The sequence below is a fragment of the Sphingomonas sp. BE138 genome (genome assembly GCF_031456125.1).
GTDB lineage: Bacteria > Pseudomonadota > Alphaproteobacteria > Sphingomonadales > Sphingomonadaceae > Sphingomonas.
The window spans coordinates 55,559-110,587 of the sequence record NZ_JAVDUC010000010.1; the positions used below are offsets into that span (position 1 = coordinate 55,559).

At 68.7% G+C, this 55,029-nt stretch carries 55 protein-coding genes (1 of these 55 running past the window's edge); 34 read left to right on the plus strand and 21 right to left on the minus strand.

Going from position 1 to position 55,029, the window contains the following annotated elements; translation table 11 throughout:
* Nucleotides 1–17: 17 nt before the first annotated feature.
* The 5 genes from J2Y58_RS13395 (at nt 18) to J2Y58_RS13415 (ending at nt 5,356) form a co-directional block, all read left to right on the plus strand.
* Nucleotides 18–1,403: a DUF2171 domain-containing protein gene (locus tag J2Y58_RS13395; protein WP_310103881.1), complete on the plus strand. Its 1,386-nt coding sequence runs from the start codon at nt 18–20 to the stop codon at nt 1,401–1,403.
* A 124-nt stretch (nt 1,404–1,527) separates the two neighbouring features.
* Nucleotides 1,528–2,298: a 3'-5' exonuclease gene (locus tag J2Y58_RS13400; protein WP_310103883.1), complete on the plus strand. Its 771-nt coding sequence runs from the start codon at nt 1,528–1,530 to the stop codon at nt 2,296–2,298.
* A gap of 72 nt (nt 2,299–2,370) precedes the next feature.
* Nucleotides 2,371–3,879, plus strand: coding sequence for an ATP-binding protein (locus tag J2Y58_RS13405; protein ID WP_310103885.1), 1,509 nt, complete (start codon nt 2,371–2,373; stop codon nt 3,877–3,879).
* Nucleotides 3,876–4,325, plus strand: a complete 450-nt coding sequence (locus tag J2Y58_RS13410; RefSeq protein WP_310103887.1) for a response regulator — start codon at nt 3,876–3,878, stop codon at nt 4,323–4,325. Before J2Y58_RS13405 ends, J2Y58_RS13410 begins: the two co-directional genes overlap by 4 nt.
* A 2-nt stretch (nt 4,326–4,327) precedes the next feature.
* Nucleotides 4,328–5,356, plus strand: coding sequence for a histidine kinase dimerization/phosphoacceptor domain -containing protein (locus tag J2Y58_RS13415; RefSeq protein WP_310103889.1), 1,029 nt, complete (start codon nt 4,328–4,330; stop codon nt 5,354–5,356).
* Nucleotides 5,357–5,391: 35 nt separating this feature from the next.
* On the opposite strand, the gene metH is transcribed toward J2Y58_RS13415, so the two are convergent.
* The 4 genes from metH to J2Y58_RS13435 all read right to left on the minus strand — a co-directional run bounded on the left by metH (nt 5,392) and on the right by J2Y58_RS13435 (nt 11,113).
* Nucleotides 5,392–8,064 (minus strand): methionine synthase, encoded by a 2,673-nt coding sequence (gene metH / locus J2Y58_RS13420; RefSeq protein WP_310103891.1) that lies wholly within the window; start codon nt 8,062–8,064, stop codon nt 5,392–5,394.
* 129 nt (nt 8,065–8,193) lie between these two features.
* Nucleotides 8,194–9,240: a homocysteine S-methyltransferase family protein gene (locus J2Y58_RS13425; protein WP_310103893.1), complete on the minus strand. Its 1,047-nt coding sequence runs from the start codon at nt 9,238–9,240 to the stop codon at nt 8,194–8,196.
* The gene (metF, locus tag J2Y58_RS13430) at nt 9,237–10,178 is read right to left on the minus strand and encodes a methylenetetrahydrofolate reductase [NAD(P)H] (protein ID WP_310103895.1); all 942 of its coding nucleotides are present in this window, start codon (nt 10,176–10,178) and stop codon (nt 9,237–9,239) included. The genes J2Y58_RS13425 and metF overlap by 4 nt, the downstream gene beginning before the upstream one ends.
* The gene (locus tag J2Y58_RS13435) at nt 10,175–11,113 is read right to left on the minus strand and encodes a metalloregulator ArsR/SmtB family transcription factor (protein ID WP_310103897.1); all 939 of its coding nucleotides are present in this window, start codon (nt 11,111–11,113) and stop codon (nt 10,175–10,177) included. The genes metF and J2Y58_RS13435 overlap by 4 nt, the downstream gene beginning before the upstream one ends.
* 125 nt (nt 11,114–11,238) lie before the next feature.
* Here J2Y58_RS13435 and J2Y58_RS13440 point away from each other — a divergent pair, with 125 nt between their 5' ends.
* From J2Y58_RS13440 to J2Y58_RS13450, 3 genes are read left to right on the plus strand one after another with little or no spacing between them, the layout of a single operon-like run.
* A complete protein-coding gene (locus J2Y58_RS13440) occupies nt 11,239–11,535 on the plus strand; it encodes a hypothetical protein (RefSeq protein ID WP_310103899.1) in 297 nt (98 codons plus the stop codon).
* 55 nt (nt 11,536–11,590) lie between these two features.
* A complete protein-coding gene (locus J2Y58_RS13445; protein WP_310103901.1) occupies nt 11,591–12,541 on the plus strand; it encodes an aldo/keto reductase in 951 nt (316 codons plus the stop codon).
* A 7-nt stretch (nt 12,542–12,548) separates the two neighbouring features.
* Nucleotides 12,549–13,172, plus strand: a complete 624-nt coding sequence (locus tag J2Y58_RS13450) for a hypothetical protein (protein WP_310103903.1) — start codon at nt 12,549–12,551, stop codon at nt 13,170–13,172.
* Here J2Y58_RS13450 and J2Y58_RS13455 read toward each other — a convergent pair whose 3' ends face one another.
* Nucleotides 13,173–13,811: a DUF4893 domain-containing protein gene (locus J2Y58_RS13455; RefSeq protein ID WP_310103905.1), complete on the minus strand. Its 639-nt coding sequence runs from the start codon at nt 13,809–13,811 to the stop codon at nt 13,173–13,175.
* Nucleotides 13,808–14,593 (minus strand): 3-hydroxybutyrate dehydrogenase, encoded by a 786-nt coding sequence (locus J2Y58_RS13460; protein WP_310103907.1) that lies wholly within the window; start codon nt 14,591–14,593, stop codon nt 13,808–13,810. The genes J2Y58_RS13455 and J2Y58_RS13460 overlap by 4 nt, the downstream gene beginning before the upstream one ends.
* A 125-nt stretch (nt 14,594–14,718) precedes the next feature.
* Here J2Y58_RS13460 and J2Y58_RS13465 point away from each other — a divergent pair, with 125 nt between their 5' ends.
* Nucleotides 14,719–15,630, plus strand: coding sequence for a neutral zinc metallopeptidase (locus J2Y58_RS13465; RefSeq protein WP_310103908.1), 912 nt, complete (start codon nt 14,719–14,721; stop codon nt 15,628–15,630).
* A gap of 51 nt (nt 15,631–15,681) precedes the next feature.
* Here the strand turns inward: J2Y58_RS13465 and J2Y58_RS13470 are convergent, their stop codons facing one another.
* Nucleotides 15,682–16,668 carry a nitronate monooxygenase gene (locus J2Y58_RS13470; RefSeq protein WP_310104038.1) on the minus strand — a complete coding sequence of 329 codons (987 nt, stop codon included), beginning with the start codon at nt 16,666–16,668 and terminating at the stop codon, nt 15,682–15,684.
* Between the two features lie 464 nt (nt 16,669–17,132).
* On the opposite strand from J2Y58_RS13470, the gene J2Y58_RS13475 reads away from it, so the two are divergent.
* From J2Y58_RS13475 to otsA, 7 genes are all read left to right on the plus strand, one after another.
* Nucleotides 17,133–18,038, plus strand: a complete 906-nt coding sequence (locus J2Y58_RS13475; protein WP_310103910.1) for a UDP-2,3-diacylglucosamine diphosphatase — start codon at nt 17,133–17,135, stop codon at nt 18,036–18,038.
* A 5-nt stretch (nt 18,039–18,043) separates the two neighbouring features.
* Nucleotides 18,044–19,060, plus strand: a complete 1,017-nt coding sequence (locus J2Y58_RS13480; RefSeq protein WP_310103913.1) for a glycosyltransferase family 1 protein — start codon at nt 18,044–18,046, stop codon at nt 19,058–19,060.
* Nucleotides 19,061–19,159: 99 nt separating this feature from the next.
* Nucleotides 19,160–19,837: a DUF1013 domain-containing protein gene (locus tag J2Y58_RS13485; RefSeq protein ID WP_310103915.1), complete on the plus strand. Its 678-nt coding sequence runs from the start codon at nt 19,160–19,162 to the stop codon at nt 19,835–19,837.
* Nucleotides 19,838–20,017: 180 nt separating this feature from the next.
* Nucleotides 20,018–20,689 carry a hypothetical protein gene (locus J2Y58_RS13490; protein ID WP_310103917.1) on the plus strand — a complete coding sequence of 224 codons (672 nt, stop codon included), beginning with the start codon at nt 20,018–20,020 and terminating at the stop codon, nt 20,687–20,689.
* 47 nt (nt 20,690–20,736) lie between these two features.
* Nucleotides 20,737–21,480 carry a trehalose-phosphatase gene (gene otsB, locus J2Y58_RS13495; protein WP_310103919.1) on the plus strand — a complete coding sequence of 248 codons (744 nt, stop codon included), beginning with the start codon at nt 20,737–20,739 and terminating at the stop codon, nt 21,478–21,480.
* On the plus strand, nt 21,477–23,258 hold the full coding sequence (locus tag J2Y58_RS13500) for a glycoside hydrolase family 15 protein (protein WP_310103920.1): 1,782 nt from the start codon (nt 21,477–21,479) through the stop codon (nt 23,256–23,258). Before otsB ends, J2Y58_RS13500 begins: the two co-directional genes overlap by 4 nt.
* On the plus strand, nt 23,255–24,649 hold the full coding sequence (gene otsA, locus J2Y58_RS13505) for an alpha,alpha-trehalose-phosphate synthase (UDP-forming) (RefSeq protein WP_310103922.1): 1,395 nt from the start codon (nt 23,255–23,257) through the stop codon (nt 24,647–24,649). The genes J2Y58_RS13500 and otsA overlap by 4 nt, the downstream gene beginning before the upstream one ends.
* A 118-nt stretch (nt 24,650–24,767) precedes the next feature.
* Here the strand turns inward: otsA and J2Y58_RS13510 are convergent, their stop codons facing one another.
* The 3 genes from J2Y58_RS13510 to J2Y58_RS13520 form a co-directional block, all read right to left on the minus strand.
* On the minus strand, nt 24,768–25,853 hold the full coding sequence (locus tag J2Y58_RS13510; protein ID WP_310103924.1) for a mechanosensitive ion channel domain-containing protein: 1,086 nt from the start codon (nt 25,851–25,853) through the stop codon (nt 24,768–24,770).
* Nucleotides 25,854–25,917: 64 nt separating this feature from the next.
* Nucleotides 25,918–27,546 (minus strand): long-chain-fatty-acid--CoA ligase, encoded by a 1,629-nt coding sequence (locus J2Y58_RS13515; RefSeq protein ID WP_310103926.1) that lies wholly within the window; start codon nt 27,544–27,546, stop codon nt 25,918–25,920.
* Between the two features lie 107 nt (nt 27,547–27,653).
* Entirely contained in the window at nt 27,654–29,453 is a 1,800-nt protein-coding gene (locus J2Y58_RS13520; protein ID WP_310103928.1) for a peptide MFS transporter, read from the minus strand.
* 125 nt (nt 29,454–29,578) lie between these two features.
* Between J2Y58_RS13520 and J2Y58_RS13525 the strand changes: the two genes are divergently transcribed.
* The 3 genes from J2Y58_RS13525 to J2Y58_RS13535 all read left to right on the plus strand — a co-directional run bounded on the left by J2Y58_RS13525 (nt 29,579) and on the right by J2Y58_RS13535 (nt 31,113).
* Nucleotides 29,579–30,151 (plus strand): nitroreductase, encoded by a 573-nt coding sequence (locus J2Y58_RS13525; RefSeq protein ID WP_310103930.1) that lies wholly within the window; start codon nt 29,579–29,581, stop codon nt 30,149–30,151.
* A gap of 104 nt (nt 30,152–30,255) precedes the next feature.
* The gene (locus J2Y58_RS13530; protein ID WP_310103932.1) at nt 30,256–30,612 is read left to right on the plus strand and encodes a GntR family transcriptional regulator; all 357 of its coding nucleotides are present in this window, start codon (nt 30,256–30,258) and stop codon (nt 30,610–30,612) included.
* A gap of 15 nt (nt 30,613–30,627) precedes the next feature.
* Complete coding sequence (locus J2Y58_RS13535) at nt 30,628–31,113, plus strand: hypothetical protein (protein ID WP_310103935.1); 486 nt, start codon at nt 30,628–30,630, stop codon at nt 31,111–31,113.
* A gap of 135 nt (nt 31,114–31,248) precedes the next feature.
* Here the strand turns inward: J2Y58_RS13535 and J2Y58_RS13540 are convergent, their stop codons facing one another.
* Nucleotides 31,249–32,931, minus strand: a complete 1,683-nt coding sequence (locus J2Y58_RS13540; protein ID WP_310103937.1) for an acyl-CoA dehydrogenase — start codon at nt 32,929–32,931, stop codon at nt 31,249–31,251.
* Nucleotides 32,932–32,965: 34 nt separating this feature from the next.
* Here J2Y58_RS13540 and J2Y58_RS13545 point away from each other — a divergent pair, with 34 nt between their 5' ends.
* The gene (locus J2Y58_RS13545) at nt 32,966–33,895 is read left to right on the plus strand and encodes an L-threonylcarbamoyladenylate synthase (protein ID WP_310103938.1); all 930 of its coding nucleotides are present in this window, start codon (nt 32,966–32,968) and stop codon (nt 33,893–33,895) included.
* A gap of 152 nt (nt 33,896–34,047) precedes the next feature.
* On the opposite strand, the gene msrA is transcribed toward J2Y58_RS13545, so the two are convergent.
* On the minus strand, nt 34,048–34,587 hold the full coding sequence (msrA, locus tag J2Y58_RS13550; RefSeq protein WP_310103940.1) for a peptide-methionine (S)-S-oxide reductase MsrA: 540 nt from the start codon (nt 34,585–34,587) through the stop codon (nt 34,048–34,050).
* 69 nt (nt 34,588–34,656) lie between these two features.
* Here msrA and galE point away from each other — a divergent pair, with 69 nt between their 5' ends.
* A complete protein-coding gene (gene galE / locus J2Y58_RS13555) occupies nt 34,657–35,655 on the plus strand; it encodes a UDP-glucose 4-epimerase GalE (RefSeq protein ID WP_310103942.1) in 999 nt (332 codons plus the stop codon).
* Between the two features lie 129 nt (nt 35,656–35,784).
* Here the strand turns inward: galE and J2Y58_RS13560 are convergent, their stop codons facing one another.
* On the minus strand, nt 35,785–36,483 hold the full coding sequence (locus tag J2Y58_RS13560) for a phosphatase PAP2 family protein (RefSeq protein WP_310103943.1): 699 nt from the start codon (nt 36,481–36,483) through the stop codon (nt 35,785–35,787).
* On the minus strand, nt 36,480–37,331 hold the full coding sequence (locus tag J2Y58_RS13565) for an ABC transporter permease (protein ID WP_310103945.1): 852 nt from the start codon (nt 37,329–37,331) through the stop codon (nt 36,480–36,482). The genes J2Y58_RS13560 and J2Y58_RS13565 overlap by 4 nt, the downstream gene beginning before the upstream one ends.
* Nucleotides 37,332–37,395: 64 nt before the next feature.
* Here J2Y58_RS13565 and J2Y58_RS13570 point away from each other — a divergent pair, with 64 nt between their 5' ends.
* Nucleotides 37,396–38,154, plus strand: coding sequence for a GcrA family cell cycle regulator (locus J2Y58_RS13570; RefSeq protein ID WP_310103947.1), 759 nt, complete (start codon nt 37,396–37,398; stop codon nt 38,152–38,154).
* A gap of 285 nt (nt 38,155–38,439) precedes the next feature.
* Here J2Y58_RS13570 and J2Y58_RS13575 read toward each other — a convergent pair whose 3' ends face one another.
* Nucleotides 38,440–39,300: an outer membrane beta-barrel protein gene (locus J2Y58_RS13575; RefSeq protein WP_310103949.1), complete on the minus strand. Its 861-nt coding sequence runs from the start codon at nt 39,298–39,300 to the stop codon at nt 38,440–38,442.
* Between the two features lie 117 nt (nt 39,301–39,417).
* Here J2Y58_RS13575 and parE point away from each other — a divergent pair, with 117 nt between their 5' ends.
* The 7 genes from parE to queE all read left to right on the plus strand — a co-directional run bounded on the left by parE (nt 39,418) and on the right by queE (nt 46,936).
* Entirely contained in the window at nt 39,418–41,394 is a 1,977-nt protein-coding gene (gene parE, locus J2Y58_RS13580) for a DNA topoisomerase IV subunit B (RefSeq protein WP_310103950.1), read from the plus strand.
* Nucleotides 41,391–42,020, plus strand: a complete 630-nt coding sequence (locus J2Y58_RS13585) for a DUF1275 family protein (RefSeq protein WP_310103951.1) — start codon at nt 41,391–41,393, stop codon at nt 42,018–42,020. Before parE ends, J2Y58_RS13585 begins: the two co-directional genes overlap by 4 nt.
* A gap of 93 nt (nt 42,021–42,113) precedes the next feature.
* Nucleotides 42,114–43,316, plus strand: a complete 1,203-nt coding sequence (locus J2Y58_RS13590; protein WP_310103953.1) for an aspartate aminotransferase family protein — start codon at nt 42,114–42,116, stop codon at nt 43,314–43,316.
* 77 nt (nt 43,317–43,393) lie between these two features.
* Nucleotides 43,394–44,311: an ornithine carbamoyltransferase gene (argF, locus tag J2Y58_RS13595; RefSeq protein ID WP_310103955.1), complete on the plus strand. Its 918-nt coding sequence runs from the start codon at nt 43,394–43,396 to the stop codon at nt 44,309–44,311.
* Between the two features lie 193 nt (nt 44,312–44,504).
* On the plus strand, nt 44,505–45,407 hold the full coding sequence (locus J2Y58_RS13600; protein WP_310103958.1) for an Hsp33 family molecular chaperone HslO: 903 nt from the start codon (nt 44,505–44,507) through the stop codon (nt 45,405–45,407).
* 198 nt (nt 45,408–45,605) lie between these two features.
* Nucleotides 45,606–46,304, plus strand: coding sequence for a 7-cyano-7-deazaguanine synthase QueC (gene queC / locus J2Y58_RS13605; protein WP_310103959.1), 699 nt, complete (start codon nt 45,606–45,608; stop codon nt 46,302–46,304).
* Nucleotides 46,304–46,936: a 7-carboxy-7-deazaguanine synthase gene (queE, locus tag J2Y58_RS13610; RefSeq protein ID WP_310103961.1), complete on the plus strand. Its 633-nt coding sequence runs from the start codon at nt 46,304–46,306 to the stop codon at nt 46,934–46,936. The genes queC and queE overlap by 1 nt, the downstream gene beginning before the upstream one ends.
* Nucleotides 46,937–47,135: 199 nt before the next feature.
* Here queE and J2Y58_RS13615 read toward each other — a convergent pair whose 3' ends face one another.
* The 3 genes from J2Y58_RS13615 to lipB form a co-directional block, all read right to left on the minus strand.
* Complete coding sequence (locus J2Y58_RS13615) at nt 47,136–47,825, minus strand: hypothetical protein (protein WP_310103963.1); 690 nt, start codon at nt 47,823–47,825, stop codon at nt 47,136–47,138.
* A gap of 255 nt (nt 47,826–48,080) precedes the next feature.
* The gene (locus tag J2Y58_RS13620; protein WP_310103964.1) at nt 48,081–48,341 is read right to left on the minus strand and encodes a hypothetical protein; all 261 of its coding nucleotides are present in this window, start codon (nt 48,339–48,341) and stop codon (nt 48,081–48,083) included.
* A 91-nt stretch (nt 48,342–48,432) separates the two neighbouring features.
* Nucleotides 48,433–49,122, minus strand: coding sequence for a lipoyl(octanoyl) transferase LipB (lipB, locus tag J2Y58_RS13625; RefSeq protein ID WP_405053106.1), 690 nt, complete (start codon nt 49,120–49,122; stop codon nt 48,433–48,435).
* 149 nt (nt 49,123–49,271) lie between these two features.
* Between lipB and J2Y58_RS13630 the strand changes: the two genes are divergently transcribed.
* Together J2Y58_RS13630 and J2Y58_RS13635 are read left to right on the plus strand one after the other, a co-directional pair.
* Nucleotides 49,272–50,093 carry a hypothetical protein gene (locus tag J2Y58_RS13630; protein ID WP_310103966.1) on the plus strand — a complete coding sequence of 274 codons (822 nt, stop codon included), beginning with the start codon at nt 49,272–49,274 and terminating at the stop codon, nt 50,091–50,093.
* Nucleotides 50,090–50,833 carry a hypothetical protein gene (locus tag J2Y58_RS13635; protein ID WP_310103968.1) on the plus strand — a complete coding sequence of 248 codons (744 nt, stop codon included), beginning with the start codon at nt 50,090–50,092 and terminating at the stop codon, nt 50,831–50,833. The genes J2Y58_RS13630 and J2Y58_RS13635 overlap by 4 nt, the downstream gene beginning before the upstream one ends.
* Here J2Y58_RS13635 and J2Y58_RS13640 read toward each other — a convergent pair.
* Complete coding sequence (locus J2Y58_RS13640; RefSeq protein ID WP_310103970.1) at nt 50,803–51,396, minus strand: GNAT family N-acetyltransferase; 594 nt, start codon at nt 51,394–51,396, stop codon at nt 50,803–50,805. The genes J2Y58_RS13635 and J2Y58_RS13640 overlap by 31 nt on opposite strands.
* Nucleotides 51,387–52,229 carry an oxygen-dependent coproporphyrinogen oxidase gene (gene hemF, locus J2Y58_RS13645; RefSeq protein ID WP_310104042.1) on the minus strand — a complete coding sequence of 281 codons (843 nt, stop codon included), beginning with the start codon at nt 52,227–52,229 and terminating at the stop codon, nt 51,387–51,389. Before hemF ends, J2Y58_RS13640 begins: the two co-directional genes overlap by 10 nt.
* Before the next feature lie 64 nt (nt 52,230–52,293).
* On the opposite strand from hemF, the gene J2Y58_RS13650 reads away from it, so the two are divergent.
* The gene (locus J2Y58_RS13650) at nt 52,294–53,070 is read left to right on the plus strand and encodes an AcvB/VirJ family lysyl-phosphatidylglycerol hydrolase (protein WP_310103972.1); all 777 of its coding nucleotides are present in this window, start codon (nt 52,294–52,296) and stop codon (nt 53,068–53,070) included.
* Here the strand turns inward: J2Y58_RS13650 and J2Y58_RS13655 are convergent.
* A complete protein-coding gene (locus tag J2Y58_RS13655) occupies nt 52,997–53,449 on the minus strand; it encodes a tRNA (cytidine(34)-2'-O)-methyltransferase (protein ID WP_310103974.1) in 453 nt (150 codons plus the stop codon). The two genes, J2Y58_RS13650 and J2Y58_RS13655, sit on opposite strands and share 74 nt — an antisense overlap.
* A 168-nt stretch (nt 53,450–53,617) precedes the next feature.
* Between J2Y58_RS13655 and petA the strand changes: the two genes are divergently transcribed.
* Together petA and J2Y58_RS13665 are read left to right on the plus strand one after the other, a co-directional pair.
* Nucleotides 53,618–54,202: a ubiquinol-cytochrome c reductase iron-sulfur subunit gene (gene petA, locus J2Y58_RS13660; protein WP_310103976.1), complete on the plus strand. Its 585-nt coding sequence runs from the start codon at nt 53,618–53,620 to the stop codon at nt 54,200–54,202.
* A gap of 14 nt (nt 54,203–54,216) precedes the next feature.
* Nucleotides 54,217–55,029, plus strand: partial view of a cytochrome b N-terminal domain-containing protein gene (locus J2Y58_RS13665; protein WP_310103978.1) — the 5' portion only. 474 nt of this gene lie beyond the right edge of the window; 813 of the gene's 1,287 nt are visible here — the first part of the coding sequence; the start codon lies at nt 54,217–54,219; its stop codon lies beyond the right edge, outside the window.

Genomic DNA, 55,029 nt, shown 5'->3' on the forward strand with positions numbered 1-55,029 from the left:
GACGCAGGAGAATCATCATGGGCTATGAACGCTATCCGCGCGGTACCGACCCGAAGGGCGATTACTACGGACGCAGCGAGACGCAGGACTATGGCCGCGACTATGGCTCGGGCCGCAGCGGCAGCTATTCCAGCGCGCGCGACTACCAGGCAGCTGGCGCGTTCGACCGCGATGGCGAGCGCGGCGACCGCGAATCGCATCGCCAGCGGGAGTCGTACGGCCAGCGCGGCTCCTACGGCCAGCGCGACGATTATGGCCAACGCGACGATTATGGCCAGCGTGGCGCCTACGGGCGCGGGTCCTACGGTCGCAACGATTACGGTCATGACAGTTACGGCCAGCGCGAAGGCTACGGCCGCCAGCAGGGCGGCTTCGGCAGCTATGGCCGCGACGATGACGACCGCGGCTATCGCGGGCAGCAGCGCGGCGATTATCGCGATCGCTACAGCGAACGCCAAGGCAATTACGGCCAGCAGTACGGCCAGTCGCGCTATGGCCAGTCGAGCGGCCAAGGCGGCGAATATCACGGCAGCTACGCCTCGGATGGTCGCCGCTTCAACGACGTCGGCCAGCACGCGCACGACGATGACGACAATTACCGCAACCGCGGTCAGGCGCGTCACCGCGACCGCGGTGCCGATTACGGCCGCCAGCCGCAGGGCTACGACTACGAGGATCGCGGCTTCTTCGCACGCGCAGGCGACGAAGTGCGCAGCTGGTTCGGCGATGAGGAGGCCGAGCGCCGCCGCGAGGCCGACAGCCGCTATGACGAGCGCTATTACCAGCAGCAAGGCCGCTCGGATCGCGACAGCGACTACCATAACTGGCGTTCGGGGCAGATCGCCGCGCTGGATCGCGATTACGACGAATATCGGCAGGAGAATCGCTCGCGCTTCGAGAACGAATTCTCCACCTTCCGCAGCGAACGCCAGACGCAGCGCGCGTCGCTGGACAAGGTGAAGGAGCATGACGAAGTGCTCGGTTCGGATGGCGCGCACGTCGGCACGGTCGACAAGGTGCGCGGCGACCGCATCCTGCTGACCAAGAACGATGCCGATGCCGGCGGCCAGCACCATTCGATCCCGTCGCGCTGGATCAAGTCGGTCGAGGACAAGAAGGTGACGCTGTCCAAGACCGCCGACGAAGCCAAGCAGCATTGGCGCAACGAAGAGCAGAATCAGGCGATGTTCGGCTACGGCGATCGCGACCGCAAGACGTCGTCGTCGACGACCGGGGCGACTGGGTCGAACAGCACGTCGTCTTACGGCGCGACAGGCAGCACCGCGACTGCGGGGTCGGCTTCTGGCACTACGCCCGGTTCGACCGCCGGCGGTACGACGGGTTCGAGCACCGCCTCCGACAAGGACACGAACCTGAACAGCAGCTTCTCGGGCACTTATTGATCCGCCGAAGCGTGTGCCCCGCTGACGAAGGGGCGCCGGGAACGGGAGCCTCGGACCGGACGGCCCGGGGCTCTTTTCCGTGCGGCATGGCAATTCGCACACGAAAGCCCCACATCGCGACGGCATGATGTATCCCCGTCGCACGCAATCGCAGATCATCCGCGTCATCGACCTCGAAACAACCGGCTCGGCGCCGCCCGCGCATGCGGTGTGCGAGGTCGGCTGGCAGGATGTTGCGCTCGGTGCGGACGGGCGCTGGGAATTGTACGGCAAAGGGGGCAACATCCTCGTCAATCCTGGGCGGCCGATGCCTGCGGTGACACAGGCGATCCACCATATTCGCGATGAGGACGTCGCCGACGCGCCGTGGTGGCACGATGTCGCGCGCCAGGTGCTCGATCCGTACCCGCGCCGCATCGCGCTGGCGGCGCACCGTTCGGCGTTCGAGGAGCAGTTCTGCACGCCTGCGCTGACGCATGGCGCGGACTGGATCTGCACATGGAAATGCGCGCTGCGGCTGTGGCCGGATTCGCCCAGTTATTCCAACCAGGTTTTGCGTTACTGGCGCAAACCGGCCGGGCTGGACCATGAGCGCGGCCTGCCGGCGCACCGCGCCTTCCCCGACGCCTATGTCACCGCGCATCACTTGCGCGACCAGTTGAACGAGGCATCGGTAGCACAGTTGATCCAATGGTCTAGCGAGCCCGGGCTGCTGCCGCGCGTTCGCTACGGCCCCGATCGCGGCAAGGAATGGCGCGAGATCGAGGAGGAAAGTCTGGTCAAGTTCCTCACCGATCGCGATCCGGACGTGCGGTTTACCGCCGAGACCGAGATGGCGCGTCGTCGCGGGGGCGGGCTGGTCGGGCGGATGAGTCCGCAGGAATTGCTGCTGTAAGACGACCGATCTGCATCAGCCGGGGTCTGTCCCGACTGGCGCAATGCCGCGACAGGCGATAACGGCTGCGTAATGGCCGACCCGCCCGCCGCCTCGCCGACCAACCGCGCGCTCGCGCGTCGCATGACCGCGCTGATGGCGCTCGGCTTCTTTGCGTTGCTGCTGGTCGGCTATGCCGCGGTGCGGGTCATGCAGCGCAACGAAGTGCACACGCGGCTGGTCGAACACACATACCGTGTCGAGAATGCGGTGCTGAATGTCCGCCGCCTGATCGAGGAGGCGGAAGCCGCGCGCCGGGGCTATATGCTGGTGCCGTCGCGGACGGTGAGGCTCGACAGCTATCGTCGCGCCGAGCGGGAGACCCCCGTGGCACTGCGGACGCTCCAGCAGCTGACGCGCGACAATCCGGTCCAGCGCCGGTTCAACGACGGGCTGCACGTGCAGCTCGCCAGCCTGTCGGCGCGGCGCGCAAACACGATCGCGCTGCTCGAACGCGGCGATCGTGCCGCGGCGATCGCCGCGTTCGGCGACGATGCGGAACTCCGCGACATTCGCACGATCCGCAACCTGCTCGACCGGATGGCGGCGGTCGAACGCCGGCTGATGACGCGCCGCGACGCCGAGCTGCGCGCCAGCGAGCGTGCGTTCTACGCGACCATCCTGCTGGGTGGGGTGGTGCTGGCGGTGGTGGCGGTCATCTCGACGCTGACGATCATGTCCTACACGCGCGACCTGTCGCGGTCCGACGAGGCGCTGCGCGAGTTGAACGCCGGGCTGGAGGATATGGTCGCCGCGCGAACGCAGGACCTGACAAGGGCTAATGAGGAGATCCAGCGCTTCGCCTATATCGTCAGCCATGACCTGCGTTCGCCCTTGGTCAACGTGATGGGCTTCACCGCCGAACTCGAGACCGCCGCCGCGGCGCTTCGCGGGCTGGTAGAGCGCGTCGATGCCGAGGCGCCGATGGTGGCGAGCGAAGAGGCGCGACTGGCCGCGACCGAGGACCTGCCCGAGGCGATCGGCTTCATTCGTACCTCGACGCAGAAGATGGACCGCCTCATCAACGCGATCCTGCAACTGTCCCGCCAAGGGCGGCGTGCGCTGTCGCCCGAAAAGATCGACGTCGCCGCGCTCGTCGGGCAGATCGGCGAGACGCTGTCGCATCGGCTGGCGGAAACCGACACGACACTCACGGTCGAGGATCGGTTACCGGTGGTGGTCAGCGATCGGCTGGCGCTAGACCAGATCCTGTCGAACCTGATCGAGAATGCGGTCAAATATCTGCGCCCCGGCGTACCCGGGCGCATCACGGTCAGCGGGCGGCGCGAGCGCGACCGCGTGCTGTTGGTCGTGCGCGACAATGGCCGCGGCATCGATCCGCGCGATCACCAGCGCGTCTTCGACCTCTTTCGCCGCTCGGGCGCGCAGGACCGGCCGGGCGAGGGGATCGGCCTCGCCACCGTCCGTGCGCTCGTCTTCCGGCTCGGCGGCACGATCGACGTCGCCTCCACTCTCGGCGAGGGCGCGGCCTTCACGCTCGCGCTCCCGCTCGTCCTCGCCAAACAGGAAACCGCCGCATGAACGCCCCGCAATCCGTGAACATTGTGATGATCGAGGATGACGAGGGCCATGCGCGCCTGATCGAGAAGAACATCCGCCGCGCCGGGATCATGAACCCGATCCGCCACTTCACCGACGGCACCAGCGCGCTCGACTATATCTTCACCGACGAGACCGGCCCGCAGCTGAACGGCCCGGCGCTGGTGTTGCTTGACCTCAACCTGCCCGACATGAGCGGGACCGATATCCTGGCGAAGATCAAGACCAGCGACGGCCCGGTCAAGCGCACGCCGGTCGTCGTCCTGACCACCACCGACGACAGCCGGGAAATCCAGCGCTGCTACGACCTGGGCGCCAACGTCTACATCACCAAGCCGGTGAACTATGAAAGCTTCGCGCAGGCGATCCGCCAGCTGGGGCTGTTCCTGTCGGTGATCCAAGTCCCCGATCTGGGCGACGCGCACTGACGATGGACGCGCCCCGCATCCTCTATATCGACGATGACGCGGGCATCCGGCGGCTGGTGACGCGCGCGCTGGAGCGGCGCGGCTATCGCGTGACCGTCGCCGACGGCGGTGAGGCGGGGGTCGCCGCGGCGGCGGCCGAACCGTTCGACGTGGTCGCGGTCGACCATTACATGCCAGGCATCGACGGGCTGGAGACGATGGCGCGGCTGGCGGCGCTGCCGGACGCCCCGCCGATGGTCTATGTCAGCGGATCGGAGGAGACGCAGATCGCGCTGGCGGCGCTGCGCGGCGGCGCGGCGGACTATATCGTCAAGACCGCGGCCGACGACTTCTTCGACCTGCTCGACGCGACGTTCCGGCAGGTGATCGAACGCGCGCAGCTTGCACGGGCCAAGGCGCGGGCCGAGGACGAGCTGCGCGCCAGCAACGCACGGCTGGAGGCCTTGCTGGCCGAGGTGAACCACCGCGTCGCCAACTCGCTGCAACTCGTCTCGGCGATGGTCCGGATGCAGTCGAGCGCACTGACCGACCCGGCCGCTCGCGCCGCGCTGGAGGACACGCAGGCGCGGATCAGCGCGATCGCGCAGGTCCACCGGCGGCTGTACACCGGCGACGACGTCGAGAGCGTCGATATGCTCGACTATCTGACGCAGCTGATCGACGAACTGACGCAGACGTGGTCGACGGAGGATTGCCCGCGCGCACTGGTGCTGACCGCAGAGCCGCTGCGGCTGCCGACCGATCGTGCGGTGTCGCTGGGGGTGATCGTCACCGAGCTAGTCAGCAACGCCTGCAAATATGCGTATCCGAGCGGCGCAGGCGAGGTGCGCGTGCAATTGGCGAAGGACGGCGACGAACGCTTCCGGCTGACCGTCGAGGATGACGGGATCGGGCTGAGCGATGCCCCGCCCAGGGGCACCGGCGTCGGCACTCGCCTGATCCGTGCGATGGCGCAGAGCCTCGACTCGATCGTCGAATACGACCGCACCCACACCGGCACCCGCGCGATCGTCGCCGCCGCTTTGGGGTAAGCGCGTCGCCCCTGTGGAGGCAGGGGCGACGATGTTCAATCCAGGTTCGGCCGCAACAACCGCGTCGCGCGTTCCTTGTCGACGCCCAGCCGCTGCGCGTAATCCACCAGTTGGTCCTCGCCGATCCGCGCCACGCCGAAATATTCGGCCTGCGCGTGCCCGAAATAGAAGCCACTGACCGCCGCCGTCGGTAGCATCGCGAAGCTCTCCGTCAGCTCCAGGCCGACGTTCTCCTCCGCCGCCAGCATCTCGAAGAGCCGCACCTTCAGCGAATGTTCCGGACACGCCGGATAGCCCGGCGCTGGACGAATGCCGCGGTATTGCTCGCGGATCAGCGCCTCGTTGGTCAACTGCTCGTCGGGGGCATAGCCCCACAATTCGCGTCGGACGTGCGCGTGCAGCGCCTCCGCGAACGCCTCCGCCAGACGGTCCGCCAGCGCCTTCAGCAGGATGTCGTTGTAGTCGTCATTGTCGGCCTTGTACCGCGCCAGATGCGCGTCGATGCCGTGGATGCCGACCGCGAAGCCGCCGATCCAGTCGCCCGCCGGGTCGATGAAGTCCGCCAGGCACATGTTCGCGCGCCCTTCGCGCTTGGCGATCTGCTGCCGCAGGAACGGCAGCCGCGTCGAATGCTCGTTGCGCCGGTCGAGGTCGGGAATGTTGAAGCCCTCGGGTACGCTGCCGCCATCGGGCGAGCGATGATCGGCGATGTGGCGATCGTGCACCCACACGTCGTCGTCGTGGCGGTGGCACGGCCACAACCCGGCCACGCCGCGCGCCGTCAGCCACTTTTCCGACACGATACGGTCGAGCATCGCTTGCGCATCGGCATACAGCGACGACGCGCTCTCGCCGACGACCTCATCGGTCAGGATGGCGGGGTAATTGCCCGCCAACTCCCAGGCGCGGAAGAACGGCGTCCAGTCGATATAGTCGCGCAGGTCGGCCAGGTCCCAGTCGTCGAACACGTGCACGCCCGGCTGCTTCACCGGCGGCGCCTTCAGCGACATATCGGCCGCGAAGCCGCGCTTGCGCGCTTCTTCCAGCGGCAGCAGGTTGTTCTGCCCCTTGCCCTCCCGCGCATCGCGGACCGCCTGGTAATCGGCGGCGACCCCGGCGACATAATCGTCGCGGATCGTGTCGGAGACGAGCGTCGTTGCGACACCGACCGCGCGGCTGGCGTCGAGGACGTGGACGACCGGCCCGGTATAGGCCGGCGCGATGCGCAGCGCGGTATGGACCTTGGAGGTCGTCGCCCCCCCGATCAGCAGCGGCATGTGCATTTGCGCGCGCTGCATCTCTTCTGCGACGGTCACCATCTCGTCGAGCGAGGGCGTGATGAGCCCCGACAGCCCGATCATGTCGGCGTCATTCTCGTTCGCCGCTTCCAGGATTTTCGACCACGGCACCATCACGCCCAGGTCGATCACCTCGAAGCCGTTGCACTGGAGCACGACGCCGACGATGTTCTTGCCGATATCGTGGACGTCGCCCTTGACGGTCGCCATCACGACCTTGCCCTTGCCCTTGGCGCCCGGCTCCTTGGCGGCCTCGATGAACGGCATCAGGTGCGCGACGGCCTTCTTCATGACGCGCGCCGACTTCACCACCTGCGGCAGGAACATCTTGCCGCTTCCGAACAGGTCGCCGACGACGTTCATCCCGTCCATCAGCGGCCCCTCGATCACCTCGATCGGGCGCGCATACATCTGGCGGCATTCCTCGGTGTCCTCGACGACATGCGCGTCGATGCCCTTGACCAGCGCATGCTCGAGCCGCTTGGTCACCTCCCAGCCGCGCCATTCCTGCGCCGCCTTCTCGGCGACCGCATCGGTGCCGCGGAAGCGCTCGGCGAGCGCGACCAGCCGGTCGCCGGCCTCGGGATCACGGTTGAGGATGACGTCCTCACACGCCTGCCGCAGTTCCGGGTCGATCTGGTCGTAGACGTCGAGCTGCCCGGCGTTGACGATCGCCATGTCCATGCCGGCCGGGATCGCGTAATAGAGGAATACCGAGTGCATCGCGCGGCGCACCGGCTCGTTGCCGCGAAAGCTGAACGACAGGTTCGACAAGCCGCCCGAAATATGGACGTGCGGGCAACGCGCCTTGATCTCGCGGCATGCCTCGATGAAATCGACGCCGTAGTTGTTATGCTCCTCGATCCCGGTCGCGACTGCAAAGACGTTGGGATCGAAGATGATGTCCTCTGGCGGAAAGCCGATTCCGGTCAGCAGCGTGTAGGCGCGCTCGCAGATCTCGACCTTGCGCGCCTGCGTATCGGCCTGCCCGACCTCGTCGAAGGCCATGACGACCACCGCCGCGCCGTAATTCATGCACTTGCGCGCATGGGCAAGGAACTGCTCCTCGCCTTCCTTCATACTGATCGAATTGACGATCGGCTTGCCGCTGACGCACTTCAGCCCCGCCTCGATCACGTCCCACTTCGAGGAGTCGATCATGATCGGCACGCGCGCGATGTCGGGCTCGGCGGCGATCAGTTTCAGGAAGGTCGTCATGGCCTGGTGCGCGTCGAGCAGCCCCTCGTCCATGTTGACGTCGACGACCTGCGCGCCATTCTCCACCTGCTGCCGAGCGACCTCGATCGCGCGGTTATAGTCGCCGGCGAGGATCATCTTCTTGAACGCCGCGGAGCCGGTGACGTTCGTGCGCTCGCCGATGTTGACGAACTGGGTGGAGGTGGTGGTCATCATTTTCTTCTTTTTAGCTCTCTCCCCTCCGGGGAGAGGGTTTGGGAGAGGCTGTGTCTCACTGCGGGTAGCGTCCGGGGCGGCGCCTCACCCAACCCTCTCCCCGCAGGGAAGGGGGCTACGTGCGCGCTACTCCGCCATCGTGAACGGCTCGAGGCCCGCCAGCCGGGTTCGCACCTCCGGCACCGCGACCGTGCGCGGGGCCATGCCACGGACGTGGTCGGCGATCGCCTTGATATGCGCGGGCGTCGAGCCGCAGCAGCCGCCCAGCACGTTGACCTGGCCCGCGAACGCCCATTCGCCGACCAGCCCGGCGGTCGTCTCGGGCGCCTCGTCATACGCACCCAGCTCGTTGGGGAGTCCCGCATTGGGATAGACCATGATGAGCGTGTCGCAGAGTTCGCTCAGCGTCTTGACGTGGGGCCGCAGCTGTTCCGCCCCGAACGAGCAGTTCAGCCCGATCGTCAGCGGTTTAGCGTGGCGCACCGCATGCCAGAACGCCTCGACGGTGTGCCCCGACAGGTTACGCCCCGACAGGTCCGTCAAGGTCATCGACAGCATGATCGGCAGGTCGCGCCCCAGCGCTTCGCCAGCCTCAATCGCCGCCATGATCCCGGCCTTGGCGTTCAGCGTGTCGAACACGGTCTCGATCAGCACGAAGTCCGCGCCGCCCTCGACCAAGGCGTCGATCTGCTCGCGGTATACGTCCTTCAGATAATCGAAGTCGATCTCGCGATAGCCGGGATCGTTGACGTCCGGCGACAGCGACAGCGTCTTGTTGGTCGGCCCGATCGCGCCCGCCACGAAGCGCGGGCGGCCATCCTTCGCCTGGAATTCGTCGGCGATCCGCCGCGCCAGCTTTGCGCTCTCGACGTTGATCTCGCGCACCAGCCCCTCGGCGCCGTAATCGGCCTGGCTGATGCGGTTGGCCGAAAAGGTATTGGTCTCGGCAATGTCTGCCCCGGCCTCGAAATAGGCGCGGTGGATCGCCTCGGGCACCTCGGGCTTGGTCAGCGCCAGGATGTCGTTATTGCCCTTCTGATCGTGGCCCAGCGTCAGCGGACCGGCGTAATCCGCCTCCGACAGCTTCCAGTTCTGGATCTCGGTCCCGAACGCGCCGTCGGTGATCAGGATGCGCTTGGCCGCCTCGGCGTTGAAGGTGTCGCGAATGTTCATGCCGCCGCCCTTTCCTGCGCCGGGCGCGTGCGTACGCCCAGCAGGTGACAGATGGCGAAGCTCAGCTCCGCCTTGTTCATCGTGTAGAAGTGCAGCTGCTTGACCCCGCCGGCATAAAGCTTGCGGCACAGTTCGGCCGCGACCGTCGCGGCGACCAGCTGCCGTGCGGCGGGGTGGTCGTCCAGCCCCTCGAACAGCCGCGTCAGCCAGCCGGGCACGTCGGTGTTGCACATCGCCGCCATGCGCAGCACGCCCGCGAAGCTGCCGATCGGCATGATGCCGGGCACGATCTCCGCGGAGATCCCCGCCGCGGCGGCGGCATCGCGGTAGCGGAAGAACGTCTCGGGCTCGAAGAAGAATTGCGTGATCGCGCGGTTGGCGCCCGCGTCCAGCTTGCGCTTCAGGTTGTCGAGATCGGCGGCGAGATCGGCCGAATTCGGGTGCATCTCGGGATAGGCGGCGACCGAAATCTCGAACGGATGCAGCCGTCGCAGCCCTTCGACCAGCGCGGCGGCATTCTCATAGCCGCCGGGGTGAGGAGCGTAATCGGCCGCGCCCGCCGGCGGATCGCCTCGCAGCGCGACGATGTGCCGTACGCCCGCCGCCCAATATTCCTGCGCGACCGCGTCGATCTCCGCACGCGTCGCCTCCACGCAGGTCAGGTGCGCGGCGGCCGGCACCTGCGTCTCGCGGGCGATACGCGCCACCGTCGCATGGGTGCGGTCGCGCGTCGACCCGCCCGCGCCGTACGTCACCGACAGGAAGCGCGGGTTGAGCGGGCAGAGCGTCTCGATCGACTGCCACAGATTCTCTTCGGCCTTGTCGGTCTTCGGCGGCGAGAATTCGAAGCTCACCTCCACGTCGCCCCCGACATCGGCATAGAGCGGCGCCTCCAGCGCGCGCCGCGCCTCTTCGAGCTGATTGACCGAGAACGTCATGCCGCCTTTACCTCCCGCACCGGTGCGCCTTGCTTGCGCCCGAGCCACAATTTGACCGTCAGTTCGCCGCCCTCCAGCGTCTCGACCCGTTCGAGCGCCAGCCCCGCAGTCGCGAACCAGCCCGCGATCTGCGCATCCGCGAACCCGAGGCGCGTGTGCGCGTCCCGCGCGCGCAACTCCTCGCGATCGTGGCTGGCAAAATCAGCGATCAACAGGCGCCCGTGCGCATCCAGGACGCGCGCCGCCTCGCCGATCGCGGCACCGGGCTGCTGCGCGAAGTGGAGGACGTTGTGCAGGATCGCGACATCGACGCCCCCGTCCGCGACCGGCAGCGCATAGAGATCCGCCTGGCGAAGCTCGGCCTGTTCCCCGACGCGTGCGCGCGCGAGCCGCAGCATCTCGCTGCTCTTGTCGATCCCCAGCACATGACTGGCCGCCGGCGCGAATAGCTCGATCATCCGCCCGGTGCCGGTGCCGATGTCGATCAACCGCCCGAGCGACCGCTCGCCCAATAGCGCTCGCATCGCCGCCTCGACCTGCTCCTCGGCGACGTGGAGCGAGCGGATCGCGTCCCATTCGCCCGCGTGCGCCTCGAACCACGCCGCCGCCGCCGCCGCCCGGTCGGCGCGCACCGCCGCCAGCCGCGCGACATCGGCCTCGACATCGGCGGCGACCCCATAGGCTTCCAGCGCCGCCAGCACCGGCGCGACGCGCGCCCGCTCGCCCAACGCCACGAACACCCAACTGCCTTCCTTGCGGCGTTCCGCCAGCCCGGCGTCGCACAGGATCTTGACGTGGCGCGATACGCGCGGTTGGCTTTGCCCCAGCACCTGCGCCAGTTCGCCGACCGACAATTCCATCGCGCCGAGCAGCGCGACGATCCGCAGCCGCGAACCGTCGGCAAGCGCGCGAAAGATGTCGAGGGCGAGTTTCATGGCGACCACATATAAAGATATCTTTATATGGGTCAACGCAGGACGGCGATGAACCTTTTGCCCGCGTGTTTCGTTCGCCTTGCCGCTGCGGCTATTGTGCCCGCGTAACAAACAGGGAGACTCCCATGAAGCGTCTGTTCACTTCCACGCTGATCGCTGCGACCGCTTTGGGTCTGGCCGCGTGCAGCGAGCGTGCGCAGAACGAAACCGCCGAGGCCGGCAACGCGATCGCCGCCGATACGCAGGCGACCACGGCCAACGCCGTCAACGATGTCGATGCCGCTACGGATCGTGCGCTCGACAAGGCCGAGAACAGCCTCGACCGCACTGGCGACGCGCTGAAAAACACCGGCGATCGTGCCGCGGATGCGACCGGCAACGCGATGGTGCGCGCCGGCGAGGAACTGCGCGACCGCAATTGATCCGATCGGGCCGCCACCATTCCCGGCGGCGGCCATCCTCCCGCGAAGGACCGACATGACCGACCTGCGGCGCCTGGGCGCTTCCGACTTGCGGATCACGCCGCTGGTACTCGGCGGCAACGTGTTCGGTTGGACCGCCGACCGCGCTGCTTCGTTCGCAGTGCTCGACGCTTTCGTCGCCGGCGGCGGCACGTTGATCGACACCGCCGACGTCTATTCGGCATGGGTCGACGGGCACCAGGGCGGCGAATCGGAGACGCTGATCGGCGAGTGGCTGAAGCAGAGCGGTCACCGTGAGCGCGTGCTGCTCGCGACGAAGGTCGGTATGCTGCCAGGCGAAGGCGGCGAGAAGCTGGCGCCGGCACGGATCGTTGCGGCATGTGAGGCGTCGCTGCGCCGGCTCGGCACCGATCGCATCGACCTTTATTTTGCGCACCAGGATGACGACGCGCAACCGCAGGAGGCGGTCGCCGAGGCGTTCGCGCGGCTGGTGCGCGACGGCAAGGTGCGCGTGCTGGGCGCGTCCAACTTCCACGCCGCCCGGCTGAAGTCCGCGATTGAGATTGCGCGCGCGGCCGGACTTCCGCATTATCAGGTCCTGCAACCCGAATATAATCTCGTCAGCCGCGAGAAGTTCGAAGGGGAGCTGCAGGATTATTGCGTCACCGAGAATATCGGCGTGACCCCCTATTATGGATTGGCTTCGGGGTTCCTGACCGGCAAATATCGCTCCGGCGACGACCTGTCCAAAAGCGTGCGCGGCGCACGGATGGGCGAGTTGCTGGAGGGAAGGGGGCGCGCGGTGCTGGAGGCAATGGACGCGGTGGCCGACGAGATCGGCGCGACCTTGCCGCAGATCGCGCTGGCATGGCTGATCGCACAGCCGGGCGTCACTGCGCCGATCGCGAGCGCCACCTCTACCGGCCAGCTCGACGAGTTTATGGGTGCGCTCACGGTGCGGCTGAGCCGCGAACAAGTTGAGCGGCTGACGCTCGCCGGTGCGTGACGCGGTCGTGCGTCGCTGGCTCTTGCGCGCCGCGCTATTGCTGGTCGCGGTTGGTGCGGGGCCGGTGCAGGCGGCGGTCACGATCACCTTTTGGAGCCGCGATTTCGGCAACACCTTCCCACACGCCTTCTTCATGCTGCGCGGCACTCCCGACGCCGGCGGCACGCCGGTCGACGCGGCCTATGGCTTCACCGCCAAGTCGCTGACCCCTGCGATCCTGTTCGGCAACGTCGCCGGTAGGGTCGAGCGTCCCAAACCCTTCTACATCAACGGTAGCCACGTCCGCTTCTCGCGTACGCTGACCGACGCGCAATATGGCGCGATTCTTTCATTGGTGCGCGAGTGGCACGAGGAGACCGGCGACGCGACGTACAACCTCAACAAGCGCAATTGCGTGACCTTCGTGCGCGAGGCGGCGCGCCGCGCCGGGTTGACGATCGTCGATTTTCCCAAGCTGATGAAGAAGCCGACCGGCTATCTGCGCGCGGTGGCCGGCGCGCAGCCGCAGGCGGTGACCATAATCGACAAGACGGGTAAGGAATACCTACCGACGCTGCCGCCGCTGTCGGGCGCGGTACCGATCGAGGCGCCGGTCGCCGCTCCGGCCGACCGTCCGGGCAAGCGCAGATAGCTACTCCGCCGGGACCAGTTCCAGCACGTCCAGCGTCGATTCAAACGCCGGATAGGGCATCACCAGCCGCCAGCGCCGCTCGCCGATGCGCTCGACCCACCCGGCGACGTCACGCGTCCGGTCGATCCCGTACGCATAGGCGCGCGCCTCGTCCCCGAGCATGAGCGTTCCAAGGAAGACCGCGCGGTTTGCGTCGGCGCGGTAGATGACGCCGACCTGTCGCTGCGACCCGGTCAGCTTGACGAGTTGCGCCTCCCCGTCTGCCGCCGCCGTGACACGGCATTCGAACCACGGATAGCCAGCGAAGCCCGCACCGGCCGGCCCCTGGCGCCCCAGCTTGAAGGCGCGGCAGCGATAGGCGCCGACCGGCGGGATAGGACCGGGGAGGGCGGCATCGATCGACAGCAGCGCGCCGTGGGTGATCAGCGCCGGTCCCGCCGCGTCGCGTGCCTGCGCCAGCGCGGTCACCCAGGCGTCGCGCCATCGCCGCAGCCGATCGCGATCCGCGGGCGTCGCCGAACGCCGCCAGTCGCTCGGCTCCGCCGCGAGCGGCGGGGGCGGTGAGGCGACCGGCGCTACTCCCGGCCGCGCACCACAACCGGCCAGACACAGCAGCAACGCGCCGGCGGTGCGCCTCACGCCGCCGTCCAGCCACCGTCGACCGACAGGTTCGCGCCCGTGATCGCCTTCGCCTCGTCACGGCACAGGAACAGCGCCAGCGCAGCGACCTGTTCGGGCGTGACGAACTCCTTGGTCGGCTGCGCGGCCAGCAGCACGTCGTCGATCACCTGTTCGCGCGTCAATCCGCGCGCCGTCATCGTATCGGGGATCTGCTTCTCGACCAGCGGCGTCCAGACATAGCCCGGCGAGATGCAATTGACGGTGATGCCATCCGGCGCGGTTTCCAGCGCGACGGTCTTGGTCAGCCCGACCAGCCCGTGCTTGGCGGCGACATAGGCCGATTTGTTGGGGCTGGCGACCAGGCTGTGCGCCGAGGCGGTGGAGACGATCCGCCCCCAGCCGCGCGCGCGCATGTGCGGCACCGCGGCGCGCATCATGTGGAAGGCGCTGGTCAGGTTGATCGCGAGGATCGCGTCCCATTTCTCGGGCGGGAAGTCAGCGATCCCGCAGACATATTGGATGCCGGCATTGTTGACGACGATGTCGGGGCCGCCCCACGTCGCATGCGCGCGCGCCACCATCGCCGCGATCGCCGCCGGATCGGCCATGTCGGCGGCGTCGTGCAGTGCCTCGCCGTCACCCAGCGCGGCGACCGATGCGCGCGCATCCTCGATCGCGTCGGCGTCGCCCAGCCCGTTGAGCATGACGTGCGCGCCCGCCCCGGCCAGCGCTTTCGCCACCGCCAGGCCGATGCCCGAGGTCGATCCGGTGACGATCGCGCTCTTGCCCTTCAGGAACATTGCCACCCTCTCTATGCCTCGGTTGCCCTTCCATCGGCGAGCGCGCGCGGCGTTGCAACCCGCATGCGGGCGCGCGCATTCATGCCGTATCGGCAACGACCCGCTCTTTTGGGGGAGCTTTCGGCATGCGGCTCGACGATTACGACAACGATATCAACGTGGGTGAGGCGCGTGGCGGCGGCGGCCTGGGCGGTGGGGGCGGCGGCGGATTTCTGCTCGGGCTTTTGCCGTTGATCGGCAGCCGCTTCGGTTGCGGCGGAATCGTGGTCGTGCTGCTCCTGCTGGCGGTGTTCGGTGGGCTGGGCAATCTCGGCAGCATGCTGGGTGGCGGCACCGGGGCCGGTAGCGCTCCCCAGGTCGGCGCGCCGCCCGCACGCGAAACGGTGCAGCAGGTGTGCGACGTCTCGACCGCGCGCCGCGACACCTGCCGCGCGTTCAGCAACGCGCAGAACACCTGGGAAAAGATCTTCGCGCGCGAGAACCAGCGGTTCAGCCCGCCCAAGCTGCAATTCTTCACCGGCAGCGGCGAATCGGGCTGCGGCGCTGCCATGTCGGCGATGGGACCGTTCTACTGTCCGACCGACAACGGCATCTATCTCGACACCAGCTTCTTCGACGAGCTGGCGAACAAGTACAAGGCGGGCGGCGACTTTGCGCAATATTACGTGATCGCGCACGAATTCGGTCATCATATCCAGAACCTGCTCGGCACGTCGTCCGAGGTGCAGCAGGCACAGCGCCGCGCCGGCGAGGCGGAGGGTAACGCGCTGTCGGTGCGGCTGGAGCTTCAGGCGGACTGCTACGCGGGCGTGTGGGCGGCGATGAACCGCGACCGGCTCGATCCGGGCGACGTCGAGGAAGGGATGCGCGCGGCGCAGGCGATCGGCGACGACACGCTGCAACGCCAAGCGCAGGGCCGCGTCGTGCCCGACAGCTTCACCCACGGTACCTCGGCGCAGCGGCAGGCGTGGCTGCGGCGCGGGATTGAGAGCAACGGCAATCCAGGAGTCTGCGACACCTTCTCGGGCGCGATCTGATGAAGGCGCGGTCGCGAGGGCATGGCCGTCGCGACCCGCGTCATGGCCGCCCTAGCGGCTTCGCTTCTCGAACGCTTGCGCGGCTTCTTCCATCAGCGTGGCGATGATGTCGGCGATCGGCTCTTCCTTCGTGACCATGCCGACCGACTGGCCCGCCATCACGCTACCATGCTCGACGTCGCCGTCGATCACCGCGCGGCGCAGCGCGCCCGCCCAATAATGCTCGATCTGCAACTGCGCTTCGGCCATCGCCACGCTGCCCTCGTCCAGCGATTGCGCGACCTCGCGTTGACGGGCAGTGAACAGCTCGCCACCGGCATTCTTCAGCGCGCGGACCGGGATCACCGGCAACCGCGGGTCGATCTGCACGCTCGCCACCGCATCGCGTGCCGAGGCGCGAATGAACGCCTTCTTGAAATTGGCGTGCGCGATGCTTTCGGTCGCGCAGACGAAGCGGGTGCCGAGCTGGACGCCTGCCGCCCCCATGTCGAGATAGCCCGCGATCGCCTCGCCGCGCCCGATCCCGCCGGCAACGAACACCGGTACGACCTCAGCCAACTCGGGCAGCATTTCCTGCGCCAGCACGCTGGTCGACACCGGGCCGATATGGCCGCCGGCCTCCATGCCCTCGATTACGAGCGCATCGACGCCCGAGCGGACCAGCTTCTTGGCCAACGCCAGCGTCGGCGCGAAGCAGATCGCCTTGGCGCCGCTCGCCTTGATGGCCTCCAGCGAGCCTTTCGGCGGCAGCCCGCCCGCCAGCACGACGTGGCCGACCCGATGTCGCGCGCACACGTCGATCAGCGCGGTGAGATCGGGGTGCATGGTGATCAGGTTCACGCCGAACGGCCGCTCGGTCATCGCCTTGGTCGCGGCAATCTCGGCATCGAGCAGCGCCGGCGTCATCGCCCCGCATGCGATTACCCCGAACCCGCCGGCGTTCGACATCGCGGAGACGAGATTCCGCTCCGACACCCACGACATCGCCCCGGCCATGATCGCCACGTCGCTGCCCAGGAAGCGTGCGCCGCGCTCCATGCGCGCGGACAGGCGTTGCGCGCCGATGGTCGGGACGGCGGAGGCAGGCGAAACAGGGGCGAGCGTGTCGGTCATCGCGCCTGACTAGGCACGGCGACCGCGCGTGGCAACACGGGGGTGGAGCGTCCGATCACGCAATCGGTTTCGGTGATCGAAACAATGATGCGGGAAGGTCAGCATTGCCGCCTTTTCGGGACCATCGCCTGATGTCATAGCGGTGTCACAACAAACATAGGTGAGGACGCTGCAATGGTCGCCCGGTACAATTTTTCGCCCCGTCGTCGTGCCGCGGTGCTGGCCGCGCTGATCGTCGGCAGCTGGAGCGTGATCGCGCTCGCGGCGGACGCGGCCGCGCATCTGGTGCGCTGACGCGAAAGCGTCACCGTTCGGCCATCGCGCCGTCACCACGGCGAGACGCGGGCGTCACATGACGGCGGCATAAGCGCGGCGAGGGAGAGCCGCTTATGCCGCCGATCGCCGACACGCCCTTGTTGACCTCGAAAGCGCCCGGCGCCGAGCAACTCGCCGACGTCACCGACCTGTTCGATTTCGCGAGTTCGCGTCCGCACCGACCGGAGGAACCGGTCGGCGACCGCCGCCGCTATCGCACCATCTGGATCAGCGACGTGCACCTCGGCACGCGCGGCTGCAACGCCGACATGCTGATCGACTTCCTCGACCATGTCGACAGCGACACCATGTACCTGGTCGGCGACATCGTCGACGGGTGGCAGCTCAAGAAGCGCTTCTACTGGCCCGCTGCACACAACGACGTGATCTGGCGGCTGATGAAGCGCGCGCGGCGCGGTACCCGGATGATCTACATTCCGGGGAACCATGACGAGATGTTTCGTCAGTTCGCCGGGCTGGATTTCGGCGGGATCAAGATTCGCCGCAAAGCGGTGCACGAGACCGCCGACGGCCGGCGCCTGCTGGTGCTGCACGGCGACGAGTTCGACGCGATCACGCTGTCGCACCGCTGGCTCGCGCATGTCGGCGATGCCGCCTATACCGCGTTGATGACGCTCAACCGTGCCGTCAGCGCGGTACGCCGCAAGTTCGGCATGCCGTACTGGTCGCTCAGCAAGCACGCGAAGGCAAAGGTAAAGAACGCGGTCGCGTTCATCTCGCGCTTCGAGGAGATCGTCGCCGAGGCCGCGGGCAGCCGCGGGGTCGACGGAGTGGTCTGCGGCCACATCCACACTGCCGAGATGCGCGACATCGCCGGCATCGCCTATTATAACGACGGCGACTGGGTGGAGGGCTGTACCGCGCTGGTCGAGCATTTCGACGGCACGATGGAGATTCTCCACTGGGGCGACGAACTCGCGCGCCGCGCGACCCCGCCCGTGACCGCGCTGGCCGCCTGACGACGATGCGGATCGCGATCGTCACCGACGCGTGGGCCCCGCAGGTCAACGGGGTCGTCCGCACGCTCGAGAACGTCATCGCCGAGCTACGCAAGGACGGTCATCAGGTGCTGGTCGTCTCGCCCGCCGATGCGCCCTCGCTGCCGTGCCCGACCTATCCCGAGATCCGGCTGGCGCTGATGCTGCCCGCGAGCGTCGGGCGGCGGATCGCGACGTTCGGGGCGGAGGCGGTGCATATCGCCACCGAAGGGCCGCTCGGCATCGCCGCACGCCGCTGGTGCCGGTCGCGGCATCTACCGTTCACGACCGCGTATCACACGCAATTTCCCGATTATGTCGCGGCGCGTACCGGCGCCGACCCGGAATGGATCTGGCGCTACGTCCGCTGGTTCCACGCCCCCGCCGCCGCCGTGCTCGCCTCCACCCCCACGATCGAGCGTGCACTGAATGCCCACGGCCTGCCGCGCGTCCGTCGTTGGGGTCGCGGGGTCGCGCCGCTGTTCACCCCCGAGGGCGCGCGCGACGCGACGATGGCGGCGCTCGCCGGCCCCGTGCTGCTCCATGTCGGGCGTGTGGCGGTGGAAAAGAATGTCTCCGCGTTCCTTGCCGCCGACGTTCCGGGCACGAAGGTGGTGGTCGGCGATGGCCCGGCGCGGGCGGCGCTCGAACGGCAATTCCCCGAAGCGGTGTTCCTCGGCGCGCTGTTCGGCGAGGCGCTGGCGGCTGCGTACCGCACCGCCGACGTGCTCGTCTTCCCCAGCCGCACCGACACGTTCGGGCTGGTGATGATCGAGGCGCTGGCGTGCGGAACCCCGGTCGCGGCCTATCCGGTCGCCGGCCCGGTCGACGTGTTGACGCCGGAGACGGGCGCGATGGCGGATGACCTGCGCGCGGCGATCGCGCGCGCGCTGACGCTCAATCGCGCCGCCTGCGCCGAAGCGGGCGCGCGTTTTACCTGGCCGGCCAGCGCGCGGCAGTTCCTCGACGCGCTGCAACCGTTCGAAGTCGCGCAGGCGGCGTGAAGGCGCGCTTGCCCTGACGCGCGCCACGCACTAAGTCACCCTGCAACAGGCGGCCGCTCCGGTAAGGGGCGGCCCTTTGCATTTATGGAGACCGCCCGCATGGCCCAGCCGCTCATGCCCCACGCGACCGCCTCGTGGCTCGTCGACAATACCGCGCTGTCGTTCGAGCAGATCGCCGATTTTTGCGGCCTGCACATTCTGGAGGTGCAGGCGATCGCCGACGATACCGCCGGCACCAAGCTGACCGGCCGCGATCCGGTCCGCGCGCATGAACTGACGCAGGAGCAGATCGACAAGGCGCAGGCCGACCCGAATTACCGCATGGTGATGACCAAGGGGCCGGAGCAGGTGCGCCGCACGAAAGGTCCGCGCTACACGCCGGTCAGCAAGCGGCAGGATAAGCCGGACGGCATCGCCTGGATCATCCGCAACCACCCGGAGATTTCGGACGGCGCGATCAGCAACCTGATCGGCACCACCCGCACGACGATCGCGGCGATCCGCGATCGTAGCCACTGGAACATCGGCAATATCACTCCGAAGGATCCGGTGACGCTCGGCCTGACGACGCAGCGCGAGCTGGACGCCGCGGTCAACAAGGCGGCCAAGGCGGCGGGGATCGAGCAGGCCCCGACCGATACGCGCCTGGACGGCGACCGCGAAGCGCTGATCGCGTCGCTGCGCGCCGAGCGTGAGCAGGCCGCGCGCGACGCCGAAGCCGCCGGCGACGGCGAAGCTCCGGCGCGCCCGGCGTTCGAGGACCCGTTCCGCCGCTGACAGCTCGCTCGGGGGAAACGCCGCTCGCGTCAGCGTGCGCGCGCATGGCCCGCAGATCCCGGCGGAACCTGGTCGACGACTCGCCTCACCGCGTCTGACGCACGGCGCACCCGCCGGACTCTTTCGCACGACCGCTCGCGGTGGGAACGCGGGTGGTCGCGTTCGAAAAGGGGATCCTCGATGCGCTTGCGCCTGTCCGCCGCCGTGGCGGCGTCACTGCTCGCCGCCGCCTGCTCGCACCGGCCGCCCGCTGCACCCCCGCCGCCGCCGCCGGCGCCCGTGGCGGTGATGGTGCCTGCGCCGATGCCGGTGGGGGCGCGGGTGGGGATGCGGATTCCGGCGCGGCTGCCGGACGGGCGCTGGGCGACCCCGAACGTCGGACTGTCGGCGGCGGGCACCACCTGGCACCTGCGCGCCGCGCTGAACGTCGCGGTGCTGGCGTGCCACGGGCCGCAGCAGGCGACAATGGTCAATCAATACAATACCCTGCTCAACACGCGCAAAGCCGAGCTCGCCAATGCGCAAACCGCCTTGCAGCAGGAATATCGCGCCACCCGCGGCAAGGAATGGGAGGATGCGTTCGACGACCAGATGACGCGGCTCTACAATTTCTTCGCCCAGGACTTCGCGCACGGTGGCTTCTGCGCGGCCGCGGGTGACACGTTGGGCGCGATAATAACAACGCAGGGAGCACAACTGCCCGCATTTGCCGCACAACGGTTGCCGATTCTGGAAGCGCCGTTCACCGATTTCTTCACCGCGTACGATCGCTGGCGTTCGGGCGCATTGGTCCGCGCCGCCGACAGCGTAGCGCCCGCGGCTGCGCCGGTCGGGACCGCCGCGACCGGATGATCGTTGCGCAATGGCATCGAAATCGCGCGCGCGGGGTTTGAAGCGGGATGAGCGACCTTCCGCCCCCGCCGCCCGCGTTGCTGACCGACGCCAGCCTGTTCCTCGACTTCGACGGTACGTTGGTCGAGATCGCCGGCACGCCTGACGGCGTGGTCGTGGGCGAGGACGTCGCGCCGCTGCTCACGCGGCTCGGGAACGTCCTGCGCGGGGGCGTGGCGATCGTCAGCGGCCGCCCCGTGCACGAGGTGCGCGCGCTGGTCGCCCCGGCCGCGCTGGCGATCGCGGGGAGCCACGGGCTGGAGATCGCCGCGGTCGACGGCAGCATCGCCGCGCCCGACCGCCCGGCCGCACTCGACAGCGCGCTGGACAGCGCGCGCGCGTTCGCGGACGCGCATCCCGGGACCCTGGTCGAGGACAAGCCGTTCGGCGTCGGGCTGCATTACCGCGGCGCGCCCGAGACCGGCCCCGCGGTCACCGCGCTTGCCGACGAACTGGCCGCGACCCACGAGCTTCACGTCCAGCATGGCAAGATGGTGGTGGAGCTGCGGCTGCCCGGACGCGACAAGGGCGCGGCCGTGGAGTGGCTGATGCGGGAACCGTTACGGCAGCGCACGGTTCCTTTGTTCGTGGGGGATGACGTGACCGATGAGGCCGGCTTTGCCGCCGCCGCCGCGCTGGGCGGCGCGGGCGTGCTGGTCGGAGCCGCTCGCGACACCGCCGCCACGTACCGGGTCGACGGCGTCGCCGACGTGCTGGCCTGGCTCGACGCCGCATGCAGGGAGATGACATGACGACGCTGGATCTGTGGCCGATCGGCAATTGCCAGGTGAGCGCGCTGGTCGATCGCGCCGGCCGCTTCGTCTGGGGCTGCGTACCGCGCGTCGATGGCGACCCGCTGTTCTCCTCGCTGCTGGGCGGGGAGGCGCCCGAGAGCGGCTATTGGGGGATCGCGCTGGAGGACAGCGTATCGATCGAGCAGGAATATATCCGCAACACCCCGATCCTGGTCACCACCCACCGCGATTCACACGGCGGCGCAATCGAGGTCATCGACTTCTGCCCGCGTTTCCAGCGCGAGGGACGGACCTACCGACCGGTCGCCTTCGCGCGCATCGTCCGCCCGATCGCGGGCAGCCCGCGCGTCCGCATCGCGCTTCGCCCGACCTGCGGCTGGGGCGGGGGATGCCGCGAGCAGGTCGGCGGCTCCAACCACCTGCGGCTGCTGCTCGACACGCTCGCGCTGCGGCTGACCACCACGGCGCCGATCGCGATGGTGCAGGGCGAGCACGCCTTCCGCGTCGAACGCCCGCTGCACTTCTTCCTGGGACCGGACGAGAGCTTCCAGGGCGATCTCGCCAGCACCGTCGACCTGATGCTGTATCGCACGACGCAGGAATGGCAGGGCTGGGTGCGCGGACTCGCCGTGCCGCTGGAATGGCAGGAAGTGGTGATCCGCTGCGCGATCACGCTGAAGCTTTGCCAGCATGAGGAAACCGGCGCCATCGTCGCGGCGCTGACCACCTCGGTCCCCGAACATGCGGGGTCGCAGCGCAACTGGGACTATCGCTTCTGCTGGATCCGCGACGCTTATTATACGGTGCAGGCGCTCAACCGACTGGGGGCGCTCGACGTGCTGGAGGGCTATCTCGGCTACCTCCGCAACATCGTGGACGGCGCGCGCGGCGGGCATATCCAGCCGTTGTACGGCGTGCTGGGCGAGGCGCAGCTGCCCGAGCGGATCGAGGAGGCGCTGCCCGGCTATCGCGGCATGGGGCCGGTACGCGTCGGCAACCAGGCGGCCGAGCAGATCCAGCACGACGCCTACGGCCAGATCGTGCTGTGTTCGGTCCACGCCTTCTTCGACCATCGCCTGTTCCGGCAGAGCGGCGTCGAGGATTTCGAGGCGCTGGAGCGCGTCGGCGAGCGCGCCTGGGCCTATTACGACCAGCCGGACGCCGGGCTGTGGGAGCTGCGGACGCGCCAGAGCGTCCACACCTATTCCAGCGCGATGTGCTGGGCGGCGTGCGACCGGCTGGCCAACGCCGCCGAGCGGCTGAAGCTGCCCGAGCGCGAGCGGCTGTGGTCGGAGCGTGCGCAGGTGATCCGCGACCGCATCGAAAGCGCGGCGTGGCGCGAAGAGACGCGCCGGATGTCCGCGACCTTCGGCGGCGACGATCTCGACGCCAGCGTGCTGCAACTGCTCGACCTGCGGTTCCTGGAAGCCGACGACCCGCGCTTTCTCGATACGCTGGTGGCGATCGAAAAAGGGCTCCGGCGGGGATCGACCATGTTGCGGTACGATACCGAGGACGATTTCGGCCTTCCCGAAACCGCCTTCAACGTCTGCACCTTCTGGTTGATCGAGGCCCTGTTCCTCACCGGGCGCAGCGACGAGGCCCGCGTCCTGTTCGAGGAGATGCTGTCGCGCTGCACCGCCGCCGGGCTGCTGTCGGAGGACATCGATCCCCAAAGTGGTGAGTTGTGGGGAAATTATCCGCAAACCTATTCGTTGGTCGGCATGATCAACTGCGCCGCCATGCTGAGTAAACCGTGGAGTAGCATCCGTTGAACCGCCTGATCGTCATCTCCAACCGCGTCAGCGCGCCGAAGGGCTCGACCGCCGGCGCACAGGGGGGGCTGGCGGTCGCGCTCGCCGCCGCACTGCGCGATCGCGGCGGCATGTGGTTCGGCTGGTCGGGGGAACAGACCGACCAGTTCACCGGCCATATCAACTTCCAGCGCAATCAGGGCGTCACCACCGCGACCGTCGACCTGGAGGAGCAGGACGTCCAGGAATATTACGACGGCTACGCCAACCGCACCCTGTGGCCGCTGTTCCACTATCGCATCGACCTGGCCGAATATGAACGCGACTTCGCGGGCGGCTACAAGCGCACCAACCAGCGTTTCGCCGACACCGTCCGCCCGCTGATCGAGCCGGGCGACGTGATCTGGATCCAGGATTACCATATGTTCCCGCTGGGCGCCGAGCTGCGCGAGCGCGGGTGCGACAACCGGATCGGCTTCTTCCTGCACATTCCGTGGCCGCCGCGCCGCCTGCTCGGCACGCTGCCCAATGCGCGCGAACTGGTCGAGTCGCTGTTCGCCTACGACCTGATCGGCTTCCACACCGAGGAATGGCTGGAAAGCTTCTGCGATTTCGCGCGGCACGACATGGGTGCCGTGATCGAGAACAATATCGCCACGCTCGGCGACCGACGCGTCGAACTCGTCGCCTGCCCGATCGGGATCGACGCCGCCGAGTTCGCGGAGATGTCGAAGAGCGTGCCCGCACGGCTGGCCTATCGCCGGATGCGCGACAGCGCCGACGGGCGCGACATGATCGTCGGCGTCGACCGGCTCGACTATTCCAAGGGGCTGGAGGAGCGTTTCCTCGGCTACGAACGCTTCCTGATCGAGCACCCGGAGGAGCGAAAGGAAGTGTTCCTGCTCCAGGTGGCGCCGCCCAGCCGGGTGTCGGTGGAAAGCTACCAGCGGATCCGCCAGTCGCTGGAGGGCCTGTCCGGCCGCATCAACGGCGCCTATGCCGATGTCGACTGGGTACCGATCCGCTACGTCAACCAGGGCTATCCGCGCGACCAGCTCGCCGGCATCTATCGCGCCGCCAAGATCGGGCTCGTCACCCCGTTGCGCGACGGGATGAACCTGGTGGCGAAGGAATATGTCGCCGCGCAGGACCCCGAGGATCCCGGCGTCCTCGTCCTCTCGCGCTTCGCCGGCGCCGCCGAGCAGATGACGGAGGCGCTGCTGGTCAATCCGTACAGCGCCGAGGAAGTGTCCGACGCCATCTACCAGGCGCTGCGGATGCCGCGCGAGGAGCGCGTGCGGCGCTGGCGGACGCTGATGGAGGGCGTGCAGGCGCAGGACGTCACGTGGTGGGCGCAGACCTTACTGTCGGCGCTGGAGCGCACCCCGGTGGCGGACGACGCGGTGCATTGAGGCGCGTTCAGGCTTAACCCGGCCCATTTCGTTCGGGCTGAGCCTGTCGAAGCGCGGGGACCGGATGGAGCGCCTGGAACACGCGCTTCGACAGGCTCAGTGCGAACGGTGATCCAAGCTATACCGTCACGTCCCGCGCGACATACGCGCGGTGGCGCAGCAATGCGGCGGGCTGCTCGGCGCGGATGTGCGCTAGCAACGCCTCGCGCACGTCGCAGCGCAGGTCGAAGGCGACCGCGGCGTCCTTGGCGGTCATCAGCCCGCGCAGTTCGACCGAGCCGTCCGGCTTCACGTCGGTGACCTGCAGGTTCCAGAAGCGCCCGTCCCAGCGCGGATTGGCGGTGACGATCTCGCCCAGCTTCACCCGCAGCGCATCGACGTCGGCGGCGGCATCGACATACCAGAACACGCTGCCCAGCAAGGCGCTCGACTGCCGCGTCCAGTTCTGGAAGCTTTGCTCCAGGAACTTGGAGACGGGGACGACCAGCCGGCGTTCGTCCCAGATCTTGACCACGACATAGGTCAGCCGGATTTCCTCGATCCGCCCCCATTCGTTGTCGATGATGACCACGTCGTCGATGCGGATCGGCTCGGTGAAGATCATCTGGAACCCGGCGATCAGGTTCTTGAGCGCCGGTTGCGCGGCCGCGCCCACCGCCAGACCGGCGAGCCCCGCCGACGCGGCGAGCGTGACGCCCAGGCTGCGCACGCTGGGGATCGTCATCAGCATCGTGCAGATCGTCACCAGCATGATGACGGACACGATGATCCGCTGGAAGATGCCCAGACGCGTGCGCCGTCGCCGGGCGCGCAGATTGTCCGCGACGCTGATGTCGGCGTGGCGGATCATCACGTCGGTGATGGTGCCGACCGCGACGATCGCGCACCAGCCCAGCAGCCCGGGCACCAGCAGCGCGGCGATCCGTCCCCAGACGGTCGCCTGCGCACGCGTCAGGTCCAGCGCGGGCTGTACCGCCGCCAGCGCGATCGCCAGCATTAGCCAGCGCAGCAGCTTGCGGATCCGCTCGACGAACAGCGCGCTGGCGCTGTCCGGCCGCGCCGCGGTGGCGCGCCGCGCGACCCAGATGACGATCCGGTGCAGCACCAGCGCCAGCGCCAGCGCGAGCGCCACGTACAGCACGTCGGACAGCCAGCCGGGCAGATCGTGCAGCCAGCCCCGCGCGGTCCTGATCCAGTCCGCCATCGCCTCTCTCATCTCGTCGGTGGTCAGGCGCGTAACGATATCGCGGGGTGGGGTGTTCCGGATGCTATTCGGGCAGCCGGTAATCCCCGAACTGCCGACGCAGCAGCTTCTTGTCGATCTTGCCGGTCGCCCCCAGCGGGATCGCCTCCACGACCACCACGTCGTCGGGCATCCACCAGCGGGCGATCTTGCCGTCGAGGAACGCGAGCACGTCCGCCTTGTCGGGCACGGCGCCGGGCGCGGGCTGCACCAGCAGGATCGGGCGCTCGTCCCATTTCGGATGCGGCACCCCGATGACGGCCGCCAGCGCGACCGCGGGATGCGCGGTGGCGATGTTCTCGATCTCGATCGAGCTGATCCACTCGCCGCCCGACTTCACGATGTCCTTGGCGCGGTCGGTGATGTGCATGTAGCCCGCGGCATCCAGCGTCGCGACGTCGCCCGTGTCGAAGAAGCCGTCGGCGTCGAGCACCGGCGTGTCGTCGCGGAAATAGCCGCTGGTGATCGTCGGCCCCTTGATCAGCAGCCGCCCGGACGTGGTGCCGTCGTGCGGCAGGCGCGCGCCGGCATCGTCGACCAGCCTGAACTCCAGCCCGACCTGCAACCGCCCCTGCATCGCCTTGCGCCGCACCTGCTCGTCATACGGCTGCGCCAGCACGTCGGCGGTGGGGGAGGAGAGGGTGGCGAGCGGCGAGGTCTCGGTCATGCCCCAGCCCTGCACCACCTCCACGCCGTAATCGTCCTGGAACGCGCGGATCAGCGCGGGCGGCGGCGCCGCCCCGCCGATCACGACGTGGTGCAGCGTCGAGAAGCCACGCCCGGTGCCGCGCAGATATTGCAGCAGACCCTGCCACACGGTCGGCACCGCCGCGGAGAAGGTCACGCCCTCCTGCTCGATCAGCTCGAAGAGCGACTCGCCGTCCATGCGCGCGCCCGGCAGCACCAGCTTGCACCCGGCCGCGGGCGCTGCGTACACGACGCCCCACGCATTGGCGTGGTACATCGGCACGACCAGCAGCACCGTCTCGCGCTGCGTCAGCCCCAGCGCATCGGCCTGGAGCGCCATCATCGTGTGCAGGTAATTGGAGCGGTGCGAGTACAGCACGCCCTTGGGATCGCCGGTCGTGCCCGAGGTGTAGCACAGCCCGCACGCCAGCCGCTCGTCGAACCCGCCCCAGGTCGCGGCCCCGGCATGGCCCGCGATCCATTCGTCGAACGCCACCGCCGGGAAATCGACCGCCGGCATGGCCGCCGCGTCGCACAGGAACACGACGGTCTCCAGCGTCGGCACGTCGCGCGCCAGCCGTGCCGCGAGCGCGGCGCAGGCCGGGTCCGCGAACAGCAGCCGGTCGCCGGCGTGCGCGGCGATCCAGGCGATCTGCTCGGGAAAAAGTCGCGGGTTGAGCGTGTGGAGCACCGCGCCGATGTTGGTCGTGCCGTACCACGCCGCCATGTGGCGCGCGCCGTTCCAGCCGAGCGTCGCCACGCGGTCGCCGCGCGCGATCCCGGCGGCGCGCAGCGCGTCCGATACCCGCCGTGCGGTGTGGGTCAGGCGACGGTAGTCGGTGCGGGTGACCGTGCCATCGCCTTCGCGGGTCACGATCTCGCGGTCGCCGTGCCAGGTCGCGCCGTGATCGAGGAAGCGATCGACCGTCAGCGCGGTGTCCTGCATCAAACCGAACAATTCCGGCATCCCTGCTCCTCTGCTGCCCGCTCACGAAAACGGCGGCGCCCGATCCCGGTTCGCCGCCGTCGTGCTGCCAGAACGGGTCGGGCTTGTCGCGTATCGATTGATGTCGATTACTGGACGCCGTGCATCCATTTCTTGATGAACGGCGACAGAAGGATCAGGAGCACGCCGATCACGGTCGCCGCGATGCCGATCGTCGAGAAGACGCCGTTGTAGGTGTCGAGGCTGACCTTGAGGTTGGTGACCTGCCCGCCGACCGTCTCGACGCTGGCGACCTGCGCGATGACGCCGGCGACATATTGCGCGACCGAGATCGACAGGAACCAGACGCCCATCATCAGTCCGACGACACGCACGATCGACAGCTTCGTGATCATCGACAGGCCGACCGGCGAGATGCACAGTTCCGCGACCGAATGGATCAGGTAGAGCCCGGCCAGCCACCAGATGGCGACCTTGAAGTCCGCCCCGGCGAACTGCCCGCCCAGCACGAGGAAGAGGAAGCCGATCCCGACGAGCATCAGCGCGATGCCGAACTTGATCGGGATCGACGGCTCGCGCCCCGCCGCTGCCAGCCGCGTCCACATCGCGGCCATGATCGGCGCGAAGACGACGATGAAGAAGGCGTTGAAGAACTGCGTCTGCCCCGCCGACAGCGAGAACAGCCCGAACACCGACAGATCGGTGTTGCGATCGGCGTAGAGTGTCAGGCTGGACCCGGCCTGTTCGAACATCGTCCAGAAGACGACGTTGAACACGATCAGCACCATCGCGGCCAGCATCATCTGGAATTCCACGCGCGAGCCGTTGGCGAACGACCAGATCAGGATGCCCGGCACCGAGATCAGGAAGGTGCCGAACAGCAGCTTCCCCATCAACGGCAGCGCCAGCACATAGCCGACGATCCCGGTCCCCGCGACCGGCTCCGGCGCGTTCATCAGGTTGGTGAACAGCAGGTAGAACAGCGGCACGCCGATCAGCGCGGCGGCATAGATGCCGAGCGCGCGGTCGGGCTGACCGGGGCGCACCGGCGGCTCGCCATAGCCGTTCAGGCGCCCGCCATCGAACTGGATCAGCGACCAGGAGGTCAGCATCCCGATCGCGGCGAGGCCGAAGCCGGCCCACCAGCCGACGGTGGTCGCCAGCAGCGGGCAGAGCAATTGCGACAGCGTGGAGCCGAGGTTGATCCCCATGTAGAAGATCGTGAAGCCGGTGTCGCGGCGTCGGTCGCCGGGGGCGTAGAGCTCGCCAACCATCGTCGAGATGTTGGGCTTGAAGAAGCCGTTGCCGACCGACACCATGCACAGCGCCAGCAGCATGACCGTGACGTAGAACGGGCTGCGTTCGCCGTCCGACTGGAACCCGCCCTTGGCGACCACGCGTTCGGGCCGGCCATCGGCGCCCAGCAGCGCGACGGTGCCGTCGTCATTGCCCTTGATCGCCAGCCGCTTCGCGCCGTCGAGCACGTAGCGCGTCTCGGCGCCGGCGGCGTTCTTTTCGATCGCGACCTCGTAGCGCTGCCCGTCGATCGTCGCGAACGGCCGGGCGGTGTCGCCGCCGAAGCACAGCGTGAAATAGCCGAGCGCCATCAACACCGCGCCGAACTTCACCGCGCGCTTCGACCCCAGATACTGGTCGGCCAGATAGCCGCCGATCAGCGGGGTCAGATAGACGAGCGCGGTATAGCCGCCGTACAGCCCGGTCGCCTGCCGGTCGCCGAACAGGAAATGCTGCGTCAGGTACAAGGTCAGCAGCGCGCGCATGCCGTAGAAGCCGAACCGCTCCCACATCTCGGTCGTGAACAGCCGCGCGAGCTGGCGCGGATGGCCGAACCACGTCGCCTCCTGCGCCGGATTGACGTGTGAAATATCCGGCTCTCGCGGCGAATCCGCGGTTGGGGTGTCCACCATGTGGGGAAGAAGCTCCTGAACGTCGGTCGATCGTCCGCGCCGTGCGGCCGATGATGTTGCCGCGGAGACTAACGGCAAAGCCGGCGCTGTAAATATCCTGTCATCTGGCGTAGGGCGCCGCGGTGATGTTCAACGACCTTTCCTCGCCCTTGTCGCTGCTGGCGACGCGCCGTTCCGGCAAACCGCGCGATCTGGTCGCGCCGGGACCCGATCATACGCAATTGGTGGAGATGATCCGCCTTGCCGGGCGCACCCCCGATCACGGCAAGCTGGCGCCGTGGCGGTTCGTGATCGTCGGCGACGAGCGCCGCGACGCGCTGGCCGCGTTGCTCGTCGACGCCTACCGTGCCGAACGCCCGGCGGCGGGGCGCGCCGAGCTCGAGGCGATGGAACAGTTCGCCCGCCAGGCGCCCGCGCTGGTCGTCGCGCTTTCCAGCCCGCGCCCCGACAGCCACATTCCGTTGTGGGAGCAGGAGTTGTCGGCGGGCGCGGCGTGCATGAACCTGCTCCACGCGGTCCATGCACACGGCTTCGCGGCCGGTTGGCTGACCGGGTGGCCCGCGTTCTCGGACCGGGTGCGCGATGCCTTCGGGCAGGCGCCGGAGCGGATCGTCGGCTTCGTCTTCATCGGCACGCCGGGCCGCCCGCTGGAGGAGCGACCGCGCCCCGACGACGCACGGCTGTGGAGCGATTGGTAGTCCCGACCGCCCCCAAGGGCCGGGCGGGCACTCCAAGCGGCATGCCCGCCCTTGCAAACATTAGCTTTACTCGACAAGCCGCCTACATGCTGTATTAAGGCAGCATGGCAGCGCTCAGCAACGACGACTCGCCCGTCTACCTCCGCCTGCGTGGCACGATCGCCGCGGCGATCCTGCGCGGCGAGTTCGGCGCGGGCGACCAGCTTCCCTCGGTCCGGGCGCTCGCCGCCGAACATGGCGCCAATCCGCTGACCGTGGCCAAGGCCTATCAGAGCTTCCAGGACGACGGCTATGTCGAGGTCCGGCGCGGGGTCGGGATGTTCGTGCTGCCCGGCGCCGCGGAGCGTCTCCGCACCGCCGAGCGTGAGGATTTCGTCGCGCAGCAATGGCCGCGTATCCGCGAGCGGATCGAATTGCTCGGGCTGGACGTCGCCATGCTGCTGGAACGCGCCCCGGCGTGACGCTTTGATCGCGCCATGCGTGTTCCCCTTTCCCTGATCGCGACCGTCGCGGTGCTCGCGGGCTGCCAGCGGCAACCCGATCCTGCACCGGCACCGTCCCCGAGCATCGCGTCGCCGACGCCCAGCGCGCCACCCGAGGCTCCGGCCGATCTCTCGCGCTTTGCCGGCGAGTACCCGACCGAGGGCAAGGATGGCGCGCCCAGCTTCCTGCGCCAGCCGCTGGTGCGCGCGGCGGTGGCGGGGGTCGTGCCCGACGCGGACGTTCGCGCACTGGTGCTCGGCAGCGACGTCACCGCGACGCCGGTTGCGATGGTGGACGGCAAGCTGGTCGCCTTCGGGTGCGAGCCGCACAATTGCGGCCCGCACAATTGGGCGATCGCGATCCGCCCCGACGGCACCGACGCCGCCGTCTGCCTCTACGACCAGGACCGCCGCATCGCGCGCTGGTATCCGGAGGACGCGGAACCGGCGCCGACGAACGGGTGTCCGTCAGGGGAATAACGGCCGGCGCCCGGCCTGGCGCGCCATTCCCCTACTACCTTTCGCGGTCGTGCTGGGCCGTTCGAAGCACGCGTGTGAGCCGGAGCGCCTTGGGCACGCACTTCGACAGGCTCAGTACGAACGGTGGTCCTGCGTTCAGAACGCGTCCGCCGGCAGCGCGTACAGCACCGATGCGTCGGCGGTCGCCGCCGCCTCCAGACCGAGCGCCTCGGGCACGATCTGGTCGAGGTAGAAGGCGGCTGCCGTTTTCTTCACCGCATCCGCATCGCCCGCGCGGGCCTGTCGTTCCATCAGCCAGCCGCAGGCCGCGACCGACAGCATCGTCATGAACGGATAGCTCGCGGCCTGTCGATCGTCGGCGTTCGCGCCCTGCAACCGCCGCCCGATCCCCTCGCACGCGTCGATCAGTCGGACGAGCGCCGGATGCGCCGCCTCCGCGCACATGTCCGCGATCAGATCCGCAAACGCCCCGCCGTTCGACAGCGCCAGCTTGCGCCCGACCAGATCCGCGGCCTGGATACCGTTCGTGCCTTCGTAGATCGGGGTGATGCGCGCGTCGCGGAAGTACTGCGCCGCGCCCGTCTCCTCGACATAGCCCATGCCGCCGTGCACCTGCACCCCCAGCGATGCGACCTCGTTGCCGAGATCGGTGGCATGCGCCTTGGCGAGCGGGGTCATGATCTCCAGCCGCTCCCGGGCGCGCGCATCGCCCAGGGTCGCCCGGTCGACCTGCCCGCAGGCGTAATAGACGAGCGCCCGCGCCGCCATCGTCTGCGCCTTCATGCGCAGCAGCATCCGGCGCACGTCAGCATGCTCGACGATCGCCGCCGCCTTGCCTTCGCGCGCGCCCTGCACGCGGTCGCGCGCATAGGCGGCGGCCTTCTGCGTCGCGCCCTCGGCGACCTGCACGCCTTGCAGCCCGACGTTGAGACGGGCGTTGTTCATCATCGTGAACATCGCGCGCATCCCCCCGAACTCGGGGCCGATCAGCTCGCCCACGCAATCGTCATGGTCGCCGAACGACAGCACGCAGGTGGGCGAGGCGTGCAGCCCCATCTTGTGCTCGATCGACACCACCCGCACGTCGTTGGGCGTCCCGTCCAGCCGCACCTTGGGCACGAGGAACAGCGAGATTCCGCGCGTCCCCGCCGGCGCATCGGGCGTCCGCGCGAGCACCAGATGGACGATATTGTCGGTCAGGTCGTGGTCGCCGAAGCTGATGAAGATCTTCGTGCCCTTGATCAGGAAGGTGCCGTCGCCGCGCGGGGTGGCGGTGGAGCGCAGCGCGCCGACGTCGCTGCCCGCCTGCGGCTCGGTCAGGTTCATCGTGCCGGTCCATTCGCCGGTCGCCAGCTTCGGCAGGTACGTCGCCTGCTGCTCGGGGGAGCCGTGGTGCGCCAGCGCCTCGATCGCGCCGACCGTCAGCGTCGGCGCGAGCGCGAACGCCATGTTCGCAGTGCCCAGCGTCTCCAGCACCGCGGCCTGCACGACGAACGGCAGGCCCTGGCCGCCCCATTCTTCCTCGACGCCGATCGTGCCCCAGCCGCCCTCGACATAGGCGCGGTACGCGTCGGCGAAGCCCTGCGGCATCCGCACGCCCTCGGGCGTCCATGTCGCGCCGACGGTGTCGCCGACCTTTGCCAGCGGGGCCCATTCGCCGTGCGCGAATTGCGCGATGCCGTCGAGCACCGCCTCGATCACGTCGGGGCTGGCGGCGGCGAAACGCCCGGCGGCGGCGATCTCGTCCAGGCGGACGACATGGTCGAGCACGAAGCGCTGGTCGGCGGCGGCGCTGGAAAGGGCGGGGGCGAAGGACATTTCTCTCTCTCCTGTGCAGCCGCTATAGCTCGTCATGATGAACGCTCAATCCCCCGTCATTCGACGTTACGGCATGGCCGCGGTGCAGGAAGCGGCGGGGGTAATTCGTGCCGGCGGTATCGTCGCGGTCCCGACCGAGACCGTCTACGGACTCGCCGCCGACGCGCGCGATTCGGCTGCGGTGGCGCGCATCTACGCCGCCAAGGGGCGGCCGAGCTTCAACCCGCTGATCGTCCATGTCCTGGATCTGGCGGCGGCGGCGCGGATCGCGGTTCTCGACGCGGACGCGCATGCGCTGGCGGCGCGGTTCTGGCCGGGGCCGCTGACATTGGTGCTGCCGGTCAGGGCGGGGGCGGGGATCGCCTCGCTGGTGACCGCAGGGCTGGAGACGATCGCGATCCGCGTTCCCGCGCACCGTGCGATGCGCGCGCTGCTGGCGGAGAGCGCGGCGCCGCTCGCCGCACCCTCCGCCAACGCCAGCAACGGCATCAGCCCGACCCGCGCCGGCCACGTCGCCGCCAGCCTTGGCGCGCGCGTGCCGCTGATCCTGGACGACGGCGCGACCGCGGCGGGGGTCGAATCGACGATCGTGGCCGGACGCACGATCCTGCGACCGGGGCCGGTGACCGCGGAGATGTTGCGCGACGTGCTGCCGGTCGCGGCAGGTGGCACGGCGCATGTCAGCGCGCCGGGACAGCTCCCCACGCATTACGCGCCGCGCAAGCCGTTGCGGCTGGAGGCGGTTGCGCGGGAAGCGGGGGAGTGGCTGATCGGCTTCGGCACGGTCGAGGGCGACGATACGCTCTCGGCGACCGGCGACCTGGATGAGGCCGCAGCACGCCTGTTCGACGCGCTGCACCGCGCCGACGCCAGCGCCGGCGCGAGGATCGCGGTCGCGCCGGTGCCCGAGGCGGGGGTCGGCGTGGCGATCAACGACCGCCTCCGCCGCGCGGCGCATCGGTAAGTCCGGGCAACAAACCGTCGTCATCCCCGCGGAGGCGGGGATCCAGACGCGCAGGTCTTCGCAAGAGCCGACAAGTGCGAGGTTCTGGATCCCCGCCTTCGCGGGAATGACGGGTTCGGCAGTTGCCCCCTGCGCGGGCAGGGGCGCCGGGATCAGGCGGTCACCGCCTTGCTGCGCGCCGCGAAGCTCTTGCGCAGTTTCTGCAACTTCGGCGGGATCACCGCCAGGCAATACGGATTGCGCTGCCCCTCGCCGTCCCAATAATCCTGGTGATAGCCCTCGGCCGGATACCAGTCGGAGAACGTCTCGATCGTCGTGACGATCTTGCCCGGCGTCGTTTCCTGCGCGCGCGCGATCGCCTGGTTCGCCTGTTCTTCCTGCATCACCGTCTCGGGAAAGATCGCCGAGCGATATTGCGTGCCGACGTCATTGCCCTGCCGGTTGAGCTGCGTCGGATCGTGGGTCGCGAAGAAGATGTCGAGCAGGTCGGCGTAGCTCACCTGTTCCGGATCGAACCCGACGCGGATCGCCTCGGCATGGCCGGTGTCGCCGCCGCAGACCTGCTTGTAGGTCGGGTTGGGGACGTGACCGCCGATATAGCCGCTCTCGACGCTTTCCACCCCGATCACGTCCTTGAACACCGCCTCGGTGCACCAGAAGCACCCGCCGGCCAGCGTCGCATATTCCGTCATGTGAACAGTCTCCTTTGCGTGTCATGTAGGAAGCCGCTAGGCGGCGGCAACGCCAAGGGGAGTTCGGGCATGACGTTGAACGGCAAGGTAATGGTGACGGGCGGCGCCGGCTATATCGGCAGCCACGCGGTGCTGGCGCTGCTCGACGCCGGCTATGACGTCGTCGTCATCGACAATCTCGTCACCGGGTTCGACTGGGCGGTCGACGGGCGCGCGGCGTTCGTGAGGATCGCGGTCGAAGATCCCGGCGTCCGCGATGTCATCCGCGAGCACAATGTCCGCGCGATCATGCACTTCGCCGGATCGGTGGTCGTGCCCGAATCGGTCAGCGACCCGCTGAAATACTATCGCAACAACACCGCCGCGACGCGCAGCCTGATCGAGAGTGCGGTCGCCGAGGGCGTGCCGCACTTCATCTTCTCCTCGACCGCCGCGACCTATGGCACGCCCGAGCGCGTGCCGATCGGGGAGGACGATCCCAAGGCGCCGATCAATCCGTACGGCATGTCGAAGCTGATGACCGAGTTCATGCTCAAGGACGTGTCGGCGGCGCATCCGATGAACCATTGCTGCCTGCGCTACTTCAACGTCGCGGGCGCCGATCCGGAGGGGCGCAGCGGTCAGTCGACGGTCGGCGCGACCCACCTGATCAAGATCGCGGTCGAGGCGGCGACCGGCAAGCGCGACGGCGTCGGGGTGTTCGGCACCGACTTTCCGACGCGCGACGGCACCGGCGTGCGCGACTATATCCACGTCAGCGACCTGGCCGAGGCGCATGTCGCCGCGCTCGCGCTGCTGGTCGAGCGGCCGACCGAAAGCCATGTGCTCAACTGCGGCTATGGCCGCGGCTTCTCCGTGCTCGAGGTGCTGGACGCGGTCGACCGCGTGACCAACCTGACGATCGAGCGCAAGCTGCAGGGGCGCCGCCCCGGCGACCCGGCCGAGCTGGTCGCGGACAACAGCGCGATCCTGAAGACGATCGACTGGACCCCGAAGCGCGACGATCTGGAAGGCATCGTGCGCGACGCGCTGGCCTGGGAACGCAAGCTCGCCGAACGGCAGGCCTGACCCCCAAGCCCTCTCGTCACCCCGGCGACGGCCGGGGGTCAGTCGCGAAGGCGGCGACAAGGGCGCGCAACGCGTATCGTCCTCGTTCCACGACTGCACCCCGGCCTTCGCCGGGTGACCGCGAGCGCGTCAGCGACGCTGCGCCAACCGCGCCCGCACCGCCGCGGCGATCCACCACCACAGCGCGGCCCAGCCGGTCCCCGCGCACCACCCCGCCAGGACGTCCGACGGCCAGTGCACCCCCAGGTACACGCGGCTGATCCCGATCGCCCCGACCAGCACCGCCGCCAGCCCCAGCACATAGCGCCGCACCACGCGCCCGCGCGCGACCTGCGCGACCAGCCCCGCGAGCGTGAGATAGATGATCGCGCTGTTGGTCGCATGGCCGCTGGGGAAGCTGAGCCCGGTCACCTGCACCAGATGGTCGACCAGTTCCGGACGCGGGCGCCCGACCCAATATTTCGCCTGGCCCGCCACCGTCGAGCCGATCAGCGTCGCCGCCAGCACCAGCACGGCGGTCAGCCACATCCGTTGCACCAACAGCAGCCCGGCGACCGCGACGACGACGCAGGTCAGGATCGTCCCGCTGCCCAGCGCGGTGATCTCGACCATCGCCTCGTGCAGCCACGCCGGCCCGATCGGCTGCGCGGTGTCGCCGGGGATGCGCAGCCGCAGCATGATCGCCCGGTCCCACGCGAACGGTCCGCCGCGCACCTGGAAGGCCAGCAATGCCGCGGCGATCAGCCCGGCGAGCGCCAGCGCGATCCACGCCGTGCGCGGGGCAGGGGGCGTCGTCCGCGGCTCGGCGACCGGGAGCGCGTCGTTCAACTCTTCAGCTTCCACCCGCGCCGCAGCAGCGAGTAGCACAGCAGCCCGAGCACCACGTCGATGCCGAGGATCACGATGCTGCCCAGCGCCACCGGCGAATCGGCGGTGCCGAGGAAGCCGTACCGGAAGCCCGAGATGACGTAGAAGAACGGATTCACATGGCTGAAGGCGCGGAAGGCGGGGGCGAGGTGATCGACCGAATAGAAGGTGCCGCTCAGCAGCGTCAGCGGCGCGATGACGAAATTGGTGACCGCCGCGGCATGGTCGAACTTCTCCGCCCAGATCGAGGACAGCACGCCCGCGAAGCTCAGGAACACCGCCCCCAGCAGCCCGAACCACAGCACCGCCCACAGGTGCTGCGGCGTGACATGGACGCCCGGCCACAACGACATCGCCAGCCACACCGTCGCCCCGACGCAGAAAGCGCGCGTCACCGCCCCGCCGGTCAGCGCGGCGAGCAGCTCGGCGGTCGACAGCGGCGGTTGCAGGTAATCGACGATCGTCCCCTGGATCTTGCCGACCAGCAGCGAGAAGCTGGCATTGGCGAAGGCGTTGTTCAGCATCCCCATGACGATCAGCCCGGGCGCGATGAAGTCGGCAAAGGGCACGTCGGTGCCGCCGACCCGAACCGGGCTGCGCGCGCCGTTGGCGACGGTGAAGATCACCAGGAACATCAGCGTCGTGATCGCGGGCGCCCAGATCGTCTGGAGCTGCACCTTGAAGAAACGGCGCACCTCCTTCACATAGAGCGTTCGCAGGCCGCCCCAATTGACGTTCCGGATGACCGGGACGCCGGGGGCGTTTCTGACAGCTGACGGAATTTGTCCGATGGGGGGCTGGCTGCTCATCGCTGCTGCGGGTAACCGCTGCCGAGGCCGCCCGCAACCGGAACGCGAACGAGGAAAGACGATCATGTCCTGGACCGAGGAGCGCATCGATACGCTCAAGACGATGTGGGAAGGCGGCCAGACCGCCAGCCAGATCGCCGAGGCGCTCGGCGGCGTCAGCCGCAATGCCGTGATCGGCAAGGCGCACCGCCTGGGCCTGCAGTCGCGCCCGTCGCCGGTGGTGAGCAAGGAGGAGGCGCGTGCCGCCGCCGAGAAGGCGAGCGCCGCGGCGCCGGCCGCTCCGGTCGCGGCCGCCGCGCCGGCACCTGCGCCGCGCGCTCCCGAGCCCAAGCCGGAGCCGCGTCCGAAGCCGGTCGCCGCGGCCCCCGTCGCGCCGCCCCCGCCGGCCCCGCCGGTGGTGGAGGACGAGGAGGAGGACGATGCCCCCTTCGCCGCCGACGATCAGGACGAGGCGGTGGCCGCCGCTCCGGCGCCGGAGCGCGCGCCGCAGCCGGTGCTGCGCTCGGTCGGCCCCGGCGGCTTCGTGCGCCAGGCGCCGGGCGAGCAGCAGCCGCCGATCGCCCCGGCGCCACCGCGCCGCCTGGTCCCCGCGCGCACCGCGCCCGAATATGCCGACAAGACGTCGCTGCTCGATCTCAACGACAAGATCTGCAAGTGGCCGCTCGGGCATCCGGGCGAGCCGGACTTCCATTTCTGCGGCGAGAAGGTGAACCCGGGCTTCCCTTATTGCGTCACCCATTGCGGGCACGCGTATCAGGCGCAGCTGCCACGGCGCGACCGGCGCGCGGCGCCGCTGCCGTTCGGGGGTCCGCGGATGCGGTGACGCCGACCGCGCAAGCTCCAGCGGCGCTGGAGCGCGCGTCAGCCGTCGGCGCGGCCGGCGCGGCGTAAAGCCGCGTCCGACGACGCGGGCTTTGCCCGCGGCGGGTCGCTCATTGGTTACCCTGTTATCCACCCGTCATCCCGGCTTCCGCCGGGGTGACGACTAGAAGAAGGGTTCGCGACGAACCCGCCGCGGCAAAGCCGCGTCGTCAGACGGGCGCCGCCCCGCTGGCCGGGCTGGCGTGAGTCCCCGGACCTGCTGCGCAGGCCGGGGCCACGCTACGCCTTAAAACCTAAACGCCGCCGTCGCGCGCAGGCTGTGCCAGTTGAACTTGTCGTCCGAGCGCCGGAAGTCCGTCCCGTTCACCGTTCCGCCGTTGTTGGCATTGGTGAACGGCGTGCCGGCCGGTCCGGCGGCGCGGACGCGGAAGTCGTTGTCCTGATACTGGTGGTAGACATATTCCATGCCGATCGAGAAGTGGTCGCCGAACCGCTGCTCGATTCCGCCGCCGCCCTGGAATCCGAACTGGTTGCGCTTGCCGCGCTGCCCGAACGTGTTGGTGCTCTGGCTGGACGAGAAGTCGCGATCGATCCGTGCGTACGACGGCCCGAACGTACCGTAGAACAGCGTCGAATCGTTGGGGGTGTAGCCGGCGCGCGCGCGCACCGCGGCTTCCCAGCTGATCTCGCGCGTCATCACGTAATTGGCGGGGGTCGAGGAGAAGCCGGTCACGCTGTCACGGATGTCGCTCTTCCCGAACTCGCCGACAACGCCGTAGACGATCGGCCCGGCCTGATGGTCGAAGCCGACGCGCGCGTTGTAGGACCACCCGTCGCGGTCGTTGCGGCACCCCGGCCCGCCGTTCTGCGGACCGGTGGCGGCCTGCGCGCGCCCGCCGCAGAAGCCCGGCGCGAACGCATTGGCGCCGGTGCCGGTCAGCACGGTGTCGCCGAACCGCCCGTCCAGGTTGCGGTCGAACTGGATCGTCGATCCACCGTCGTTGGGCTGCACGTCATACCCGCCCGAGGCGCCGACGTAGATGCCCGAGAAGCCGGTGCTGACCGACGGGTCGCTGTTCGCCCCGTCCTGTGCCATCGCCGGCACCGCCACTACCGCGGCCGCCGCCGCCAGAACAAACGCCTTCATTCATCGAACTCCCTGATGATGCCCGCCCCGAACGGCGCGGTCGTCCCGCAGGTTGCGTAAGGAAGGGTTGCTGCGGCCGCGGTGGCGCGCGCGGCCGATGTTCCGTATATGGCCCCTATGTCCGATCTCTTCGCGTCCGCCACCGCTGCTCCCACGCAATATGACGCGTCGTCGATCGAGGTGCTGGAGGGGCTGGAGCCGGTCCGCCGCCGTCCCGGCATGTACGTCGGCGGCACCGACGAGCGCGCGATGCACCACCTCGCCGCCGAGGTGCTCGACAATGCGATGGACGAGGCGGTCGCGGGCCATGCGACGCGGATCGAGGTGACGCTGGATGCCGGCAATCGCCTGACGATCGTCGACAACGGCCGCGGGATGCCGGTCGATCCGCACCCGAAGTTTCCCGACAAGTCGGCGCTCGAGGTCATCCTCTCGATGCTTCACTCCGGCGGCAAGTTCTCGGGCAAGGCCTATGCCACCTCCGGCGGCCTCCACGGCGTCGGCGTGTCGGTGGTCAACGCGCTGTCGAGCGAGACGGTGGTCGAGGTGGCGCGCGACCGGCAGCTCTATCGCCAGCGCTTCGCCCGCGGGCAGACGCTCGGCCCGCTCGAGAATGTCGGCGCGGCCTCGAACCGCCGCGGCACCACCGTCAGCTTCGTCCCCGATACCGAGATCTTCGGCCCCGAATTGCTGTTCAAGCCCGCGCGCCTCTACAAGCTGGCGCGATCGAAGGCGTATCTGTTCGCGGGCGTCGAGATCCGCTGGAAGTGCGCGGCGTCGCTGATCACCGACGATACGCCTGCCGAGGCGGTGTTCCAGTTCCCGGGCGGCCTCTCCGATCACCTCAAGGAACAGCTCGGGAAGCGCGAATGCGCCACGGCCGACTTCTTCGCCGGGCAGCAGGAATTCCCCGAGGCGCAGGGCAAGGTGGAATGGGCGATCGCCTGGCCGCTATGGAGCGAGGGCAGCTACAGCTGGTATTGCAACACCATCCCGACCCCCGACGGCGGCACGCACGAACAGGGGCTGCGGCAGGCGCTGGTGCGCGGCCTGCGCCAGTTCGGCGATCTGGTCGGCAACAAGCGCGCCAAGGAGCTGACCGCCGACGACGTGATGGTCGGCAGCGAGCTGATGCTGTCTGTCTTCATCCGCGAGCCGCAATTCCAGTCGCAGACCAAGGACCGCCTGACCTCCCCCGAGGCGGCCGGGCTGGTCGAAAAGGCGATGCGCGACCATTTCGATCATTGGCTCGGCCACAACATGGACCGCGGCAAGGCGCTGCTCGGTTATGTGCTGGAGCGGATGGACGAACGCCTGCGCCGCAAGGCCGAGCGCGACGTGAAGCGCAAGACCGCCACCTCGGCGCGCAAGCTGCGGCTGCCCGGCAAGCTGACCGATTGCGCCGCCGATTCGCCCGATGGCACCGAGCTGTTCATCGTCGAGGGCGATTCGGCGGGCGGCTCGGCGAAACAGGCGCGCGACCGCAGGACGCAGGCGATCCTGCCGATCCGCGGCAAGATCCTGAACGTCGCCTCGGCGACCAGCGCCAAGATCCTCGCCAATCAGGAGATCGCCGACCTCATCCAGGCGCTCGGCTGCGGCACGCGCAAGGATTGCCGCCCCGAACAGCTCCGCTACGAACGCGTCGTCATCATGACCGACGCCGACGTCGACGGCGCGCATATCGCGACGCTGCTGATGACGTTCTTCTTCCAGGAGATGCCGGACCTGGTGCGACAGGGGCACCTCTACCTCGCGCAGCCGCCGCTCTACCGCCTGACCGCGGGCACCAGGAGCCTCTACGCCCGAGACGACGCGCACCGCGCCGAGCTGGAGCGCACGGCGTTCAAGGGCAAGAAGGTCGAGGTCGCACGCTTCAAGGGGCTGGGCGAGATGAACCCGGCGCAGTTGCGCGAAACGACGATGGACCCGGCGAAGCGCAGCATGATCCGCATCACGCTGCCGCAGGAATACGAGGAGCGCGCCGGCGTGAAGGACCTCGTCGACCGCCTGATGGGCACCAACCCGGCCCACCGCTTCGCCTTCATCCAGGAGAATGCGGCGCGGCTGGACGAGGAAGCGATCGACGCGTGAGCGGGGGGCGCGCCGACTGGCCGTTCGCGATCGCGCTCGCTGCCTTGGCGGGGTTCGTCGATGCGGTCGGGTTCCTGCGCATCGGCGGGCTGTTCGTCTCGTTCATGAGCGGCAATTCGACGCAGCTGGCGGTCGACGCCGCCAACGGCGGCGGGTGGTGGCGGATGACCGCGGCGCTGATCCTTGCCTTTGTCGCGGGGGTCATGGCGGCGGCGGTAGTGAGCGAGCGGCTTGGGCGCTGGGCGCCCGCTGCGACAATCCTGCTCACCACCGCGCTGCTCGCCTGGGCGGCGTTGCTGATGGTCGGCGGCACCGGCGCCGTGCTGCTCGCCGCCGCGATGGGGGCGCTCAACGTCGTGTTTCAGCGCGATGGGCGCTCGATCCCGATTACCTATATGACCGGCACGCTGGTGCGGCTTGGGCAGGCGCTGGCGCGCGCGCTGATGGGCATCGCGCCGCGTACCGGCTGGCTGCCGTACCTGCTGCTGTGGAGCGGGTTGATGGTCGGTGCGGGCGCGGGTGCGCTGGCCTATGCCGCGGTCGGGACGCATGCCTTGTGGGGCGCAACCGGCTTCGCCTTCGTACTGGCGCTGGCGGTCGCGGTGCAGAGCGCAACGGCGCGCTGACGCGGTGTTGATTCAGGTGGGGCTTTGCCCGTATCAGGCGGCTCCGGGCGGTCCTGTCGGGCCGCCCTTGTTCTTTTCCAGGAGAAGGTCGCCGTGTCGCCTGACGCATCCATCCCGCCGCTGATGCCCGTTTACCCGCGGTGCGGCGTGCGACCGGTGCGCGGGGAGGGCGTGTACCTCTACGGCGAGGACGGTGAGCAATATCTCGATTTCGCCAGCGGCATCGCGGTGAACGCGCTCGGCCACGGCCACCCGGCGCTGGTCAAGGCGATTTCGGAACAGGCCGCGACGCTGATGCACGTCAGCAACCTTTACGGCAGTCCGCAGGGCGAGCATTTCGCGAAGCGCCTCGTCGACCATAGCTTCGCCGACACCGTCTTCTTCACGAATTCGGGGGCCGAGGCGGTGGAGTGCGCGATCAAGACCGCGCGCCGCTACCATTTCGCGAACGGCAATCCGCAGCGAACCGACCTGATCACCTTCGACACCGCTTTCCACGGGCGGACGCTGGGGACGATCTCGGCGACCAACCAGCCGAAGATGCGCGACGGGTTCGAGCCGCTGCTGCCGGGCTTCAAATACGCGCAGTTCAACGATCTGGAGGGCGCGCTGGCGCTGATCGACGAGCATACCGCCGGCTTCCTGGTCGAGCCGATCCAGGGCGAGGGCGGCATTCGCCCGGCGTCGATGGAGTTCCTGCAAGGGCTCCGCAAGGCGTGCGACGAACACGGCCTGCTGCTGGTGCTCGACGAGGTGCAGGCGGGGTACGGCCGGACGGGGAAGTTCTTCGCGCACGAGCTGTACGGCATCACCCCCGACATCATGGCCGCGGCCAAGGGGATCGGCGGCGGTTTCCCGCTCGGCGCGTGCCTGGCGACTGCCGAGGCCGCGAAGGGCATGGTGTTCGGCACGCACGGCTCCACCTATGGCGGCAACCCGCTGGCGATGGCGGCGGGCGAGGCGGTGCTGGACGTGATCCTGGCCGACGGCTTCCTTGATCACGTCGCGCAGATGGGCGAGCGGCTGCGCTCCTCGCTGGAGCAGATGATCCCCAACCACGACACCCTGTTCGATTCGGTGCGTGGCCACGGGTTGATGCAGGGACTGAAGCTCAAGAGCGACAGCCGTCGCTTCGTCGCGCACTGCCGCGACCATCACGGGCTGCTGCTGGTCGCCGCCGGCGAGAATGTCGTGCGCATCCTGCCGCCGCTGGTGATCGACGAGAGCCACATCGCCGAATGCGTCGAGAAGCTGAGCGAGGCCGCCCGCGTCTACGTACCGGTCGCCGACGATTGATGGCCTGATCCCCGCGCGGGTCGCGGGGATCGATGGCCTGATCCCCGCGCGGCGCGCGGGGTTTGGGGGAAAATACCATGCGCCATTTCCTGAACCTGACCGATGCCGGGCCCGACGCGATCGCGGCGATGCTGGACGACGCGCTGACGCGCAAGCAGGCGCGCGCCGGCTGGACCAAGGGCCGTGTCGACGCCGACGCGCCGCTCGCCGGGCATGTGCTGGCGATGATCTTCGAGAAGAATTCGACGCGCACGCGCGTGTCGTTCGATATGGCGACGCGCCAGCTGGGCGGGCAGTCGATCGTGATGGAAGCCGGGCAGATGCAGCTCGGTCGCGGCGAGACGGTGGCGGATACCGCCCGCGTGCTTTCCGGCTATGTCGACGCGATCATGATCCGCACCGACGACCATGCGAAGGTTGAGGAGATGGCGCAATACGCGACCGTCCCGGTCATCAACGGGCTGACCGACGCCTCCCACCCGTGCCAGATCATGGCGGACCTGCTGACGATCATCGAGAGCGGCAAGGCGCTGCCCGGCCTGAAGGTCGCGTGGCTGGGCGACGGCAACAACGTGCTTGCGTCGATCGTCGAGGCGGCGTCGCTGATGCACTTCGACGTCGTGGCCGCCTGTCCGCAGGGGTTCCAGCCCGAGGAGGAGGCGATCGTCCGCGCGAACGGTCGCGCGCGGGTCGTCGCCGATCCGCGCGAGGCGGTCGAGGGTGCCGACGTGATCGTCACCGACACCTGGATCTCGATGGGGCAGGCGCATGCCGAGACGAAGCTGGCTGCGATGATGCCGTACCAGGTCGACGCCGCGCTGATGGCCGCCGCCAAGCCCGATGCGACGTTCCTCCACTGCCTCCCCGCGCACCGCGGCGAGGAAGTGACCCCGGAGGTCATCGACGGTCCGCAATCGCTGATCTGGGCGGAGGCGGAGAACCGGCTCCATGCGCAGAAGGCGATCCTGCGCTGGTGCCTGGGGCAGATCGGTTGATCGCGGGGGCGGCCGCTACCATCTACCCAATCGTCGCTGCTCGCGTGAGCGGCTGCCCTTCCTTCCTCCGTCATCCCGGCGCAGGCCGGGATCCATCGTGCCGCAAGCGCCGCCGGCTCCGCTCCTGCGGAGACATGGATCCCGGCCTGCGCCGGGATGACGGTGTGGGTGGGCGTTGGTTGCACGAGGATTTATGACCGACACTCCCGATCTCGACCGTGCGCTCGGCTTCACCATTCCCGATCGCCATGCGCGCGGACGCGTGGTGCGGCTCGGGCCGACGCTCGACGCGATCCTGTCCGCGCACGCCTATCCGCCCGCGATCGAGAAGCTGCTGACCGAGGCGCTGACGCTGACCGCGCTGATCGGCGCGACGCTGAAGGACCCCGCCGGCCAGCTGACCATGCAGACGCAGACGCAGGACGGCATCGTCACGCTGCTGGTCTGCGACTGGCGCGGCGGCGAGGTGCGCGGCTACGTGCAGTTCGACGCCGACAAGCTGGCCGCCGGCCCCGCCGACCCGACGCTGTTCGCGTTGTTCGGTCCCGGCTATCTCGCGATCACCTTCGACCTGGCCACCACCGGCGAGCGTTACCAGGGCATTGTCCCGCTCGACGGCGACACGCTGGCCGAGGCGGCGCAAAGCTATTTCTACCAGTCCGAGCAGATCCCCACCCTCGTGCGCGTCGGCATGCACAAGGACGACGCCGGCCGCTGCGTCGCGGGCGGACTCCTCCTGCAACATCTGCCGGAGGGCGAGGAGGGGCGCGAGCGGCTGCATACCAAGCTCGACCATCCCGAATGGGAGCATGTCGAGGCACTTGGCCGCACGATCGCGGCCGACGAACTCGCCGACCCTGCGCTGCCGCTCGAAACGCTGATCTGGCGGCTGTTCAACGAGGAGAGCGAGGTTCGCGTGCTGGAGGCGCAGGGCGTGTCGCGCGGCTGTCGCTGCACCGTCGAGCACATCCGCTCGGTTCTGGCGCGCTTCCCGCTCGAGCAACGGCTGGAAATGGCCGACGCGGACGGGGTGATCGCGGTCGACTGCGCGTTCTGCTCGACGGTGTTCCCGATGAAGGCCGACGAACTGGCGTGACGGCCGGACAGCCGCGCCTAATCCTTCGTTAACCTTTTTCCGCCATACGGATGCCATGCTGTTTCGGCGGCATGCTCTCTCCCCGCCCTCACGGGCACCCTGCGGGTCGCCACCATGGCGACCCGTCTTTTTTTTCGGGACCGCGCCGCCGGAGAGGCGGTTGCACTTCGCCGCCCAAGCGCCTAGCTCGCCGCGATCATGACCAGTCTTACTCCCGCAGTCGCGCTCGTTTCGGGCGGCCTCGACTCGTTGGTGTCGGCGGCGCTGGCGCGCGAGGCGGGGCACCCGCTGCTGGCGCTGTCGATCGACTATAACCAGCGGCATCAGGTCGAACTCGCCGCCGCCCGCCGCGTCGCGGTCGCCCTCGGCGCAGTGCGGCACGTCGTCCTGCCTATCGACCTGTCGGCGTTCGGCGGATCGGCGCTGACCGACAGCGCCATCGACGTGCCCAAGGACGGCGTCGGCGATGCGATTCCGGTCACCTACGTGCCTGCGCGCAACACGATCTTCATGAGCCTCGCGCTCGGCTGGGCGGAGGCGGCGGGCGCGCGCGACATCTACCTCGGCGTCAACGCGCTCGATTATTCGGGCTATCCCGATTGCCGCCCCGAATTCATCGCCTCGTTCGAGCAGACCGCGGAGCTGGCGACCAAGGCGGGGGTCGAAGGCACGCCCTTTCGCTTCCGCGCGCCGCTCCAGCACATGACCAAGGCCGATATCGTGCGCGAGGGTGCCCGCCTGGGGCTCGACATGGGGATGAGCTGGTCGTGCTACGATCCCGCGCCGGGGGCGCGGCATTGCGGAATGTGCGACAGCTGCCGCCTGCGCCACAAGGGCTTCGAGGAAGCGGGTGTCCCCGACCCGACCGAGTACGCCGTCACCCCGCCGGCCCCCTGATGAGCTACGCCGTCAAGGAAATGTTCCTGACGCTCCAGGGCGAGGGCGTGCAGGCCGGGCGGCGCGCGGTGTTCGTGCGCTTCGCCGGGTGCAACCTGTGGTCGGGCCGCGAGCAGGACCGCGCGGCCGCGATCTGCCGCTTCTGCGACACCGATTTCGTCGGCACCGACGGGCTGGGCGGCGGCAAGTTCGCCGATGCCGCGGCGCTGGTCGCGGCGGTTGCGGGCTTCTGGGGTGCGGACGGCACGCGCCGCTTCGTGGTGCTGACCGGGGGCGAACCGATGCTTCAGGTGGACGATGCGCTGGTCGACGCGCTCCACGCCGCCGGGTTCGAGATCGCGATCGAGAGCAATGGGACGTTGCCGGTACATCCCGGTATCGACTGGGTCTGCATCAGCCCGAAGGCCGGCAGCGAGACCGTGCAACGCTCTGGCCACGAACTGAAACTGGTCTGGCCGCAGCCCGGCACCGATATCGCCGCGATCGAGGAATGGGACTTCGCCAATTTCCTGCTCCAGCCGCTCGACGATGCGGCGGGGGTGGCGAATGTCGAGGCCGCGATGGCGGTGGTAATGGAGCGGCCGAAGTGGCGGCTGTCGCTCCAGACGCACAAGCTGCTGGGGTTGCGATAACCGCGAACGGGCCGGCACCGCCGACGTCGCCCACCTTCTTCGTCATCCCCGCGCAGGCGCGGATCCAGACGCGCAGGTTCTCGAAAGGGCCCAAACGTCCGAGGTTCTGGACTCCCGCCTGTGCGGGGATGACGAAGAACGCCGGGAACGACCGCCCGATCGAGGGCGGCCTGCCGCGGTCCTCGGCGTTCCCTTGGCCTTACCGCGCCGCGTACACCACCGCCCCGAACGGCTCGCCGCACTTCTTGACGACGAACTCGTCCTTCTTCCAGCAAGCCTTGTCGAACCGCGGCAGGAAGGCGGGAGTCAGGCGGACCTCCATGCGCGGAAACTGCTGCTCACCCCACGGCGTCAGGCTGTTGCGCACTTCGCGCATCCGCGACAGCGCGATGTCGCCGAAGCTGCCGCGCGGCGCGTACAGCGCCTCGCGCCCGATGCTCGACGCCGTGCCGCAGAAGCCGTATTGCGCCGCAACCGTCGCAAAGCCCGAATAGGTGCGCGTACCGAATTGATCGAGCGCACTCTGGCCGTCCTTCTTGGTCTTGGCGACCCGCTCGAAATACTTGCCGAGCGCGGCATAGGATTGCGCCAGCTCCTGCTTGTGATCGGACAGGATCGCATTGTAGTTCTGCACGGTCAGCAGCGACGGCTCGAACTGACATTGCAGCGCCGCGACGTTCAGCGCCGCGCGCATGTTCCACACCATCGCCGCGCGAAGCTCGTCGGGCGTCGCGCCCGGCAGCGCCTGGCCGATGCCCGGTTCGTCGCCACGCACGCGCTCTCCGCGCAGATCCTTGCTCTTCATATAGAATTGCGCCGCCGCCGGCGTCGCGACCATCAATCCTGCCGCCAGTGCCGCCACGGCCCCGGCGATCCCCACCTTTTGCATGTCCCCAAACTCCTCGCGCACGGCAGCGCCGCATGCGGTTCCGTTTACAATAACTTCGGCAGGGGACCCAAGCGCAAATCGGCGCGGGGAAGATTCGGTTTACCGCAAATTGCTTGCGGGTGCGGCATCTGTTCGCGGAGCGTAACGGTTGGTTGCGTGATCTAGCCGTGGCGGAAAGAAGAGCGCGTGCCCGGAAGAAGAAAGGCCGCCCGGTTGCCCGGACGGCCCTTCTGATACAATCGCCGAACCGGCAGATTACATCGCGTTCGACATGCCGCCCATGTTCGACATCATCATGTCGTTGCTCATGCCGGTGTCGTTGGCCATCATGCCGCCGTTCATCGCGCCGTCCACGGCGGTCATGTTGTCGGTCATGGTGTCCATGCCCTCGGTGGCGTTCATGTCGGTGACCATGGTGTTCTCGGTGCCCTCGGTCTTCGAGCCGCACGCCGAAACCGCGAGAGCGGCCGCCGCGAGCGCCGAACCGGCCAGGACCTTGGTGATGACTGCACGCATGAATTTGCTCCCTAGACTATGGATTTGGCGACCGACCGGCCGTTTTTTGTTCCCAAACCGACGTGGACATTAATCACAGATGACCGGCCCCTCAAGTCTCGTTTTCACCCGCACAAATCAGGCTATTGAGAAAGGCCTCGGCGGTGAACGCCAGAGCCGCGTCGAAAGTTGCAGTGTCGGACGGCGCGTCCAGCGCGGCAGCGCTGGTGACGGGGAACTCCGCCAGCCCGCACGGCACGATCCCGGTGAAATGCTGCAGGTCGGGCGACAGATTGACCGAAAAGCCGTGCAGCGTCACCCAGCGGCGCACCCGGATCCCGATCGCGCCGATCTTCGCCTCCTGTCCGGCGGCGTCGCGGGTCCAGATACCGATCCGCCCCTCGGCGCGGAACGCCGCGATGCCGATCCGCGCCAGCGCGTCGATCACCCAGCCTTCCACCGCATGCACGAAACAGCGCACGTCGCGCCCGCGCTTGTTCAGGTTTAGCACCAGATAGCCCACGCGCTGCCCCGGACCGTGATAGGTATAGCGCCCGCCGCGCCCGGCCGGCACCACCGGGAAGCGCGGGTCGACCAGTTCGCTCGGGTCGGCGCTGGTGCCGGCGGTGTAGACCGGCGGATGTTCGAGCAGCCACACCAGCTCGCGCGCCGCGCCCGCCGCGACCGCCGCCGCACGCGCCTCCATCTCGGCGAGCGCCTGCGCATAGTCGGTCAGCCCCGGCGTCACGCGCCATTCGATGCCGCCCGGTCCGGCGGCGCTTCCGTTCGTCTCGGTATCCACGCCGGGTCAGATGCGGGCGGCGAGGGCGCTTGGCAAGGCGGCGCGGTGGCAGGCGAGAGGCAGGGCGGTGGCGATGACGCCCATTGCCCGGCGGCGGAATGGCCCCTAGGCCCGGTGATGGTAAGTCGCAGGGGACGCGAGGGGTGGCGATGGTCAGGATCAGCGATGTGTGGGACCGCACGGTCGATGTGCTGCGCGGACGCGCCGCCATCCTCGCCGGCATCGCGTTTCTGACGATGGTGCTTCCCGCGATCGCCGTCGGGGCGGTGGGCAACGTCGTGTCGGTGCCCACGGGGGCATCGTTGCTCGGTTCGCTGATCCAGCTGGTGGTGGTCGCGCTGCTGGTAACGGGTGTCCTCGCGATGACGGCGGTGGCCAGCGACCCGCTGGTCGACCGTGCGCAGGGTTTTCGGATCGCGCGCCAGCGGCTGCTGCCCGCCTTGGGGGTGAGCGTGGCGCTGGCGATCGCGCTGCTGGTGGTGGCGGTGCCGATCGCGTTGTTCTTCGTCTATTCCGGTGCCCATCTGAGCGCGCAGGGCACGGTCGACATGTCGCAGGCCGCGCCGGGCGCCAGCGTCGGGATCGGCCTGGCGACCATCGCCGGTGGCGTGCTGGCGATCTGGGTCACCGCCCGGATCGTCCCGCTGTTCGCGGTCATCGTCAACGAACGCCGCGGGGTGGGCGCGCTGCGCCGCAGCCTGGCGCTGACGCGTGGTGCGACCCTGCGGCTGATCGGCGTCCTGATCCTTTACTTCATCGTGCTTGCGGTCGTGATGCTCGCCGTCTCGTCGGTGGTCGGCGTCGTCGCGCGGCTCGTGCTGGGCGCGGAGGCGGTCGGCACGGTGCGGTTCGTGCTGGCGGTGGTCAGCGGGTTGATTTCGGCTGGCGCCACCGTCGTGCAGACGGTGTTCAACGCACGCTTCTATGTCGCCGCCGTGGAGCGTGAGCAGCGCATGGCGCCGCTCGCATGACGATCGGCGTCGCCGGGCTGTTGTCGATCGTCTGGCGGCTGTTCCGGCGCGATGCGGCGCTGGTGCTGCCGATCGTCGGCACCTTCGTCTTCCTGCCCGCCTTCGCCGCGCTGCTGCTGTGCGATCCGGCGGCCCCGCTGCCGGCCGCGCCGCGCGACGAGGTGGTGATGCAGGCGTGGATGCAGGCGGTGGCGGTCTGGGGCCAGGGCAACGGCATCTGGTTCCTGCTTGCCGAGCTGGTCGGCACCTATGGCATCGCCGCGGTTGCTCTGTTCCTGCTCGAGCCCGACCGGCTGACGATCGGCCAGTCGCTGGGGCAGGCGATGGTCCGGCTGGTGGCGTTCACGATCGCCGGCATCGCGATCGCCGTGCCGGTGTCGATGGGGCTGTGGATGCTGGTGCTCCCCGGCCTCTACCTTCAGGCGCGGCTGATCGTGGCGATTCCCGCGATGGCGCGCCACCCGGCGCTCCGCCCGCTGCCCGCGCTGCGGCTCAGCTGGAAGATGACCAAGGGGCTCGACCGTGCATTGACCGGCGCGCTGGTCGCGCTGTTCCTCGCGCAGTGGCTGGCGGTGTCCCCGCTGCTGCTGGCGGACGAAGCGCTGCGCGCCGGCGCCGCCAACCCGGTCGCGCTGGCGCTCGTCGATGCGCTGATCGCCGCGATCGGCGCCGCTTATGCGCTGGCGACGCTGCTGCTCGGCGTCGTCGCCTATCGCGTCCGTGCCAGCAAGGGCACCTGAGGCGCGGCGTCGGCGGGCAGCACGCCCAGCACCCGCGGGTCGGCGAACGTCTCCACCGTCCGCCTGATCGCAACGAAGCCTTGTGCGCGGTAGAAGCCCAATGCACGCGGGTGGTCGAGCGTGCAGGTGTGCACCCACACGCGCTCAATGCCGCCACGCCACGCCAGCATCAGCGCCTGCGCCATCAACCATCGCCCCAGCCCGCGCCCGGCCAGCTCGGGCACGAGCGCGAAATAGCCGATCTCGCACGCGCCGCGCGCGCGGAAGTCGAGCTCCAGCATCCCGACCTCCACGCCCGCGCGATCGACCACTGCATAGACTTCCACCGCCGGGTCATGGATGATCGCGATCAGCGCCGCCTCGTCCATCACCAGCCGCGAGAACCACAGCCACGGCGCCCCCACCCGGCGGAACAGGGCACGATATTTCTCCGCCGCCGGCGCCTCCCACCGCACCAGTCGCAGCGGCGCATCCGGCAACGCCCGCGCGCGCGGGCGCTCGGTCATCTCCAGCGTGGTGACGATCGTCGCGACGTGATCGTCGGGAACCGATGTCAGTCCCATGTGGCCACCGGCGGCAGGCTCATCAGGATCGCGTCGATGTTTCCGCCGGTCTTCAGTCCGAACAGGGTGCCGCGGTCATAGACGAGGTTGAACTCGGCATAGCGCCCGCGCCACGCGCGCTGCGCGGCGATGTCGGCGTCGCTGAACGGCATGTCCATCCGGCGTCGCACGATCCGCGGGAAGGCGTCGAGGAAGGCGCGCCCCACGTCCTGCGTGAACGCGAAATCGGCGGCGAAATCGCCCTCCAGATGATCGTAGAAAATCCCGCCCACGCCGCGATGCACCCGGCGATGCGGAATATAGAAATACTCGTCGGCCCATTCCTTGAAGCGCGGATAATGCGCCGGATCGTGCGCATCGCAGGCACGCCGCAAGGTGTCGTGGAAATCCGCGGTATCCTCCGCGATCGGCAGCGGCGGGTTCAGGTCCGCACCGCCTCCGAACCAGCGCCTGGTCGTCACCAGGAAGCGCGTGTTCATATGCACGGCCGGCACGTGCGGATTGGCCATGTGCGCGACCAGGCTGATGCCGGTCGCGAAGAAGCGCGGATCCTCGCCCGCCCCGTGGATGGTGCGCGCGAAATCGCCCTCGAACGTGCCCCCGACGGTGGAGACGTTGACCCCGACCTTTTCGAACACGCGGCCCTTCATCACCCCGCGCACGCCGCCGCCGCCGGGCTCGCCGCTCGGGTCGGCGCGCTCCCAGGGTGTGTAGTCGAACCGCGCGTCCGACCCGGCCTCGCGCTCGATCGCCTCGAACTCGGCGCAGATCCGGTCGCGCAACTCCTCGAACCAGGCGCGCGCGGCGGCCTGTTCGTCATCCAGCGTCATCATGCCGGTGCCATAGGCGCTCGCCTGCCGCTGGCCAAGGCGCCAGCGCGGTGGCACAGCGCGGATCATGAGCGCAACGTCCTTCTGGCGCGGCATCCGCGTCACCGCAGTCAGCTCGGCCTTCGTCTGCGCCGCGGTGGCGGCGGCAGGCTATTTCGACCGCGACCCCTATCATCTCTACCCCGCGCAGCCGCCGCTAAGCCACGTCGCGGTCGTCAACGTCTCGGGCGACATGGGGCTGCGTTTCCTGCTCGGCGCGTCGACCTCGCGCGGGTTGACCGAGCATCACGTTCCGGTCCTCGGCGTCTCCTCGCCCGCCGTCTTTCGCAGCCGCCGCACCCGCGCGGAGGTCGACGCGTTCGTCGCCGACGCGATCCGCAATGCCGTCGCGCGGACCGGCAAGGACCGCATCGTCGTCATGGGCCAGTCCTATGGCGCCGACATCGTCCAGACCGGGCTGGCGAACCTGCCCGCCGACCTGCGCGCGCATGTCGCCGGCATCGTGCTGATCCTGCCCGGCGACACCGTGTTCTTCCGCGCCGACCCGACCGGCTGGGCCTATCGCGGCACCCCCGACAGTATCGGGCGAACCACCGGCAACACGCTTACCTGGGCGCCGCTCACCTGCATCTACGGGCAGGAGGAGGACGACAGCCTTTGTCCGCAGCTCCGCATCCCGGGCGCGACGATCGTTGCGATGCCCGGCGGCCACAACCTCCACCACGACAGCGCCGGGCTGTTCGCCCACGTCTGGGCCGCGATCGCGCGGGTCACGCCGCCGGCCAGCCCCCGGTCTGCCGCAGCGCCTCGCCCAGCAGCATCGCCCCCGCCACCGCCACGTTGAGCGAGCGCAGGCCGCTGCGCATCGGTATCCGCACGCGCAGGTCGGCGCGCGCATGGACGTCGGCCGGCACGCCCGCCCCCTCGCTGCCCAGCAGCAGGATGTCGTCGCGTTCGAACCGCACGTGCGGCAGCGGCATCGCCCCGGCGGTCGTCGCCAGCACGATCCGCCCCGTCGCGGCGCCGAGGAACGCCTCCCAATCGGCATGACGGCGCACGTCGACCTGGCCCGCATAATCCATCCCCGCGCGCGCCAGCGCACGGTCGCTCCACGGAAATCCCATCGGCTCGATCAGGTCGACGCCCACGTCCATGCACGCCGCCAGCCGCAGCAGGGTGCCGACGTTGCCCGCAATGTCGGGCTGGTAGAGCGCGATCCGCATGGCCGTGCCCTTACCGGCGTAAAATGCTGTTGGCAAAGCGGCGAGGGCACGGCTATCAGGCCGGAAAGGGCCGCCGTGGGGACGGGCAGGTCACAGGCGGGGAGCACCAGTGTCGCACGCGGCATCAGCCACCCGCCGGACAGAGGAACGGGCAGAGGTGTGACGCGAATGGCGACGGCAGAGCAGGAAATCCCACTCGGCGAAGATCCCGCGCCCTACCATGAGGCGACGCACGACCCGCGCCGCCGCGACTTCATCAACATCGCCGCGGTGTCCTTTGCCGGCATCGGTGCGGTCGCGATCGTCCTTCCGCTCATCAACCAGATGAACCCGTCGGCCGACGTGCTGGCGCTGTCGACGACCGAGATCGACATCTCGAAGATCGCGCCCGGCCAGGCGATCAAGGCCAGCTTCCGCAAGCAGCCGCTGTTCGTCCGCAACCTCACGCCCAAGGAGATCGCCGAGGCCGATGCGGTCAACATCTCCTCGCTGCGCGATCCGGAGACGCTGGAGGAGCGGACCAAGGCGGGCAAGAAGAACTGGCTCATCACGCTCGGCGTCTGCACCCACCTGGGATGCGTGCCGCTGGGCGCGGGCGAGGGCGAGAACAAGGGGCCGTTCGGCGGCTATTTCTGCCCGTGCCACGGCTCGGCCTATGACACCGCCGGCCGCATCCGGCAGGGTCCGGCGCCGCAGAACCTGCACGTGCCCGAGTACACGTTCAATTCCGACACCGTCGTGACGGTCGGCTGAGGGGAGATACGAAGATGAGCTTTCCCTGGGCCAAGCATTACGAGCCGAAGCAGCCGCTGATGCGGTGGATGGACGAGAAGCTGCCGCTGCCGCGCCTCGTCTACAACGCGATCGGCGCGGGCTATCCGGTGCCGCGCAACCTGAATTATTTCTGGAACTTTGGCGTGCTCGCGGGCGCGGCGCTGGTGATCCAGATCATCACCGGCGTCGTGCTGGCGATGCATTACGCCGCCAATGCCGGCGTGGCGTTCGGCTCGGTCGAGAGCATCATGCGCGACGTCAACGCCGGCTGGTTCCTGCGCTATGCGCACGCGAACGGCGCGTCGATGTTCCTGGCGGTCGTCTACATCCACATCGGGCGCGGGCTGTATTACGGCTCGTACAAGGCGCCGCGCGAGATGGTGTGGCTGCTCGGCGTCGTCATCTTCCTGCTGATGATGGCCACCGCGTTCATGGGCTATGTGCTCCCGTGGGGGCAGATGAGCTTCTGGGGCGCGCAAGTCATCACCGGCTTCTTCTCGGCGATCCCGCTGGTCGGCGAGACGGTGCGCGTGTGGCTGCTGGGCGGGTTCGCGCCGGACAATGCCGCGCTGAACCGCTTCTTCTCGCTCCACTATCTGCTGCCGTTCGTGATCGCGGGCGTCATCATCCTGCACATCTGGGCGCTGCATATCCCGGGTTCGAACAACCCGACCGGCGTCGACGTGAAGGGCGAACAGGACACAGTGCCGTTTCACCCGTACTACACCGCCAAGGACGGCGTCGGCGTCGGCGTGTTCTTTCTGCTGTTCGCGTTCTTCGTGTTCTTCTCGCCGAACCTGCTCGGC

What these genes read in the sequence shown, in the direction of transcription:
- queC (WP_310103959.1), top strand. Translation starts at nt 45,606, where the DNA reads ATGACCAGTCTTACTCCCGCAGTCGCGCTCGTTTCGGGCGGCCTCGAC.
- J2Y58_RS13615 (WP_310103963.1), bottom strand. Translation starts at nt 47,825, where the DNA reads ATGCAAAAGGTGGGGATCGCCGGGGCCGTGGCGGCACTGGCGGCAGGA.
- galE (WP_310103942.1), top strand. Translation starts at nt 34,657, where the DNA reads ATGACGTTGAACGGCAAGGTAATGGTGACGGGCGGCGCCGGCTATATC.
- J2Y58_RS13520 (WP_310103928.1), bottom strand. Translation starts at nt 29,453, where the DNA reads ATGGTGGACACCCCAACCGCGGATTCGCCGCGAGAGCCGGATATTTCA.
- J2Y58_RS13405 (WP_310103885.1), top strand. Translation starts at nt 2,371, where the DNA reads ATGGCCGACCCGCCCGCCGCCTCGCCGACCAACCGCGCGCTCGCGCGT.
- J2Y58_RS13415 (WP_310103889.1), top strand. Translation starts at nt 4,328, where the DNA reads ATGGACGCGCCCCGCATCCTCTATATCGACGATGACGCGGGCATCCGG.
- J2Y58_RS13540 (WP_310103937.1), bottom strand. Translation starts at nt 32,931, where the DNA reads ATGTCCTTCGCCCCCGCCCTTTCCAGCGCCGCCGCCGACCAGCGCTTC.
- J2Y58_RS13440 (WP_310103899.1), top strand. Translation starts at nt 11,239, where the DNA reads ATGAAGCGTCTGTTCACTTCCACGCTGATCGCTGCGACCGCTTTGGGT.
- petA (WP_310103976.1), top strand. Translation starts at nt 53,618, where the DNA reads ATGGCGACGGCAGAGCAGGAAATCCCACTCGGCGAAGATCCCGCGCCC.
- queE (WP_310103961.1), top strand. Translation starts at nt 46,304, where the DNA reads ATGAGCTACGCCGTCAAGGAAATGTTCCTGACGCTCCAGGGCGAGGGC.
- J2Y58_RS13525 (WP_310103930.1), top strand. Translation starts at nt 29,579, where the DNA reads ATGTTCAACGACCTTTCCTCGCCCTTGTCGCTGCTGGCGACGCGCCGT.
- J2Y58_RS13565 (WP_310103945.1), bottom strand. Translation starts at nt 37,331, where the DNA reads ATGAGCAGCCAGCCCCCCATCGGACAAATTCCGTCAGCTGTCAGAAAC.
- J2Y58_RS13460 (WP_310103907.1), bottom strand. Translation starts at nt 14,593, where the DNA reads ATGTTCCTGAAGGGCAAGAGCGCGATCGTCACCGGATCGACCTCGGGC.
- J2Y58_RS13425 (WP_310103893.1), bottom strand. Translation starts at nt 9,240, where the DNA reads ATGAACATTCGCGACACCTTCAACGCCGAGGCGGCCAAGCGCATCCTG.
- J2Y58_RS13470 (WP_310104038.1), bottom strand. Translation starts at nt 16,668, where the DNA reads ATGGAGCGCGGCGCACGCTTCCTGGGCAGCGACGTGGCGATCATGGCC.
- J2Y58_RS13445 (WP_310103901.1), top strand. Translation starts at nt 11,591, where the DNA reads ATGACCGACCTGCGGCGCCTGGGCGCTTCCGACTTGCGGATCACGCCG.
- J2Y58_RS13465 (WP_310103908.1), top strand. Translation starts at nt 14,719, where the DNA reads ATGCGGCTCGACGATTACGACAACGATATCAACGTGGGTGAGGCGCGT.
- hemF (WP_310104042.1), bottom strand. Translation starts at nt 52,229, where the DNA reads ATGATGACGCTGGATGACGAACAGGCCGCCGCGCGCGCCTGGTTCGAG.
- J2Y58_RS13535 (WP_310103935.1), top strand. Translation starts at nt 30,628, where the DNA reads ATGCGTGTTCCCCTTTCCCTGATCGCGACCGTCGCGGTGCTCGCGGGC.
- argF (WP_310103955.1), top strand. Translation starts at nt 43,394, where the DNA reads ATGCGCCATTTCCTGAACCTGACCGATGCCGGGCCCGACGCGATCGCG.
- J2Y58_RS13530 (WP_310103932.1), top strand. Translation starts at nt 30,256, where the DNA reads ATGGCAGCGCTCAGCAACGACGACTCGCCCGTCTACCTCCGCCTGCGT.
- J2Y58_RS13435 (WP_310103897.1), bottom strand. Translation starts at nt 11,113, where the DNA reads ATGAAACTCGCCCTCGACATCTTTCGCGCGCTTGCCGACGGTTCGCGG.
- J2Y58_RS13410 (WP_310103887.1), top strand. Translation starts at nt 3,876, where the DNA reads ATGAACGCCCCGCAATCCGTGAACATTGTGATGATCGAGGATGACGAG.
- J2Y58_RS13630 (WP_310103966.1), top strand. Translation starts at nt 49,272, where the DNA reads ATGGTCAGGATCAGCGATGTGTGGGACCGCACGGTCGATGTGCTGCGC.
- J2Y58_RS13500 (WP_310103920.1), top strand. Translation starts at nt 21,477, where the DNA reads ATGACGACGCTGGATCTGTGGCCGATCGGCAATTGCCAGGTGAGCGCG.
- J2Y58_RS13400 (WP_310103883.1), top strand. Translation starts at nt 1,528, where the DNA reads ATGATGTATCCCCGTCGCACGCAATCGCAGATCATCCGCGTCATCGAC.
- J2Y58_RS13635 (WP_310103968.1), top strand. Translation starts at nt 50,090, where the DNA reads ATGACGATCGGCGTCGCCGGGCTGTTGTCGATCGTCTGGCGGCTGTTC.
- metH (WP_310103891.1), bottom strand. Translation starts at nt 8,064, where the DNA reads ATGACCACCACCTCCACCCAGTTCGTCAACATCGGCGAGCGCACGAAC.
- J2Y58_RS13575 (WP_310103949.1), bottom strand. Translation starts at nt 39,300, where the DNA reads ATGAAGGCGTTTGTTCTGGCGGCGGCGGCCGCGGTAGTGGCGGTGCCG.
- J2Y58_RS13395 (WP_310103881.1), top strand. Translation starts at nt 18, where the DNA reads ATGGGCTATGAACGCTATCCGCGCGGTACCGACCCGAAGGGCGATTAC.
- J2Y58_RS13485 (WP_310103915.1), top strand. Translation starts at nt 19,160, where the DNA reads ATGGCCCAGCCGCTCATGCCCCACGCGACCGCCTCGTGGCTCGTCGAC.
- otsB (WP_310103919.1), top strand. Translation starts at nt 20,737, where the DNA reads ATGAGCGACCTTCCGCCCCCGCCGCCCGCGTTGCTGACCGACGCCAGC.
- J2Y58_RS13510 (WP_310103924.1), bottom strand. Translation starts at nt 25,853, where the DNA reads ATGGCGGACTGGATCAGGACCGCGCGGGGCTGGCTGCACGATCTGCCC.
- J2Y58_RS13640 (WP_310103970.1), bottom strand. Translation starts at nt 51,396, where the DNA reads ATGGGACTGACATCGGTTCCCGACGATCACGTCGCGACGATCGTCACC.
- J2Y58_RS13545 (WP_310103938.1), top strand. Translation starts at nt 32,966, where the DNA reads ATGATGAACGCTCAATCCCCCGTCATTCGACGTTACGGCATGGCCGCG.
- parE (WP_310103950.1), top strand. Translation starts at nt 39,418, where the DNA reads ATGTCCGATCTCTTCGCGTCCGCCACCGCTGCTCCCACGCAATATGAC.
- metF (WP_310103895.1), bottom strand. Translation starts at nt 10,178, where the DNA reads ATGACGTTCTCGGTCAATCAGCTCGAAGAGGCGCGGCGCGCGCTGGAG.
- J2Y58_RS13650 (WP_310103972.1), top strand. Translation starts at nt 52,294, where the DNA reads ATGAGCGCAACGTCCTTCTGGCGCGGCATCCGCGTCACCGCAGTCAGC.
- J2Y58_RS13480 (WP_310103913.1), top strand. Translation starts at nt 18,044, where the DNA reads ATGCGGATCGCGATCGTCACCGACGCGTGGGCCCCGCAGGTCAACGGG.
- msrA (WP_310103940.1), bottom strand. Translation starts at nt 34,587, where the DNA reads ATGACGGAATATGCGACGCTGGCCGGCGGGTGCTTCTGGTGCACCGAG.
- J2Y58_RS13515 (WP_310103926.1), bottom strand. Translation starts at nt 27,546, where the DNA reads ATGCCGGAATTGTTCGGTTTGATGCAGGACACCGCGCTGACGGTCGAT.
- J2Y58_RS13490 (WP_310103917.1), top strand. Translation starts at nt 20,018, where the DNA reads ATGCGCTTGCGCCTGTCCGCCGCCGTGGCGGCGTCACTGCTCGCCGCC.
- J2Y58_RS13570 (WP_310103947.1), top strand. Translation starts at nt 37,396, where the DNA reads ATGTCCTGGACCGAGGAGCGCATCGATACGCTCAAGACGATGTGGGAA.
- J2Y58_RS13475 (WP_310103910.1), top strand. Translation starts at nt 17,133, where the DNA reads ATGCCGCCGATCGCCGACACGCCCTTGTTGACCTCGAAAGCGCCCGGC.
- J2Y58_RS13600 (WP_310103958.1), top strand. Translation starts at nt 44,505, where the DNA reads ATGACCGACACTCCCGATCTCGACCGTGCGCTCGGCTTCACCATTCCC.
- J2Y58_RS13655 (WP_310103974.1), bottom strand. Translation starts at nt 53,449, where the DNA reads ATGCGGATCGCGCTCTACCAGCCCGACATTGCGGGCAACGTCGGCACC.
- J2Y58_RS13620 (WP_310103964.1), bottom strand. Translation starts at nt 48,341, where the DNA reads ATGCGTGCAGTCATCACCAAGGTCCTGGCCGGTTCGGCGCTCGCGGCG.